Origin of the sequence: Micromonospora sp. NPDC005206 (genome assembly GCF_040608175.1) — a bacterium.
Taxonomy (GTDB): domain Bacteria; phylum Actinomycetota; class Actinomycetes; order Mycobacteriales; family Micromonosporaceae; genus Micromonospora.
In genome coordinates, this window is the sequence record NZ_JBEXHU010000006.1 from 112,086 (window position 1) to 167,086 (window position 55,001).

Annotated in this window: 56 protein-coding genes (2 of these 56 cut by a window edge); 31 read left to right on the forward strand and 25 right to left on the reverse strand. The window is 72.4% G+C overall.

The window, feature by feature from the left end:
• The 4 genes in view from ABZU69_RS10590 to ABZU69_RS10605 are tightly spaced (each overlapping or abutting the next) and all read left to right on the forward strand, a layout consistent with a single transcriptional unit that may run on beyond the window.
• Positions 1-765 carry the 3' portion of a PfkB family carbohydrate kinase gene (locus ABZU69_RS10590; RefSeq protein WP_354964125.1) on the forward strand. 744 nt of this gene lie to the left of the window's left edge, so the window shows 765 of its 1,509 coding nt (coding positions 745-1,509); its start codon lies beyond the left edge, outside the window; it ends in the stop codon at positions 763-765.
• Positions 762-1,463 (forward strand): SDR family oxidoreductase, encoded by a 702-nt coding sequence (locus ABZU69_RS10595; protein WP_354964126.1) that lies wholly within the window; start codon positions 762-764, stop codon positions 1,461-1,463. Before ABZU69_RS10590 ends, ABZU69_RS10595 begins: the two co-directional genes overlap by 4 nt.
• Entirely contained in the window at positions 1,460-2,413 is a 954-nt protein-coding gene (locus ABZU69_RS10600) for a glycosyltransferase family 9 protein (protein ID WP_354964127.1), read from the forward strand. Before ABZU69_RS10595 ends, ABZU69_RS10600 begins: the two co-directional genes overlap by 4 nt.
• Positions 2,397-3,380, forward strand: a complete 984-nt coding sequence (locus ABZU69_RS10605) for a DNA topoisomerase IB (RefSeq protein ID WP_354964128.1) — start codon at positions 2,397-2,399, stop codon at positions 3,378-3,380. The genes ABZU69_RS10600 and ABZU69_RS10605 overlap by 17 nt, the downstream gene beginning before the upstream one ends.
• 172 nt (positions 3,381-3,552) lie before the next feature.
• Here the strand turns inward: ABZU69_RS10605 and ABZU69_RS10610 are convergent, their stop codons facing one another.
• Together ABZU69_RS10610 and ABZU69_RS10615 are read right to left on the reverse strand one after the other, a co-directional pair.
• Positions 3,553-4,587, reverse strand: a complete 1,035-nt coding sequence (locus ABZU69_RS10610; protein ID WP_354964129.1) for a helix-turn-helix domain-containing protein — start codon at positions 4,585-4,587, stop codon at positions 3,553-3,555.
• Between the two features lie 10 nt (positions 4,588-4,597).
• On the reverse strand, positions 4,598-5,359 hold the full coding sequence (locus ABZU69_RS10615; RefSeq protein WP_354964130.1) for a TetR/AcrR family transcriptional regulator: 762 nt from the start codon (positions 5,357-5,359) through the stop codon (positions 4,598-4,600).
• 82 nt (positions 5,360-5,441) lie between these two features.
• Between ABZU69_RS10615 and ABZU69_RS10620 the strand changes: the two genes are divergently transcribed.
• On the forward strand, positions 5,442-7,031 hold the full coding sequence (locus ABZU69_RS10620; RefSeq protein ID WP_354964131.1) for an MFS transporter: 1,590 nt from the start codon (positions 5,442-5,444) through the stop codon (positions 7,029-7,031).
• Here the strand turns inward: ABZU69_RS10620 and ABZU69_RS10625 are convergent.
• From ABZU69_RS10625 to ABZU69_RS10640, 4 genes are all read right to left on the reverse strand, one after another.
• Positions 7,021-7,524, reverse strand: a complete 504-nt coding sequence (locus ABZU69_RS10625; protein WP_354964132.1) for a hypothetical protein — start codon at positions 7,522-7,524, stop codon at positions 7,021-7,023. The genes ABZU69_RS10620 and ABZU69_RS10625 overlap by 11 nt on opposite strands.
• Before the next feature lie 67 nt (positions 7,525-7,591).
• Positions 7,592-9,223, reverse strand: a complete 1,632-nt coding sequence (locus ABZU69_RS10630; protein ID WP_354964133.1) for an ATP-dependent DNA helicase RecQ — start codon at positions 9,221-9,223, stop codon at positions 7,592-7,594.
• Positions 9,224-9,299: 76 nt separating this feature from the next.
• Complete coding sequence (locus tag ABZU69_RS10635; RefSeq protein WP_354964134.1) at positions 9,300-10,250, reverse strand: TIGR03557 family F420-dependent LLM class oxidoreductase; 951 nt, start codon at positions 10,248-10,250, stop codon at positions 9,300-9,302.
• Between the two features lie 93 nt (positions 10,251-10,343).
• A complete protein-coding gene (locus tag ABZU69_RS10640; protein WP_255421242.1) occupies positions 10,344-10,469 on the reverse strand; it encodes a hypothetical protein in 126 nt (41 codons plus the stop codon).
• 216 nt (positions 10,470-10,685) lie between these two features.
• Here ABZU69_RS10640 and ABZU69_RS10645 point away from each other — a divergent pair, with 216 nt between their 5' ends.
• Positions 10,686-12,182, forward strand: a complete 1,497-nt coding sequence (locus tag ABZU69_RS10645) for a glycoside hydrolase family 3 protein (protein ID WP_354964135.1) — start codon at positions 10,686-10,688, stop codon at positions 12,180-12,182.
• Here the strand turns inward: ABZU69_RS10645 and ABZU69_RS10650 are convergent.
• Together ABZU69_RS10650 and ABZU69_RS10655 are read right to left on the reverse strand one after the other, a co-directional pair.
• A complete protein-coding gene (locus tag ABZU69_RS10650) occupies positions 12,179-12,466 on the reverse strand; it encodes a GNAT family N-acetyltransferase (protein WP_354964136.1) in 288 nt (95 codons plus the stop codon). The two genes, ABZU69_RS10645 and ABZU69_RS10650, sit on opposite strands and share 4 nt — an antisense overlap.
• Complete coding sequence (locus ABZU69_RS10655) at positions 12,463-13,689, reverse strand: cysteine desulfurase-like protein (protein WP_354964137.1); 1,227 nt, start codon at positions 13,687-13,689, stop codon at positions 12,463-12,465. The genes ABZU69_RS10650 and ABZU69_RS10655 overlap by 4 nt, the downstream gene beginning before the upstream one ends.
• Positions 13,690-13,802: 113 nt before the next feature.
• On the opposite strand from ABZU69_RS10655, the gene ABZU69_RS10660 reads away from it, so the two are divergent.
• The 7 genes from ABZU69_RS10660 (at position 13,803) to ABZU69_RS10690 (ending at position 18,225) form a co-directional block, all read left to right on the forward strand.
• Entirely contained in the window at positions 13,803-14,168 is a 366-nt protein-coding gene (locus tag ABZU69_RS10660) for a hypothetical protein (RefSeq protein WP_354964138.1), read from the forward strand.
• Between the two features lie 58 nt (positions 14,169-14,226).
• A complete protein-coding gene (locus tag ABZU69_RS10665; RefSeq protein ID WP_354964139.1) occupies positions 14,227-15,048 on the forward strand; it encodes a DUF1206 domain-containing protein in 822 nt (273 codons plus the stop codon).
• Between the two features lie 83 nt (positions 15,049-15,131).
• The gene (locus tag ABZU69_RS10670) at positions 15,132-16,319 is read left to right on the forward strand and encodes a mechanosensitive ion channel domain-containing protein (RefSeq protein ID WP_354964140.1); all 1,188 of its coding nucleotides are present in this window, start codon (positions 15,132-15,134) and stop codon (positions 16,317-16,319) included.
• Positions 16,320-16,659: 340 nt separating this feature from the next.
• A complete protein-coding gene (locus ABZU69_RS10675) occupies positions 16,660-17,094 on the forward strand; it encodes a phage holin family protein (protein ID WP_354964141.1) in 435 nt (144 codons plus the stop codon).
• Positions 17,091-17,465, forward strand: a complete 375-nt coding sequence (locus tag ABZU69_RS10680; RefSeq protein WP_354964142.1) for a DUF3618 domain-containing protein — start codon at positions 17,091-17,093, stop codon at positions 17,463-17,465. Before ABZU69_RS10675 ends, ABZU69_RS10680 begins: the two co-directional genes overlap by 4 nt.
• Positions 17,462-17,734, forward strand: coding sequence for a DUF4235 domain-containing protein (locus tag ABZU69_RS10685; protein ID WP_089016691.1), 273 nt, complete (start codon positions 17,462-17,464; stop codon positions 17,732-17,734). The genes ABZU69_RS10680 and ABZU69_RS10685 overlap by 4 nt, the downstream gene beginning before the upstream one ends.
• Positions 17,735-18,021: 287 nt before the next feature.
• On the forward strand, positions 18,022-18,225 hold the full coding sequence (locus tag ABZU69_RS10690; RefSeq protein ID WP_091424054.1) for a cold-shock protein: 204 nt from the start codon (positions 18,022-18,024) through the stop codon (positions 18,223-18,225).
• Between the two features lie 140 nt (positions 18,226-18,365).
• Here ABZU69_RS10690 and ABZU69_RS10695 read toward each other — a convergent pair whose 3' ends face one another.
• Together ABZU69_RS10695 and ABZU69_RS10700 are read right to left on the reverse strand one after the other, a co-directional pair.
• Complete coding sequence (locus tag ABZU69_RS10695) at positions 18,366-18,560, reverse strand: hypothetical protein (protein ID WP_354964143.1); 195 nt, start codon at positions 18,558-18,560, stop codon at positions 18,366-18,368.
• A gap of 94 nt (positions 18,561-18,654) precedes the next feature.
• On the reverse strand, positions 18,655-19,638 hold the full coding sequence (locus tag ABZU69_RS10700) for an aldo/keto reductase (RefSeq protein ID WP_354964144.1): 984 nt from the start codon (positions 19,636-19,638) through the stop codon (positions 18,655-18,657).
• Positions 19,639-19,721: 83 nt separating this feature from the next.
• Here ABZU69_RS10700 and ABZU69_RS10705 point away from each other — a divergent pair, with 83 nt between their 5' ends.
• Positions 19,722-20,516, forward strand: coding sequence for a trans-aconitate 2-methyltransferase (locus ABZU69_RS10705; RefSeq protein ID WP_354964145.1), 795 nt, complete (start codon positions 19,722-19,724; stop codon positions 20,514-20,516).
• Positions 20,513-21,538, forward strand: coding sequence for an adenosine deaminase (locus ABZU69_RS10710; protein ID WP_354964146.1), 1,026 nt, complete (start codon positions 20,513-20,515; stop codon positions 21,536-21,538). Before ABZU69_RS10705 ends, ABZU69_RS10710 begins: the two co-directional genes overlap by 4 nt.
• Positions 21,539-21,754: 216 nt before the next feature.
• On the opposite strand, the gene ABZU69_RS10715 is transcribed toward ABZU69_RS10710, so the two are convergent.
• Positions 21,755-23,158: a HAMP domain-containing sensor histidine kinase gene (locus tag ABZU69_RS10715; RefSeq protein ID WP_354964147.1), complete on the reverse strand. Its 1,404-nt coding sequence runs from the start codon at positions 23,156-23,158 to the stop codon at positions 21,755-21,757.
• 29 nt (positions 23,159-23,187) lie between these two features.
• Positions 23,188-23,877 carry a response regulator transcription factor gene (locus ABZU69_RS10720; RefSeq protein ID WP_354964148.1) on the reverse strand — a complete coding sequence of 230 codons (690 nt, stop codon included), beginning with the start codon at positions 23,875-23,877 and terminating at the stop codon, positions 23,188-23,190.
• A 73-nt stretch (positions 23,878-23,950) separates the two neighbouring features.
• Here ABZU69_RS10720 and ABZU69_RS10725 point away from each other — a divergent pair, with 73 nt between their 5' ends.
• Entirely contained in the window at positions 23,951-24,871 is a 921-nt protein-coding gene (locus ABZU69_RS10725) for an ADP-ribosylglycohydrolase family protein (RefSeq protein ID WP_354964149.1), read from the forward strand.
• 444 nt (positions 24,872-25,315) lie between these two features.
• Here the strand turns inward: ABZU69_RS10725 and ABZU69_RS10730 are convergent, their stop codons facing one another.
• Positions 25,316-26,290, reverse strand: coding sequence for a DUF1775 domain-containing protein (locus ABZU69_RS10730; protein WP_354964150.1), 975 nt, complete (start codon positions 26,288-26,290; stop codon positions 25,316-25,318).
• Positions 26,291-26,510: 220 nt separating this feature from the next.
• Here ABZU69_RS10730 and thrS point away from each other — a divergent pair, with 220 nt between their 5' ends.
• Entirely contained in the window at positions 26,511-28,520 is a 2,010-nt protein-coding gene (gene thrS, locus ABZU69_RS10735) for a threonine--tRNA ligase (RefSeq protein WP_354964151.1), read from the forward strand.
• Positions 28,521-28,566: 46 nt separating this feature from the next.
• Here the strand turns inward: thrS and ABZU69_RS10740 are convergent, their stop codons facing one another.
• Positions 28,567-29,295, reverse strand: coding sequence for a D-Ala-D-Ala carboxypeptidase family metallohydrolase (locus ABZU69_RS10740; RefSeq protein WP_354964152.1), 729 nt, complete (start codon positions 29,293-29,295; stop codon positions 28,567-28,569).
• A 177-nt stretch (positions 29,296-29,472) separates the two neighbouring features.
• On the opposite strand from ABZU69_RS10740, the gene ABZU69_RS10745 reads away from it, so the two are divergent.
• Positions 29,473-29,985, forward strand: coding sequence for an HIT domain-containing protein (locus tag ABZU69_RS10745; protein WP_172899152.1), 513 nt, complete (start codon positions 29,473-29,475; stop codon positions 29,983-29,985).
• 37 nt (positions 29,986-30,022) lie between these two features.
• Here ABZU69_RS10745 and ABZU69_RS10750 read toward each other — a convergent pair whose 3' ends face one another.
• Positions 30,023-30,505: a hypothetical protein gene (locus tag ABZU69_RS10750; protein ID WP_354964153.1), complete on the reverse strand. Its 483-nt coding sequence runs from the start codon at positions 30,503-30,505 to the stop codon at positions 30,023-30,025.
• A gap of 97 nt (positions 30,506-30,602) precedes the next feature.
• Here ABZU69_RS10750 and ABZU69_RS10755 point away from each other — a divergent pair, with 97 nt between their 5' ends.
• Positions 30,603-31,661: an aldo/keto reductase gene (locus ABZU69_RS10755; protein ID WP_354964154.1), complete on the forward strand. Its 1,059-nt coding sequence runs from the start codon at positions 30,603-30,605 to the stop codon at positions 31,659-31,661.
• Between the two features lie 446 nt (positions 31,662-32,107).
• Here ABZU69_RS10755 and ABZU69_RS10760 read toward each other — a convergent pair whose 3' ends face one another.
• Positions 32,108-34,264 carry an elongation factor G-like protein EF-G2 gene (locus ABZU69_RS10760; RefSeq protein WP_354964155.1) on the reverse strand — a complete coding sequence of 719 codons (2,157 nt, stop codon included), beginning with the start codon at positions 34,262-34,264 and terminating at the stop codon, positions 32,108-32,110.
• Positions 34,265-34,514: 250 nt separating this feature from the next.
• On the opposite strand from ABZU69_RS10760, the gene pgsA reads away from it, so the two are divergent.
• The 7 genes from pgsA (at position 34,515) to ABZU69_RS10795 (ending at position 40,579) form a co-directional block, all read left to right on the forward strand.
• Positions 34,515-35,144, forward strand: a complete 630-nt coding sequence (gene pgsA / locus ABZU69_RS10765) for a phosphatidylinositol phosphate synthase (protein WP_089021603.1) — start codon at positions 34,515-34,517, stop codon at positions 35,142-35,144.
• Positions 35,145-35,190: 46 nt separating this feature from the next.
• Positions 35,191-36,123, forward strand: coding sequence for a phosphatidylinositol mannoside acyltransferase (locus tag ABZU69_RS10770; protein ID WP_354964156.1), 933 nt, complete (start codon positions 35,191-35,193; stop codon positions 36,121-36,123).
• 57 nt (positions 36,124-36,180) lie between these two features.
• On the forward strand, positions 36,181-37,341 hold the full coding sequence (locus tag ABZU69_RS10775; protein WP_354964157.1) for a glycosyltransferase family 4 protein: 1,161 nt from the start codon (positions 36,181-36,183) through the stop codon (positions 37,339-37,341).
• 83 nt (positions 37,342-37,424) lie between these two features.
• Positions 37,425-37,928, forward strand: a complete 504-nt coding sequence (locus ABZU69_RS10780) for a hypothetical protein (RefSeq protein ID WP_354964158.1) — start codon at positions 37,425-37,427, stop codon at positions 37,926-37,928.
• 148 nt (positions 37,929-38,076) lie between these two features.
• The gene (pdxS, locus tag ABZU69_RS10785; protein WP_354964159.1) at positions 38,077-38,994 is read left to right on the forward strand and encodes a pyridoxal 5'-phosphate synthase lyase subunit PdxS; all 918 of its coding nucleotides are present in this window, start codon (positions 38,077-38,079) and stop codon (positions 38,992-38,994) included.
• A 23-nt stretch (positions 38,995-39,017) separates the two neighbouring features.
• Positions 39,018-39,623 carry a pyridoxal 5'-phosphate synthase glutaminase subunit PdxT gene (pdxT, locus tag ABZU69_RS10790; protein ID WP_354964160.1) on the forward strand — a complete coding sequence of 202 codons (606 nt, stop codon included), beginning with the start codon at positions 39,018-39,020 and terminating at the stop codon, positions 39,621-39,623.
• A gap of 203 nt (positions 39,624-39,826) precedes the next feature.
• On the forward strand, positions 39,827-40,579 hold the full coding sequence (locus tag ABZU69_RS10795; protein WP_354964161.1) for a YebC/PmpR family DNA-binding transcriptional regulator: 753 nt from the start codon (positions 39,827-39,829) through the stop codon (positions 40,577-40,579).
• 129 nt (positions 40,580-40,708) lie between these two features.
• Here ABZU69_RS10795 and ABZU69_RS10800 read toward each other — a convergent pair whose 3' ends face one another.
• The 6 genes from ABZU69_RS10800 to ABZU69_RS10825 all read right to left on the reverse strand — a co-directional run bounded on the left by ABZU69_RS10800 (position 40,709) and on the right by ABZU69_RS10825 (position 46,229).
• On the reverse strand, positions 40,709-41,770 hold the full coding sequence (locus ABZU69_RS10800; protein ID WP_354964162.1) for an ABC transporter permease: 1,062 nt from the start codon (positions 41,768-41,770) through the stop codon (positions 40,709-40,711).
• Entirely contained in the window at positions 41,767-42,660 is an 894-nt protein-coding gene (locus ABZU69_RS10805) for an ATP-binding cassette domain-containing protein (RefSeq protein WP_354964163.1), read from the reverse strand. Before ABZU69_RS10805 ends, ABZU69_RS10800 begins: the two co-directional genes overlap by 4 nt.
• Before the next feature lie 81 nt (positions 42,661-42,741).
• Positions 42,742-43,461, reverse strand: a complete 720-nt coding sequence (locus ABZU69_RS10810; RefSeq protein WP_354964164.1) for a response regulator transcription factor — start codon at positions 43,459-43,461, stop codon at positions 42,742-42,744.
• Positions 43,458-44,795, reverse strand: a complete 1,338-nt coding sequence (locus ABZU69_RS10815) for a sensor histidine kinase (RefSeq protein WP_354964165.1) — start codon at positions 44,793-44,795, stop codon at positions 43,458-43,460. Before ABZU69_RS10815 ends, ABZU69_RS10810 begins: the two co-directional genes overlap by 4 nt.
• Positions 44,796-44,943: 148 nt before the next feature.
• A complete protein-coding gene (locus ABZU69_RS10820) occupies positions 44,944-45,891 on the reverse strand; it encodes a permease prefix domain 1-containing protein (RefSeq protein WP_354964166.1) in 948 nt (315 codons plus the stop codon).
• Positions 45,888-46,229, reverse strand: coding sequence for a PadR family transcriptional regulator (locus ABZU69_RS10825; protein WP_121676282.1), 342 nt, complete (start codon positions 46,227-46,229; stop codon positions 45,888-45,890). The genes ABZU69_RS10820 and ABZU69_RS10825 overlap by 4 nt, the downstream gene beginning before the upstream one ends.
• 234 nt (positions 46,230-46,463) lie before the next feature.
• On the opposite strand from ABZU69_RS10825, the gene ABZU69_RS10830 reads away from it, so the two are divergent.
• Both ABZU69_RS10830 and ABZU69_RS10835 read left to right on the forward strand, forming a co-directional pair.
• Positions 46,464-46,745 (forward strand): low temperature requirement protein A, encoded by a 282-nt coding sequence (locus ABZU69_RS10830; protein ID WP_354964167.1) that lies wholly within the window; start codon positions 46,464-46,466, stop codon positions 46,743-46,745.
• The gene (locus ABZU69_RS10835) at positions 46,739-47,638 is read left to right on the forward strand and encodes a low temperature requirement protein A (RefSeq protein WP_354964168.1); all 900 of its coding nucleotides are present in this window, start codon (positions 46,739-46,741) and stop codon (positions 47,636-47,638) included. The genes ABZU69_RS10830 and ABZU69_RS10835 overlap by 7 nt, the downstream gene beginning before the upstream one ends.
• Before the next feature lie 102 nt (positions 47,639-47,740).
• On the opposite strand, the gene ABZU69_RS10840 is transcribed toward ABZU69_RS10835, so the two are convergent.
• Positions 47,741-48,361, reverse strand: a complete 621-nt coding sequence (locus ABZU69_RS10840) for an L-threonylcarbamoyladenylate synthase (RefSeq protein WP_354964169.1) — start codon at positions 48,359-48,361, stop codon at positions 47,741-47,743.
• 132 nt (positions 48,362-48,493) lie between these two features.
• Here ABZU69_RS10840 and dnaE point away from each other — a divergent pair, with 132 nt between their 5' ends.
• The gene (gene dnaE / locus ABZU69_RS10845) at positions 48,494-52,024 is read left to right on the forward strand and encodes a DNA polymerase III subunit alpha (RefSeq protein ID WP_354964170.1); all 3,531 of its coding nucleotides are present in this window, start codon (positions 48,494-48,496) and stop codon (positions 52,022-52,024) included.
• Between the two features lie 24 nt (positions 52,025-52,048).
• On the opposite strand, the gene abc-f is transcribed toward dnaE, so the two are convergent.
• Positions 52,049-53,686 (reverse strand): ribosomal protection-like ABC-F family protein, encoded by a 1,638-nt coding sequence (abc-f, locus tag ABZU69_RS10850; protein WP_354964171.1) that lies wholly within the window; start codon positions 53,684-53,686, stop codon positions 52,049-52,051.
• A gap of 267 nt (positions 53,687-53,953) precedes the next feature.
• On the opposite strand from abc-f, the gene ABZU69_RS10855 reads away from it, so the two are divergent.
• Positions 53,954-54,346 carry a type II toxin-antitoxin system RelE/ParE family toxin gene (locus tag ABZU69_RS10855; protein WP_354964172.1) on the forward strand — a complete coding sequence of 131 codons (393 nt, stop codon included), beginning with the start codon at positions 53,954-53,956 and terminating at the stop codon, positions 54,344-54,346.
• Positions 54,346-54,660 carry a helix-turn-helix transcriptional regulator gene (locus ABZU69_RS10860; protein WP_354964173.1) on the forward strand — a complete coding sequence of 105 codons (315 nt, stop codon included), beginning with the start codon at positions 54,346-54,348 and terminating at the stop codon, positions 54,658-54,660. The genes ABZU69_RS10855 and ABZU69_RS10860 overlap by 1 nt, the downstream gene beginning before the upstream one ends.
• A gap of 168 nt (positions 54,661-54,828) precedes the next feature.
• Here the strand turns inward: ABZU69_RS10860 and ABZU69_RS10865 are convergent, their stop codons facing one another.
• Positions 54,829-55,001 carry the final stretch of a response regulator gene (locus ABZU69_RS10865; protein ID WP_354964174.1) on the reverse strand. 523 nt of this gene lie beyond the right edge of the window, so the window shows 173 of its 696 coding nt (coding positions 524-696); its start codon lies beyond the right edge, outside the window; it ends in the stop codon at positions 54,829-54,831.

The following is a 55,001-nucleotide window of genomic DNA, read 5'->3' on the forward strand; positions in this document are numbered from 1 at the left end:
GACACCTGCGGCGCCGGCGACCGGTTCGCGGCCAGCGCCAGCCTTGCGCTGGCCCAGGGCGCGCTGGTCTCCGAGGCGGTGCAGGCGGCGGTCGCCGACGCGTCCGCGTATGTGGCGGGCGGGGGAGTGGCCGCGGCCCTCCCACCGCCTGTGAAGTCGGCGCCTACCGGCGTGGTCGGCCTGGGTGGTGACCGGGTGGGCGTGGCGGCGGTCGCCACGCTGCTCGCCGACGTACGCGCGGCGGGCGGCACGGTGGTGGCCACCGGAGGCTGCTTCGACCTGCTGCACGCCGGGCACGTGGCCACCCTGCAGGCCGCCCGTCAGCTCGGCGACTGCCTGATCGTCTGCCTCAACTCCGACGCCAGCGTCGCCGGGTTGAAGGGGCCGGACCGGCCGGTGATGTCCGAGGGTGACCGCGCACGGCTGCTGGCCGCGCTGAGCTGTGTGGACGCGGTCATGATCTTCGACGAGTCGACCCCGGAGGCGGCGCTGTCCTGGCTGCGTCCGGACATCTGGGTCAAGGGCGGGGACTACGCCAGCGGTGGCGGGGACGCCGCGGCGCTGCCCGAGGCGGAGGTCCTGCGCCGCTGGGACGGGCACACGGTGGTGGTGCCGTACCTGGACGGCCGGTCCACCACCGACATGATCGCCCGCTCCGGCCAAGGGCACGCCACCGGCGCGTGCTGCGCGACCGGCGACCCGACGGAGCGGGCCCGCATCGCCGTGCCGTCGTCGGTGACGCCCGGCGGGGAGCGGACCCGATGAGCGCCGCGTCGCCCGGTGCCGGGCCCGCCGTCCTGGTCACCGGCGGTTCCAGCGGTCTCGGCGCGGCGGTGGTCGCCGCGGTGACCGCCTCCGGTGGCCGGCCGTTCGTGCTGGACCGGCAGCCGCCGGTCGACGGGGTGTCCTGGACCGAGTGCGACCTGGCCGACACCCGGGCCGCCGAGGTGGCCACGCAACACCTCGCCGAGCAGGCCGGCGGCCTGGACGCGGTGGTCACCGCCGCTGGCATGGACGTGCCGGGCCGGCTCGCCGACGTTCCGGGGGAGACCTGGGACCGGATCGTCGCGGTCGACCTGCTGGCCACCGCCGCGGTGATCCGGGCCGCCCTGCCGTTCCTGCAGACCTCCCGCGGTCGCATCGTCACGGTCGCCTCCACCCTCGGCGTCAAGGCGGTCAGCGATGCCACCGCGTACTGCGCGGCGAAGTTCGGCGTGGTCGGCTTCACCCGCGCCCTCGCCGCCGAACTCGCCGGCCAGGTCGGCGTCACCCTGCTCATCCCCGGCGGGATGCGTACCGCGTTCTTCGACGAGCGTGACCCGCAGTACAAGCCGGGGCCGGACGCCATCCTCAACGATCCCGTCGACACCGCCGCGGCGATCATGTACGCGCTCAACCAGCCGCCCGGCTGCGCCGTACGCGAGATGGTGGTCTGCGCCGAGCAGGAGACCTCGTACCCGTGATCCTCGTCCTGCGCGCCCTCGGCGTCGGCGACCTGGTCACCGCGGTGCCCGCGCTGCGGGCGCTGCGGGTCGCGTACCCCGGTCGGGAGCTGGCGCTCGCCGCGCCCGCCTGGCTGGCCCCGCTGGTCGACCTGGTCGGCGGCGTCGACCGGCTGGTGGACACCGCCGGGCTGGATGGCCCGGCCTGGCCCGGCCCGGCCCCGCAGGTCGCGGTCAACCTGCACGGGCGGGGCCCGCAGTCGCACCGGCTGCTCGCCGCCGCCCGCCCCGGACGCCTGCTCGCCTTCGCCAACACCGACGCCGGGTTCGTCGACGGCCCGCCGTGGGCCGCCGACGAGCACGAGGTGGACCGGTGGTGCGGGCTGCTGTCGTGGTACGACATCCCGGCCGACCGCACCGACCTCGCTCTGCGCCGTCCCGAGGCGCCCCGGCTGCCCACCGGGGCGACCGTGCTGCATCCCGGCGGCAAGATCCCCGCGAAGCGCTGGCCGGCCGAGCGGTTCGCCGCGCTGGCCCGGGCGCTCACCGACCGGGGGCACCGGGTGCTGCTCACCGGCTCGGCCGACGAACGCGCGCTGGCCGCCGGGGTGGCCGACGCGGCCGGCCTGCCGCCGACCGCCGTGCTGGCCGGCCGGACCGACCTCGGGGCGCTCGCCGCGCTGGTCGCCAACGCCCGGTTGGTGGTCAGCGGGGACACCGGGGTGGCGCACCTGGCCACCGGGTACGGCACCGCCTCGGTGGTGCTCTTCGGGCCGGTGCCGCCGGCCCACTGGGGGCCGCCGCCGGACCGGCCCCGGCACCGGGTGCTCTGGGCCGGTGCGGGCGGTTGGCGCCGGTGGGGCGGGGTAGGAAGCCACCCGACGTTGGCGGCTCTGCGGCTAGACGAGGTGCTGGCCGCCGTGGACGAGGTGGAACGGGTGGTGCGGGTCTCCGGTGCGATTGCGGCGTAGTGATCCGGGCCGGCCGGGGTACGGGCGCCGACGGCGCGGCAAGGGCTGGCACTTCGTCGATCCGGGCGGCGCTCCGGTCCGGGATCCCGACCAGTTGGCCCGACTGCGGGAGCTGGTCATCCCGCCCGCGTGGGAGGACGTCTGGATCTCGCCGTACCCGAACGGCCACATCCAGGCGATCGGCATCGACGCGGCGGGGCGCAGGCAGTACCTCTACCACCCGCTGTGGCGGGAGAAGCAGGACGAGGCGAAGTTCGACCACATGCTGGAGGTGGCCCGGCGGCTGCCGGTGCTGCGGGAGCGGGTGGGGCACGACCTGGGCGGCCGGGGCCTGGGCCGGGACCGGGTGCTGGCCACGGTGGCCCGCTTGCTGGACATGGGGATGTTCCGGGTCGGCAGCGACCAGTACGCGGCCGGCGACGAGCCGACGTTCGGGGTGTCCACCCTGCGCCCCGAGCACGCCCGGTCCCGGGGCGGCTGCGTGGTCTTCGAGTTCCCGGCGAAGGGCGGCATCGAGCAGGTGCGCCGGATCGAGGACCCGGAGCTGTGCCAGGTGCTGACGGACCTGCGCCGCCGGCGTCGGCAGGCGGACCGGCTGTTCGGCTACTGGGACGGCCGGGAGTGGCGGGACGTGCGCAGCGACGAGGTCAACGGGTACCTGCGCGACGCCAGTGGCGGGGAGATGACCGCCAAGGACTTCCGCACCTGGCACGCCACCGTGCTCGCCGCGACCGAGTTGGCCACCGCCGGCCCGGGGCGCTCGATGACCGCCCGGCGCAAGGCGGTGGTCGCGGTGATGCGCGAGGTCGCCGAGCTGCTGGGCAACACACCTACCGTGGCGCGCACATCCTATGTGGACCCTCGGGTGGTGGACCTCTACCACGACGGGGTGGTGGCGCCGGTGGACCCGCAAGCGCCGCGCGAGGAGGCCGAACGGGTCGTGTTGGAGCTGCTGGAGAAGGCCTGACCGGCCCCGCCGACGGTCCTGGGGGGAGAGTGACGGGACCGGAGCTTCAGTCCGCGGTCGGGGGGGCACCGGGCGGCCGCCCGCCGCGTCTGGCGGCGGGCGCCTCGCCACGGCCCCCGTTGGCGACCTGCCGCGGCCGCCTGGGCGGGCCGCGGGTCGACTGCGTTGATCGTCAGTCTGCCCGGGACGAGTTGACCATGGATGCCGGGCGGTTGACGATCCGCGCCGGATCCGTGTGGCCCTCCCGGTACGCCTGCGGGCTCATCCCGTACGCCGCCCGGAACGCCCGGCTGAAGTGCGCCTTGTCGGTGAACCCCCAGCGGGCGGCGATCATCTGCACGGGTTGGGTGCGCAGCGTGGGGTCGGTCAGGTCGCGCCGGCACCGGGCCAGCCGCAGGTCCCGGATGTAGGACGCGACGGTGGACTCCTCGGCCTCGAACAACCGGTGCAGCGAGCGTAGTGAGATGTGGTGGGCGTCCGCGACGGTCTGCGGGCTGAGCGTCGCGTCGCCGAGGTTGCGGTGGACGTACGCCTGCACCTGGGTGACCAGCGCCCGGCAGCGGACCTCGGTCGGCACCGCGTCCTCGGCGACCAGGTGCCGGCCGAGCATGGTGGTGGCGAGGTCCAGCCCGACCGCGCCGAGTCGGCTGGCGTCGGCGCCATGGTACTGCTCGGGATGCCTGGTGACCTGGAGCAGGAACCGCGCCAGCAACGCGCCGACGCCCTCGCTGCCGGACATCCGGCCGCCGTAGAGGCCGGCCATCCGCTGCGGCGGCAGTGGCAGCGCCGCGTGCGGGATCATCACGATGACTGAGCTGGCCTGGTCCCGCTCGGGCTCGATGGCGTGGTGGCCGACGTCATGCGGGCGGGAGGCGTCGTAGAAGGTGAACTCCCCGGCCAGAATCTCGCTGCGGCGACCGTCCTGGCTGGACGTGCCGACACCGCCGGTCGTAAGGGCGAGCATGTAGAGCTCCGGATCCGACTGGCGGACGAGCTTGCGGGTCCGGGTGGCGTCCAGCGACGGATAGCGGTAATTGATCAGCTGGATCGGGCCGAGATCGATAAAGTCGGCCCGGGCGGCGAAATCGTCGGCGTGCGCGGACTGGATCCGCATCGGCGCCGAGGTGCGTGCCACGAGGTCCAGCCACATCCCGAACCGTTCACCCGGCGGCAGCACGGTGGTGTCGACGGTGTCCCGGTGCAGCATCCGGTGCTCCTCAGACCGCTCGCCGCCGGATCAGGGCCTCAATGCCGTCGAGGATCCGGTCGAGGCCGAAGGTGAACTCCTCATCCGGGTCGTCGTCCTGGCCCAGCACTCCGGAGGTCAGCACCCGGTGCAGCGCCGGGAAGCGGGCAGGGTCGATGAGCCGGCTGAGCATCCGGCCGTACGCCGGCATCATCTCGCCCGGCTTCATGCCGGCGGCCCGGCTGCCCTCGGCGATCTGCGTGGTGAGGGTGGCCTCGTTGCGGACGTACCCGGTGATCAGCAGCATTGCCGACATCTGCTCGCTCTCGGCCAGCGCGGTGCCGTCGAGGCAGCGCAGCCCGTCCTCCAGCCAGCCGAGCGTCTGGGGGGTGATCGGCGGGCCGGTGATCGGCACGTGCAGCAGCCAGGGCCGCCGCCGCAGCACGTCGTGCTCGGCCCAGGCCCAGCGGGTGAGGCCGGCGCGCCAGTCGGCGTCCGGTGCGGCGGGACCGGGCGGTGGGCCGTACCCGGTGTCGACCATGAGCATCAGCAGTTCGTCCTTGGAGCCGATGTGCCGGTAGAGGGCCATGGTGGCGGCGCCCAACTCCTTGGCCACCCGGCTCATCGAGACGGCCGCGAGCCCGTCGGCGTCGGCCACCCGCACGGCGGCGTCCACGATGCCGCTCACGGTCAGCCCCGGCCGGGGCCCCTTGGGTGGCCGCTCACGCAACCCCCAGGCGCTCTCGATGGCCGGCGGGATCGCCGGGCCGTTGTCGTCTGTCCTCGCCGCCACATTTTCCTCCTTGCCCCGTCATCCTAGTTCTGCGTATGGTCTACGCATAAGAGCGTACGCCATACGCAGAAGGAGTTCTCCCATGACGACGACGACCGCACCGGCCCCCCGAGCGGGCCGACGGGAGTGGATCGGGTTCACGGTGCTGATGCTGCCGCTGCTCCTGGTCTCGATGGACGTGTCGGTGCTCTACTTCGCCGTCCCGTTCATCAGCGAGGAACTGCGCCCCACCGGCACCCAGCAGCTCTGGATCTTCGACATCTACGGCTTCGTGCTGGCCGGACTGCTGATCACCATGGGCGCCCTGGGTGACCGGATCGGCCGGCGTCGGCTGCTGCTGTTCGGCGCGGCCGCGTTCGGCGCGGCGTCCCTGCTGGCCGCGTACGCCGACAGCGCCGGGACGCTGATCGCCGCCCGCGCCGTGCTCGGCGTCGGCGGGGCCACCCTGATGCCCTCCACGCTCGCCCTGGTCCGCAACATGTTCCACGACGCCAAGCAGCGCGGCACCGCGATCGGCATCTGGACCGCCACGCTCACCGGTGGCATCGCGATCGGTCCGGTGCTCAGCGGCGTCCTGCTGGAGCACTTCTGGTGGGGCTCGATCTTCCTGATCAACATTCCCGCGATGGTGCTGCTGCTCCTGCTCGCCCCGATCCTGGTGCCCGAGTTCCGCAACCCCGGCGCCGGCCGGTTCGACCTGGTCAGCGCGCTGTTGTCGCTCGGCGCGCTGCTGCCGGTGATCTACGGCATCAAGGAGATGGCCCGCGACGGCGTCAGCCCCGCACGGGTGTCGGCCATCGTCGCCGGCCTGCTCGTCGGGGCGCTGTTCCTGCACCGGCAGCGGACCCGGGCGTACCCGATGATCGACCTGGCGCTGTTTCGCCGCCGCGGCTTCGCGGGGTCCCTCGCGGTCAACCTGCTGGCGATGTTCGCCCTGGTCGGCTTCGCCATCTTCACCACCCAGCACCTCCAGTTGGTGCTCGGCCTGAGCCCGCTGCGGGCGGCACTGTGGAGCCTGGTGCCGTCCCTGGCGGTCGGCGGGATCGCTCCGGCCGCCGCCGCGCTCGCCCAGCGCATCGATCGGTCGTACCTGATCGGCACCGGTTTCGGGATCGCCGTGCTCGGCTTCCTGGTGCTGACGCGGGTCACGCCCGAGTCGCCGCTCTGGCTGCTGCTGCTCGGCGCCAGCATCTACGCGGCCGGGTTGGTGATGGTGATGTCGCTGGTCACCGAGCTGGTCCTCGGTGCGGCGCCGCCCGAGCAGGCCGGTGTCGCCTCGGCGCTGACCGAGTCCAGCAGTGAGCTGGGCGGCGCGCTGGGGATGGCGATCCTGGGCAGCGTCGGCGCGGCGGTCTACCGCCGGGAGGTCCTCGACGGCCTGCCCGCCGGCCTGCCGGCCGACGCCCGCGACGCGGCCCATGAGACGTTGGGCGGTGCGCTGGCGGTGGCCGAGGGGCTGCCGGCCGATCTGGGCGACGCCGTGCTGCACGCCGCCCGACTCGCGTTCGCCGACGGGCTGCACCTCGCCGCGATCGCCGCCACGGTGGCGATGCTGCTGGGCGCGGTGACCGCGCTGGCCGCGCTGCGCGGCGTCCGGCCGGCCGACCCCGCGGCGGTGGCCGCCGAGCCGACCGGTCCGGCCGGTACGCCGATGTCGTCGGTCAGTCGTTGAGCACGTGCGCGAGCCGGTCGCGGAAACGCCGCTCGGAGTCGCTGACCGGCTCGCCGCCCAGCCCGAGCAGCCCACCGCTGGAGGCGGCGCCGACCACCTGCTCGGCGATGTCCACCAGCCAGTGCTTGTACGCGCCAGCGGCACCCTCGTCGACCCGGACGGCCAGCAGCGCGGCGGCCTCGCCGGCCCGCACCAGCACGTCGTCGATCATCGCCCGGGGGTCGGCGGGCGCGATGACCGGCAGCTCCTCGCCGGTCTCCGGGTCGCCGACCCGGGTCACGATCTCGCCGGCCACGGCGGCGACCAGCGGGCTGGCCGACTCCCGGCCCGCCGAGATGGTCTCCAACCCGGCCGCGTTCTCCGCCATGGTCCGGCGGGTGCCGTCGGACTCGGCGGCGCTCGCGGCGGTCAGCACCGACTGCGGCAGGCCGACCAGCAGCCCCCACTCCTCGTCGGAGAAACCGAAACCGGTGTACGCCGGCTGCTCGATCACGGCAACGCCCCTTCCGCCCTGCTCTGCTCGGTCAATCGGTGGGCCCTGCGCTGGCGCCCGGCTCAGGCTAGTCCAGCGTCAGCAGGCCCTGTTCGGACACCACGCGCACGGACAGCGTCTTGTACCCCACCTCGTCGAAGAGAACCGTCATCTTGTCCTCCTCGTAGCCGAGCACCAGGCCCTGCCCCCACTCCGGGTGACGTACCTGGCTGTGCACGGGGAACGGCCCGACCGCGCCGTCGTCGGCGACGCTGGTGCCGGCATGACAGTTGTCGCAGTGCCCGCAGATCTCGGTCATCTGCTCGCCGAAGTAGGCCAGCAGGGTCTGCCCCCGGCAGGCGGTGGTCTCGGCGAAGGCCCGCATCATGTCGGTCCGTGACCGGGTCACCGTCTGCTGCCGCTCCGCCTCGGCCAGCGCGGCCGCGGCGGCGTCCACCGGGGTGGGGGCGTAGCGGGGGGCGGCGATGCGCTGCCGGGCGCGCGGCTCGGCGGCCCCGACCTGCTCCAGAAGGGAGAGGTACTGGCCCAGCTTGCGTGGCCCGAGACCGGTGGCCTCGCGTAGCTCGGTCTTGGTGGCCGGCTTGCGACGCAGCAGCGCCGCGAGGTCGCGCAGCTCGTTCTCGTCCGGCAGGCCACCACTGAAGAACCGTTGCAGGCCCACGTCCTCGGCCCGCCAGAGCAGCAGGACCCGGGCCGGCTGCCCGTCGCGGCCGGCCCGGCCGATCTCCTGGAAGTAGCTGTCCGGCGAGTCGGGCAGCGCCATGTGCACCACCCAGGCGATGTTCGGCTTGTCGATGCCCATCCCGAACGCCGACGTGGCCACCATGATCGGCACCTGGTCGGCGAGGAACGCCTCGTGCAGCTCGGCGCGGGCACCGGCCGACATCCCGCCGTGGTAGCACTGCGCCGGGAAACCGGCGCCGGTCAACCGGGTGGCCAGCTCCTCCGCGGAGCGGCGGGTCGGCACGTAGATGATCCCCGGTCGCTCGTCGTCGCGCAGCAGCGCCACCAGGCGGCGCCACCGGTAGTCCTCGGTGGGACAGTGCGCCACCTCCAGGAACAGGTTGGGCCGGTCCAGCCCGGAGACCACCACCTCGGGCTTCCGCAGCCGCAGCCGGGCGATGATGTCGTCGCGTACCGGTGGTGACGCGGTGGCGGTCAGCGCGACCACCGGCGGCCGGCCGATGCCCTCGATCAGGTGCCCGAGCGCCAGGTAGTCGGGACGGAAGTCGTGCCCCCAGGCCGAGATGCAGTGCGCCTCGTCGATCGCCACCAGTGCCGGCCTGAGCGAGGCGACCTCGGCCATCCGGTCGGGGTTGCTCAGCTGCTCCGGGGTGATGAACAGGAACTCCGCCCGGCCCTCGCGTATCTCGGTGATCGCCTCGGCCTGCTGGGCGGCCGACTCGTTCGAGCTGATCCGCACGGCCCGCAGCTCCGGGCGCTGGCGCTCGTTGAGGGCCGCGATCTGGTCCTGCTGAAGGGCCAGCAGCGGCGAGATCACCACGGTGGGGCCGGGGATCAGGCTGGCCGGGATCTGGTAGATGGCCGACTTGCCCGCGCCGGTGGGCAGCACCACCAGGGCGTCACGTCGCTTCATCACCGCGCGCATGGCGGCCAGTTGGTTGGGCCGCAGCGCGGTCCAGCCAAAGAGGCTCCGCGCCGCGCGGCGCAACGTCATCGAGTGCGTGGACAGTTTCATCGAGGGCCGGAGGTACCCGACCCGATCACCGCCGAAACCGTCTCCGGCCGTGGCGGTCGTCAACCGCCGCCCGGGCTCAGCGTAGGCGGGGCAGGACCTCGCGCTGGTAGAGGTCGAACAGACCCTGGTGGTGCGGACCGACGTTGGCCAGGTACACCTCGTCGAAGCCGGCCTTGGCGAACCTGTCGATCATCTCCAGGTGCGCGTCGGCGCTGTTGCCGCAGACGAACGCCTCCTTCATCATCTCCGGCCTGACCAACTCGGCGACCTGCTCGAAGTGGCGCGGCGACGGGAGCACCTGGGACAGCTCACCGGGCACCCCGGCGTTGGGCCAGCGCTCGTACGCGATCCGCATGCCCTCGTCCTCGCTGGCCGCGTACGCCGCCTTGAAGCCGGCCTGGCACGGCTTGTCGCCGCCGCCGTTCTCCCGGAAGCGCCGGACCATCTCGGCGTCCGGCCTGGTGCTCACGTAGCCGTCGCCGATGCGTGCGGCCAGGTCGATGGCCTTCGGGCCGAAGCCGGAGACGTAGATCGGCGGGGGAGTGTCGGGCAGCGTGTAGATGCGGGCGTGCTCGACGGTGTAGTGCTTCCCGTGATGGTTGACGAAGTCACCCGTCCACAGTTTCCGCAGCACCTCGACGGCCTCCTCCAGCATCTCCAGCCGGACGTCGGTCTGCGGCCAGGCATCGCCGAAGATGTGCTCGTTGAGCGCCTCGCCGCTTCCGACGCCGAGCACGAACCGGCCGCCGTGCAGCACCGCGCTGGTCGCCGCCGCCTGGGCGATCACGGCCGGGTGGATTCGCACGGTCGGGCAGGTCACCGCGGTGGTCACCGGCAGCGAACAGACCTGGCTGAGCGCGCCGATCATCGACCAGACGAACGGGCTCTGCCCCTGCGCGTCCGTCCACGGGTGGTAGTGGTCGGAGATCCACAGCGCCTCGAAGCCAGCCTGCTCGGCGCCGCGCGCCTGTTCCAGGAGCTCAGCCGGCGTGAACTCCTCACTGGACAGAATGTAACCGATCTTCATCATTCCCCCTCGGCACGCGTACCCGGTGACGGGGAAGCCGTACCCCGGTGACGGTCGGCCACACGCGGGCCAGGTGCTCGACCGGGTGGTCGCTCAGCGCCGGCCGAACATCGCCCGGATCGCGGCGAGCAGCAGCAGAGCGCCGACCACCAGGCCGAGCAGGCGTACGCCGGGGATGTCGGCCGGGCTCGTCGCGTCGGCCAGCAGGGCGGGATCCATCCCCGAACTCTCCCCGGGACCGTGCCGTCCGGCAACTGTAAGGTTTATTGACTATTGAATCGCCCGGTGTGACCATGGCAGCACCGCCTGCCGGTGGCGGTGCGCCGACGGCGCGCGAGAGATGGGGTACGGGGGCCGCATGAGCGAGCGCAACCAGCGGGTCGGCGCGGACGCGCCGGCACCGGCGGCCGACGCCGACCGCCACGAGGGGGCGGCGTGACCGCGCCCACCGGGCATCTCCCGGCGTTGGCCGCGGCCGTCCTGCAACCCGGGTTCGTCGGCACCACCCCGCCACCGTGGGTGTGCCGCTGGCTCGGCGAGGGGCTCGGCTCGGTGGTGCTCTTCGCCCGCAACGTCGTCGACTCCGCCCAGGTGGCGGCGCTCACCGCGACCCTGCGCGCCGAGCGGCCCGACGTCATCGTGGCGATCGACGAGGAAGCCGGCGACGTCACCCGGATCGAGTCGGTCCACGGCAGCTCCCGGCCCGGCAACTTCGCCCTCGGCGCGGTCGACGACCCGGAGCTGACCGAGGCGGTCGCCCGGGACCTCGGCGTGGAGCTGGCGGCCGCCGGGATCACCCTCAACTACGCCCCGGACGCCGACGTCAACTCCAACCCGGCCAACCCGGTGATCGGCGTCCGCTCGTTCGGGGCCGACCCGACTCTGGTCGCGCGGCACACCGCCGCCTGGGTCCGTGGGCTCCAGGCCGGCGGGGTCGCCGCGTGCGCCAAGCACTTCCCCGGGCACGGCGACACCCGCGTCGACTCACATCACGACCTGCCCCGGATCACCGCCGACCGGGACCGGCTGGACGCCTGCGAGCTGGCCCCGTTCCGGGCCGCCGTGACGGCCGGGGTGCAGGCCGTGATGACCGGCCACCTGCTGGTGCCCGCGCTCGACCCGCAGCTGCCGGCCACACTGAGCCAGCGCATCCTGGGCGGCCTGCTCCGCGACGAGCTGGGCTTCTCCGGCGTGGTGGTGACCGACGCGGTGGAGATGCGCGCCGTCGCCGACCGGTACGGCTTCGCCGGCGCGACGGTCCGCGCGCTCGCCGCCGGGGCCGACGCGATCTGCATCGGCGGCGAACGGGCCGACGAGCAGGCGGCCCGGGAGCTGCGCGACGCCATCGTGGCCGCGGTCGTCTCCGGCGAGCTGCCCGAGGAGCGTCTCGCCGAGGCGGCCAAGCGGGTCGGTCAGCTCGCCGCCTGGACCGTGGCCGCCCGCACCGCCCGGTCGGCCGCGGCGCGCGACGCCACCGACGTCGGGCTGGTCGCCGCACGCCGCGCCATCCGGGTCACCGCGGAGCACGCCGTCGCGCTGCCGCTGACCCGCGCGGCGCACGTGGTCGAGTTCGAGCCGCCACGCAACATCGCCATCGGCGCGGAGACGCCCTGGGGGATCGGTGCGCCACTGGCCGAGCTGCTGCCCGGCACGAGCACGGTCCGCTACGCCGAACCGGACGTGCCGGGTGATCCGGGCGCCGGTGCGGACGGGCGTCCCCTGGTGCTGGTGGTCCGCGACCTGCACCGGCACGACTGGATGCGCGCGGCGGTGCAGCGGGCGCTGGCCGCCCGTCCGGACGCGGTCGTGGTCGAGCTGGGTGTGCCCAAGCTGGTCACCGGCGCAGTGCACCTGGCCACCCACGGCGCCACCCGGGCCAGCGGACAGGCCGCGGCCGAGGTGCTGACCGGCGCCGGTTCGGTCAGGCCCTAGGAGGGCTCAGCGACCAGGTCGGCGTACTCGGGGTGCTTGTCGATGTACGCGGCCATGAACGGGCACCGCGGCACCACCCTGGCGCCCCGGGCCCGGACCTGGTCCAGGGTGCCCCGGATCAACGCCCCGCCCACGCCCATGTTCTGAAAGCGCGGGTCCACCTCGGTGTGGGTGAAGACCAGCACCCCGCCACGGACCAGGTACGCGGTGAAGCCGGCCAACGCGTCGTCGACCAGGATCTCGAAACGGTGCTTGGCGGGGTTGTCCTCGACCAGGTTGCTCACCGGCCCATTCTCCCCGCAGCGTCGACCAGCACATCCAGTTCGGCGAGCAACCGGTCCACCTCGTCCGCCGTGTTGTAGTGGTAGATGCTGGCCCGGACCGCGCCGCCGCTGTCGCGCAGCCCCATCATCTGGAAGTACTCGTAGGCGTAGTAGTCCCCGGCGGAGAGGCAGAACCCGGCGGCGCCCAGCGCCTCCTGGGTGGCCACCGGCGACATCCCCGCGACCCGGAAGGAGACCGTCGGGCAGCGCCGGGCCGGCGAGCCGTAGACGGTGATCGCGGGCCGCTCGGCCAGCCCGGCGAGCAGCCGGTCCAGCAGCGCCTCCTCGTGCGCCTGGGCGGCAGCCAGCCCGGCCCGCAGCCGGGCCCGCCGGTCGCCCACCGCGTCCGGGTCCAGCCCGGCCAGGTGGTCCACCGCGGCGGCCACGCCGGCCAGTAACGGGAAGCTGGGAGTGCCGTACTCGAACCGGTCCGGCACCACGTCGGAGGACGGCACCAGCTTCGCCGGGCGCAGCGCCGCCCACCGAGCCGGGTCGGCGACCATCGCCGCCAGGTGCGGGCCGGACCATTTGTAGGCGCTCGTGACCAGTACGTCGGCGCCGAGCGAGGCCAGGTCGGTCGGCCCGTGCGGCACCGAGTGCACCCCGTCGACGCAGACCAGCGCGCCGACGGCGTGCGCCGTCTTCGCGATCGCCGGAACGTCCGGAACGGTGCCGATGGCGTTGCTGCCGGCGGTCACCGCGACCAGTCGGGTGCGCTCGCCGACCAGCTCGGCGTACTGGCTGGCGGGCAGCTCGCCGGTGCGCCGGTCGACCTCGGCCCACCGCACCGTCGCGCCGGCCGCCTCGGCGGCCTGCACCCACGGCCGCACGTTGGCGTCGTGGTCGAGCCGGGAGACCACCACCTCGTCGCCGGGACGCCAGCCCGCGCCGAGCGTGCGCGCCAGGGTGTACGTCAGCGCGGTGGCGCTCGGGCCCAGCACCACCCCGGCCGGGTCGGCGTCGAGCAGGTCGGCCACCGCCGAGCGGGCGGCGGCCACCAGCTCCAGCGACCGGCGACCCGGCACGAAGGCGGCGCTGCGGTTGCCGACCGCGCTGCGCATGGCGTCGGCGACCGCGTCGATCACACCTTCCGCGGTCTGGGTGCCCCCGGCCCCGTCGAAGTGGACGAAGCCCTCGGTCAGGGCGGGGTAGGCGGCCCGGGTGCGGGCGATGTCGAACGGCATGTTCCGGACCCTAGCCGGTGCCCGGGCCGGTCCCGCCCGCCCCCATGAGGGCCGCCGTCCCCGATGATCACCAACCGGCGCCGTTCTCGCGGGCGTCTCGTACTCTTGGCGAGGTGACGAACCGACCCGCCACCATTCCGTTGCCCCCCGTCCGTCGCGCCGCCGGCCTGTTCGCCGGTCTGGCGCTCGGCCTCGCCGTGCTCGCCGGCTGCAGTTCGCAGGGCGCCTCCACCGACTGCGGGCTGGACGCCTGCACCGTCACCTTCGAGCGGGGTGTCGACGCGAGCGCCTCCATCCTGGGCGTCGACGCCAAGCTGGTCGGCGCAGAGGGCGACCAGGTGACCGTCGAGGTCGCCGGCGAGCAGCTCACGCTCACCACCGGGCAGCAGGCCACCGAGGCCGGCGGTTTCGCGGTCACCCTGGACAGCGTCACCGACCAACAGGTCAAGATTCGCGTTTCGCGCAACCCGGGCAACTGACCGGGCGGGCGGCGGTGGCCGACGTTTGGGGATCTCCGCAATCGGAGATTGTGGCGCCATGTCACTCACCCGTAACGCCGAAGCCACCGCCTCCCGCACGGCGGACAGCCGGTGGCTGGAACTCCTCGCCCGGGCCGGTTTCATCGGCTACGGCATCGTGCACCTGCTCTTCGCCTGGCTGGCGTTGCAGATCGCATTCGGGACGTCGTCCGACGACGGCGACCAGTCCGGCGCCCTTCGGACCCTCTCCGCGCAGCCGCTGGGCAAGTTCCTGGTCATCGCCACCGCGGTGGGCCTGCTCGCGATGGCGATCTGGCAGGCGCTGGAGGCGGCGGTGGGCCACCGCGCCGAGCGGGGCCGGGAGCGGGTCATGGAACGGCTCGCCTCGGCCGGCCGCACCATCGTCTACCTCTACTTCGCCTGGACCGCGTTCAAGGTCTTCAAGGACGCCGGGTCGAACAGCGCCGACCAGCAGGAGGCGTTGACCGGCAAGCTGATGACCTCCAGCGGTGGCCGCTGGCTGGTCGGCCTGGCCGGGCTGGTGCTCGCCGCGATCGGCGTGGGTCTGGTGATCTACGGCCTGGTCAAGCGGTTCGAGAAGCACCTGAAGACGGGCGAGATAAGCCCGAAGACCCGCACGCTGGCCCGCCGGCTGGGCATCGCCGGGTACGTCGCCAAGGGCGTCGCGTACGGCATCGCCGGTCTGCTCGTCATCGTGGCGGCGGTGAACTACGACCCGGAGAAGGCCCGTGGGCTGGACGCCGCGCTGCGCACGCTGCGCGACCAGTCGTACGGCACGCTCCTGCTGAGCCTGGTCGCCCTGGGCATCGCCGCCTTCGGCCTCTACTGCTTCCTCCAGTCCCGGTACCGCAAGGTCTGACCTGGTCGATTCCGGAAGACGCCGGGCACTGGTGGGCTTCTGCCCGAAGGATCGCCGCCCGGCCGGAGGGGAGCAGCAAACACGTGCGGAGTTATCTCGAAACGGCCGTCGCCGCGCTCACCGCGGCGGCGGTCGCCCTGTTCCTGGTTGAGGTCGTCCACCGGATCACCCGGCGGTTCGGCCGCCGGTCGCTGCTGATGACCGAGCTGACCGACCACGCGCGCCGGCCGTTCCAGGTCGCCGCGACGGTGCTCGCGGTGCAGTTCGCCGCCCGGTTCAGCACCGGGTACGCGGTCGGCGAGGGCTGGCGCCGGCTGCTGCTGCACCTGCTCGTCCTCGGCGTCATCGCCACCGTGGCCTGGCTGGTGGCCGCCCTGCTGGTCGTCGTGGAGGACACCGCGCTGGCCCGGTTCCGGGTCGACGTGCCGGACAACCGGCACGCCCGCCGGGTACGGACCCAGGTGGTGATGCTGCGCCGGTTGACCATCGCGGTGATCGTGATCCTGGCCGTCGGCGTGATGCTGATGACGTTCCCGAGTGTGCGCGGCATCGGCGCCGGCGTGCTGACCTCCGCCGGCGTGGTCGGTGTGGTCGCCGCGCTGGCCGCGCAGAGCCTGCTCGGCAACGTGTTCGCCGGCCTCCAGCTCGCCTTCAGCGACGCGGTCCGGCTCGACGACGTGGTGGTCGTCGAGGGGGAGTGGGGCCGGATCGAGGAGCTGACCCTCAGCTACGTGGTGGTGCAGATCTGGGACGACCGGAGGCTGATCCTGCCCACCTCGTACTTCACCAGCAAGCCGTTCCAGAACTGGACCCGGACCGAGGCGGCGGTGCTCGGCACCGCCGAGTTCGACGTGGACTGGGCGGTCCCGGTGCAGACCATGCGGGAGGAGCTGCGCCGCCTGGTGGAGGGCACCGAGCTGTGGGACGGCCGGGTCTGCGTGCTGCAGGTGACCGACGCCACCGGCGGGATGGTCCGGCTGCGCGCGCTGGTCAGCGCCGCCGACGCCGGCAGCCTGTGGGACCTGCGCTGCCTGGTCCGCGAGCACCTGGTGGCGTGGATCCGGGACAACCGCCCCACCGCGATGCCCCGGTTGCGCACCGAGCTGGGCGTCGCCGGCAGCGACCTGCCCTGGCAGTGGGTGCAGCCACGCCGGCCGGCGCGCCGCACCGAGGTCCCCGACGACGCCCGCGTCTTCGGCGGCAGCGATGACGGCGACGCCCGCAGCGAAGCCTTCATCGGCCCCGAAGAAACCACCTCCCCCCGCCCCTGACCCCCCCCCGGGCCTCCGGTCCCGGCGGTTCTCCCGGTTGATCATGAAGTTAGCGACGCCGATGACGGCGTGTCGTGCCGCTAACTCCATGCTCGACGGGGCGAGGGTGGGGGCCCGGGCGTGTCCGGGGGGCCGGGCGGGGCGTTGGTGGGGCGGGGAGAGGTTTGACCGGGCTTAGGCGGGGGACCTGCTGCCGGATGTCTCTACCGTGATCGGGGCGGACGGACGCCGCGCCGGGCGCGCAACCGGACGACAGGAACAGCGACCGGGTAGGCGCGCTTTAGGATTGACGAGCGCCGACTCCGGGCATACAGCGCGGTGATGAGGAAAGGAGGACAGCATGGCTGACGTGGCGAATGCCCGCACATCCCACAACGGGAGCGAGCCCTCCACCGCCGAATTGGTGCAGCGGGCCGCCGAGCAGGTCTCCCGTCTGGTGCGGGACGAACTGGCGCTGGCCCGGGCGGAGTTGACCCAGAAGGGCAAGCACGCCGGCATCGGGATCGGTCTGTTCGGCGCCGGCGGGGCGCTCGCCTTCTTCGGGCTGGGTGCCCTGGTCGCCACCGCGATCCTGCTGCTCGACCTGGTGCTGCCCGCCTGGGCTGCGGCGCTGATCGTGGCGGTGGCCCTCTTCCTGGTGGCCGGCATCCTCGCCCTAGTGGGCAAGAAGCAGGTCAGCCGTGCGGTCCCGCCGGTTCCGGCGGCCACGGTCCGCAGCCTCCGCGCTGACATGGACACCGTCGCCGCCGCGGTGAAGGACAGGGGGCGGGGATGACGGGAAACGGGACGGGCGACACGGAGGCGCTCCGCGAGGAGATCCGCCGCACCCGGGTCGAGTTGGGCGAGACGATGGAGGCGCTGGCCGCCAGGGCGGACGTCAAGGCGCGACTGAAGGAGTCCGCCGGGCAGGCCCGGGAGCGGATGCGCGAGCAGGCGGCGCAGACCGTGGCGCGGGTCCGCGGGCAGGCCGTACGCCGCGCGGAGTCGGCGCGGGCACAGGCGCACGAGAAGGGCGGGCTGGTGCGCGCGCAGGCCCACGAGAAGGGCGAACTGGTTCGACGCAACCCGGTGCCATGGGCGGCCATCGCCGCCGGTGCGGTGGCCACCGTGGTGGTACTGATGATCGTGCGGGGGAGGCGTAGGTGAGCAAGGGCATCAGCAGGGTCGCGTACCGACCGGCCGGCGTGCTGCTGGGTATCGCCGCCGGTGCGGTGGCCGGCGCGATCTTCCGGCAGGTCTGGAAGGTCACCGCCGGCGACGGCGAGGCGCCCAACGCCACCGACGAGGACCGTGGCTGGGGCGAGATCCTGGCCGCCGCGGCGTTGCAGGGGGCCATCTTCGCGGTGGTCCGGGCCGCCGTGGACCGGGGCGGCGCGGTCGGCGTCCGCCGGATGACCGGCCACTGGCCGGACTGACCAGCGCAGAGACATCGGCCCCCTTCCCGCATCGACGGGAAGGGGGCCTTTCGCATGGCATTGCACGCCGCCCAGCGGATCTCGGGCATCCGTCAGGTCACATGTCGGAGAAATTCGTCGGAGAGGTCGTGCAGAGTTTTTGCGTACGTGATTTGCTGTTGCCGCTGTTGCGAGATGGCGTGGGTTGAGAGAAGTCTCCTTCGTGGGGCCGCCTCAGACGCCGCTGCTCGAAAACGGCCAATCGGCCGCACGGCGTGCACGGCCGCCAGTTTTAGAAGGAGATACACATGGCGCAGGGAACCGTGAAGTGGTTCAACGCTGACAAGGGCTTCGGCTTCATCACCGTCGACGGCGGGGGTGCTGACGTGTTCGTCCACTTCTCGGCCATCCAGTCCAGCGGCTACCGCACGCTGGAGGAGAACCAGCGGGTGGAGTTCGAGATCGCTCAGGGTCAGAAGGGCCCGCAGGCTGAGCAGGTCCGTCCCATCTGAGTAGTGTGGCCGGCCCCCGCCGGCCAGTGGGACGATCCGGCCAGGGGTCGTTGTGTAGCCCCGCATCCCGTCCGGGATGCGGGGCTTTCCACGTACCCGGGACGGGTGCGTCTGCCCCCGCGCCACTGTGGAGACCCGGGTCAGGGTCGACGGCGGGAGCGCAGGCCGAACCAGAGCAGCACCAGCCCGGCCACGGCCACGATCGGGCCGAGCACCACCCAGAGCTGCTGGTCGGTCATCACACTGCCGCTGACGTAGCCGAGGCCCTGCACCGTCCACACCGCACCGATCACGACCGCCAACAGGCCGAGGGTGAGCGGAAGCCAACCCCTCATCGCGTCCCCTTCCCGCCGGATCGGGCGGCGCGCCGCCCCGCCCTGCCAGCATCGCCGGCCGGGCGAGGCGGTGCGAGCACCCGGGCCGCGCGGGTCACCACCGGTCGTGCACCTGCGGGCGGATCAGCTCGTCGTAGACCTCACGCACGCCGGTCAGCTGCCCGGCCGAGAGCGGCGGCAGGTCGGCCGCGGCCGCGTTGCGCCGGGCCTGATCGGCGTCGCGGGCGCCGGGGATGACGACGGTGACGCCCGGCTGGTCCAGCACCCAACGCAGCGCGAACTGCGCCATCGTGCGGTCCGCGTCGACCAGCGGCGCCAGCCGGCGTACGGCGGCCAACCCCCGCTCGAAGTCGACGCCGGAGAACGTCTCGCCGACGTCGAACGCCTCGCCGTGCCGGTTGAAGTTGCGGTGGTCATCGGCCGGGAACTCGGTGTGCTCGTCGTAGCGGCCGGAGAGCAGACCGCTGGCCAGCGGCACCCGGGCGATGATGCCGACCCCGGCCGCCGCGGCGGCCGGCAGCACCTGCTCCAGCGGCTTGTGCCGGACCGCGTTGAGGATGATCTGGACGCTGGCCACCCCGGGCCGGGCGATCGCGGTGAGCGCCTGGTCGCAGGTCTCCACGCTGACGCCGTACCCGGCGATGGCCTTCTCGGCGACGAGGGTGTCCAGGGCGTCGAAGACCGCGTCGTCGGCGAAGACGGCGGTGGGCGGGCAGTGCAGCTGGACCAGGTCCAGGGTGTCCATCCCCAGGTTGGCCCGGGACCGGTCGGTCCACTGCCGGAAGTTGGCCAGGGTGTACAACTCCGGCCGCTGCTCGACCCGGCGCCCCATCTTGGTGGCGACGGTCAGCCCGGCGTCGGGCCGGGAACGCAGGAAGCGGCCGATCAGCTGCTCGCTGCGGCCGTCGCCGTACACGTCGGCGGTGTCCAGGAAGGTGACCCCGGCGTCCACGGCGGCGGCCAGCACGGCCATCGCGTCGTCCTCGCTGACGGTGCCCCAGTCCGCGCCGAGCTGCCAGGCGCCCAGGCCGACCATTCCGACGGTCCGGCCGAGCCGGTTGAAGCTGCGCTGTTCCATGCCCCGAGCCTAGTGATCGGGTTGCCGGCCTGCCAGGCGAGCCGTACGGTAAACAAGACGGACGTACGGTTTGGGAGGCGACGATGTGGGATCCGACGACATACCTGCGCTACGGCGACGAGCGGTCCCGGCCGTTCCACGACCTGGTCGCCCGGATCCCGGCCGAACGGCCCCGCACCGTGGTCGACCTCGGCTGCGGCCCCGGCCAGCTCACCGCCACCCTCGCCGAGCGCTGGCCCGCGAGCCGGGTGGTCGGCCTCGACTCCTCGCCGGAGATGATCGACCGGGCCGCGGCCCTGGATGCCCCGGTCGACTTCGCCGTCGCCGACCTGCGTGACTGGCGCCCGGCCGGCGACGAGGACGTGGTGGTCACCAACGCCGCGCTCCAATGGGTGCCGGGCCACCAGGCGCTGTTGCGACGCTGGGCCGTCGAGCTGCCCGCCTGCGCCTGGCTCGCCATGCAGGTCCCGGGCAACTTCGCCGCCCCCTCGCACCTGGCGCTGCGCGAGGTCGCCGGCCGACCGGCCTGGCGGGCCGAGCTGGCCCCGCTGCTGCGCGCCGACCCGGTCGACGACCCGGCCGACTACGCGGAGCTGCTGACCGGTGGCGGCTGCACGGTGGACGCCTGGGAGACTACCTTCGTGCACCTGCTGCCGGCCCGGCCCACCGCCGACCACCCGGTGCTGACCTGGATGGAGGGCACCGCGCTGCGCCCGGTCCGGGCGGCCCTGGACGCCGCCAGCTGGTCCGCCTTCCGGGCCGAGCTGGGGGTACGACTCGCCGCCGCGTACCCGGTGCGGCAGGGTCAGGTGTACTTCCCGTTCCGCCGCGTCTTCGTCGTCGCCCGCACCGGCGACCGTGCCCAGGAGAACCAGTGACCGACCTGCCCACCTTCATCGCCGGACTGCCCAAGGTGGAGCTGCACGTGCACCACGTCGGCTCCGCCTCGCCCCGCATCGTCGCCGAGCTGGCCGCCCGGCACGAGGGACGCACCCCGGTGCCGGCCGACCCGGAAGCACTCGCCGACTACTTCGAGTTTCGCGACTTCGCCCACTTCATCGAGGTCTACCTGAGCGTGGTGGACCTCATCCGCGACCCCGAGGACGTCTGGATCCTCACCCACGAGGTGGCCCGGGAGCTGGCCCGCCAGCAGGTCCGGTACGCGGAGCTGACCATCACGCCGTACTCGCACGTGCGCCGGGGCATCCCCGCGCCGGCGTTCTGCGAAGCCATCGAGGACGCCCGCAAGCGCGCCGCGGTCGACTTCGGCCTCGACCTGCGCTGGTGCTTCGACATCCCGGGCGAGGCGGGCCTGCCGGCGGCCGAGGAGACGCTGCGCATCGCGCTGGACGAGCGGCCGGACGGGCTGATCAGCTTCGGCCTGGGCGGCCCGGAGATCGGCGTACCCCGGCCGCAGTTCCGCCCCTACTTCGACCAGGCCCGCGCGGCGGGGCTGCGTTCGGTGCCGCACGCGGGGGAGACCACCGGCCCGCAGACCGTCTGGGACGCGCTGAACGAGCTGGGCGCCGAGCGGATCGGGCACGGCATCTCCGCCGCACGGGACCCGGAGCTGCTCGCGTACCTGGCCGAGCGGCAGATCGGGATGGAGATCTGCCCGACGTCCAACGTGCGAACCCGCGCGGTGGCCAGCCTCGACGAGCACCCGCTGCCCCGGTTGGTCGAAGCCGGGCTGCTGGTCACCATCAACTCCGACGACCCGCCGATGTTCGGCACCACCCTCAACGACGAGTACGCGGTGGCGGCCCGGCTGCTCGGGGTGGGCCCGCAGGGGCTGGCCGGGCTGGCCCGCAACGCGGTGGCCGCGTCCTTCCTCGACGCGGACGGCAAGCAGCGGATCACCGCGGAGATCGACGCCCACCTCGCCACCGTCACCGGCTGAGCCGTTCCGGGGGAGCAGGGCGCGCGGCGGGAGCGTGGGTGTGGGGGGACCTGGACTCCCGCCGCGCGCGCGGCTCCACCGGCCGGTGGGTGCGCGGTGCGCTGGCCGGTGGAACTGGTGGGTTCGTGCCTTGATCCTGACAGCCCGCGGCGGCTTCGCCGCCGTCGTTAACCGCGATCTAAGGAAGACTTGCGCCGGGCCACAACCCCGGGCCGGTCAGTCGTCGGTGGGCCGCTGGCGGGGCCACCGTCGGCCGGTGGTTTTCTGGTCCCGGGCGTCCCGCGCCATCCGGCCGACCAGGCCGAAACGGTTGACCTGCCGGGGCGTCGCCTCCGGATCGGCGAGCAGCATCACCACGCTGGCTCCGCCCAGCCGGGCACGGTCGATGCTCACCGACCCGTTGGCCTGCAACGACACCCGCTTCGCGATGTCCAGGCCGAGCCCGGTCGAGCCCTGGTCGCTGGTGCCCCGGCGCAGCGCCCGGTCCGGGTTGGCGATGCCGGGGCCGGCGTCGTCGATCCGGATCGCCACATAGCCGTCGCGACGGGACACGGCCACCTCGAAGGCAGTGCCCTGCGGCGTGTAGCGAAAGACGTTGCCGATCACCGCGTCCAGCGCGGCGGCCAGTTCGGCCCGCGGCACCGGTGCGGGTGTGCGCAGCTGCGCGCCGATGACCCGGTGCGGCCGGTTCTGGTCGCCGGCCAACGCCGCCCAGAACACCATCCGATCCCGGACCACCTCGCTGACGTCACACATCGCCGGCCCGGCCTCGTGCGCCACCGCCTTGCGGGTGGTCTTGATCAGCACGTCGATCTCACCCTCCAGGGTGACGATCGCCTGCCGGATCCGTCGGATGCCACGTCGCCGGTCCAGCTCCGCCTCGGAGAACGAACCCACGCTGGTGTCGTCGGACTCCAACGCCTCCGCGTCCAGCCGCAGCACGGTCAGCGGGGTACGCAGCCGGTGCGACAGGTCGGCCACCAACTCCCGTTCGTCGGTGCGGGCCGCGTCCAGCCGGTCGGCCATCCGGTTGAAGGCGTACCCGGCCTCGGCCAGCTCGCGTGGGCCGGTCGGCTCCACGCGTACCCCCAGGTCGCCGTCGCCGATCGAGAGCGCGGCCTTGACCAGCCCTCGGGTCGAGTCCACCGCGCGGGCTGCGACCCGGTCCACGACCAGCACCGCCGCGCCGGCCATCGCCGCGCCGACCGCGAGCAGCAGCAGCCAGGTGCCGCCAGCGCCCTCGCCCAGCGTCGACGCCGGCACGAACACCTCGACCACGGCCGTCCGATCACCGAGGACCACCGGGTCGAGCCGGACCACCCCGCCGTCGACGTCGACAACCAGTGAGCGCCGGTCGGCACGTGCCCGGTCCAGGTCGGAGTCGCTGGCCCGGCCGGCGGACTCGTCGAGACCCAGCCCGTGCACCACCGGTCGGGCCGGTGCGCCCTCGCCGCTGGCCACCACGGCCCGCTCGACCACCGCGGGCTCCGTGCTGACCGCCAGCGCCCCGGTCACCAGCGCGCTCCGTCGGGCGGCGTCGCCGATCGCCTCCTCGCGGGTCTGCTCGCGCAGACTCAGCCCGAGCGGGATCAGGAAGGCGAGCGCGACGAGGCTGCACATGCCGGCCGTGAGCAGGGCCAGCGCCGTCCTCAGTCCGGCGCCACCAACCGGAACCCGACCCCCCGCACGGTGCGCAGGTAGCGCGGCTTCGCCGCGGACTCGCCCATCTTTCGGCGAAGCCAGTACAGGTGAACGTCGATGGTCTGATCCTCGCCGACCGATGGCTGCCGCCATACCTCCTCCAAGAGCTCCCGGCGGGACACTACCCGCCCGGGTCGTGCGGCGAGATACGCCAGCAGGTCGAATTCCTTGCGGGTCAGCGCCAGCGGCTCCCCGTCAAGGTGGGCGCTGCGCTCGCCGACATCCACCCGCAGCCCGCTGACGGTGTGCACCGCGGGCTGCACCGTCCGGCTGGCCCGACCGGCCCGGCGCAGCACGGTGGTGATCCGGGCGTCCAGGTGCGCACCGGTGAACGGCTTGACCATGTAGTCGTCGGCGCCAGCCCGCAGCAGCTTGACCACCGACTGCTCGTCGTCACGGGCGGTGGCGATGATGATCGGGATGTCGGTGATGCCGCGCAGCATCCGCAGCGCGTCCGAGCCGTCCAGGTCGGGCAGGCCCAGGTCCAGCACCACCAGGTCGGGCGTCTCCGCGGCGACCCGGCGCAGGGCGTCCAGCGCCGTGCCCACGGCGTGCACGGCATGCCCCCGGTCGGCGAGGGACCGCAGCATCGCGCCGCGTACGACGTGATCGTCTTCGACCAGGAGCACGGAGGCCACCCCAAGACCGTACTTGGCCTGGCAAGTTGATCGCGTTGCGGCGTACCTGGCGAGCGGGCAAGCTGGTACGACGATGTCCTTCACCCTGTTCGCCGATGCCCGCCTGGCGCTCGCCCGGGACAGCCTCGCCGGTCTCTCCACCGGCGACGCGCTCGGCGCGCGGTACTTCGTTCCCGGGACACCTCCGGCGGATCTTGCGGAGGGCGTCCTGCCGCCGGCGCCCTGGGAGTGGACCGACGACACCGAGATGGCCTGTTCGGTCCTCGCCGGGCTGGCGGAGTCCGGCGGCGTCGACCGGGACCGGCTGGCCCTGGCGTTCGCCCAGCGCTGCGATCCGCGCCGCGGCTACGGCTCGGGCGCGATGCTGATCCTGCGGCTGATCCGCACCGGCACGCCGTGGCCGGTGGCCGCCGCGTCCGCCTTCGACGGCCAGGGCTCCTGCGGCAACGGCGCGGCGATGCGGGTGGGTCCACTGGGCGCGTACTTTGCCGACTCGACCGTCCGCGCCGCAGCCCAGGCCCGCGCCTCAGCCGAGGTGACGCACGCGCACACGGAGGGGATCGCCGGTGCGGTCGCGGTGGCCGTCGCCGCCGCACTGGCCGGCCGGGCCCGCCTCGACGGGCACCGGCCGGCCCCGGAGCGGCTGCTCGCCGGGATCGCCGGTGCGGTCGATCCGGGCACCGAGGTGCACCGCAGCGTGAACCGGGCGGCCGGGCTGCTCGGCCGCCCGCTGTCCCGGGTGGTGGCGGCGCTCGGCAACGGCTCCCGGGTGACCGCCCAGGACACCGTCGGCTTCACCCTCTGGGTGGCCGCCACCCACCTGGACGACTACCCGGCGGCGATCCGGGTCTGCGTGCAGGCCGGCGGGGACGTGGACACCACGGCCGCCATCGTGGGCGCGGTGGTGGCGGCGCACACCGGTGTCGGCACGCCCGGCGGCGTGCCCGAGACGTGGCTGGCCGCCCGCGAGCCGCTGCCCTCCTGGGCGCTCTGACGTCCTGAGGCTCTGACCTGCGCGGTGCTCTGACCTGCGCGGTGCTCTGATCTCCGCGGTGCTCTGATCTCCGCGGTGCTCTGATCTCCGCGGTGCTCTGATCTCCGCGGTGCTCTGATCTCCTTGGTGCTCCGACGCCCTGGGTCGCTCTGACGTCGCCGTCGTCGCCGTGTCGTCGCCGCGTCGGACCGCCGAGCCGACCGCACCCTGCCGTCTTCGGGCCCTTTGCTCTGCTTCAGCCGACGCAACAGCCACGGCCCTGAACCGTTGCGCGGGTTGAAGCAGAGCAAAGGTGGCGACGTGACCGCCGGCCGCGCGGGATGCGGACCGTCGAAGCCACGGCCGCGGACCGTGTGGGCCGCCGACCGCGCGGGCTGCTGAAGGTGCGGGCTACGGACTGTGCGGGCTACTGACGGTGCGGACCGCTGACCGCGCGGGCCGGCCTCAGCCGGCGCGGACCGGGGTGGCGACCGCCGCCGCCTCCGCGTCGGCCTGTGCTGGCGCCCCAGGCCCCACTGGCGGCGAGTCACCCGGCGCGGAGTCACTGGGCGCGGAGTCACCGGACGTCGCATCACCCGGTGCCGCACCACCCGGCGTCGCATCGGTCGGCGCGGGATCGTCGTCGCTTCCGCAGGTCACCTCGGCCAGCGCGGCGCGCTCGGCCGGGTCGCGCCGGCGCCACCGGCTGACCAGCCAGCCGATCGCCGCGCCGCCGCCCAGCCCGGCCAGCAGCCCGGCGGCAAGCATGACGTCGGCGCTGCCGGACTCCTCGGCGTTGCCGCCCGCGCGGTCCGCCGGCGCGGGGGCGCCACCGGCGTCGGGGTCGGTCGCCGCACCGGCCGCCGGGGCGCCGTGCCCGCCGTGCCCGGCCGGGCCGGCCGCGCCCGCCGCCGCCGGCAGCAGGGTGAGCACCGGGGCTCGGTGGGTGCCGGTGGCGTCGGCCCAGCGGACCACCGAGCCGTCGGCGTACGTCTGGACCACCTCGAAGGTGAGCCGCTCGACCTGCGGCAGCGGGCCCATGGACAGCGCCAGTCGGGCGGGGCCCGGTTCGCCCTTGCCGATCCGGATCCAGGTCACCGCGGTGGTCACGGTGCTCACCCCGGAGGAGTGGATGCCGGCCACCGGCCGGTCCAGGGTGCGGGAACTGATCCGGGGCGCCCAACCGGTCACCGACATCGGGTACACCTCGGCGACCGGCGCGTCGGCGGGCAACCGAACCTCGATCTGGCGGGTCGTCGTACCGGCCCGTTCCGGCACGGTGAACTCCAGCCGCACCGCGTCGCCCTGCCGAGCCTGGGTCGGAGTGGTCGTCACGTCCACCGCGTGCGCCGTACCGGGCCAGAGCAGCAGGCCGGCGGCGGTCAGCGCGGTCACCGCCGCGGTCCGCTGCCGCCAGCCACCGCCGTGCGTGCTCGCCATCTGGTACCCCCATCCGTGTCGACGCGACCGGCACCGGTTCCGGCCACACCTCCTAGTTCGGCTCCGGGGCGCGAAAGGTTCAACGCCGACCGTTAAGAAGGTGCCCTTCCTCTCCCGGAGGCGTTAGGAAGGTGCCCTTCCTTACCTGGGGTGGGGGGACCGATAGCATCGGCAGGAGCCGAGGATCGGCGTCCGTTTCGTACCGCATGAAGGAGTCACCGTGTCCGCACCCCGTACCCCCGCCGTGGCCGACCCTGTCGTCGTCGCCGCCGGGACCACGGCGGCCGACGCGGTGGCCGCGGCCGGACTGCCCGCGAACGGCCCCAAGGCGATCGTCGTGGTCCGCGACCCGGAGGGCCAGCTGCGCGACCTGGACTGGTCGCCGGCCGAAGAGACCGTCGTCGAGCCGGTCAGCCTGGATTCGCCCGACGGGCTGAACGTGCTGCGCCACTCCACCGCGCACGTCCTGGCCCAGGCCGTGCAGGACATCTTCCCCGAGGCCAAGCTGGGCATCGGCCCGCCGATCGAGAACGGCTTCTACTACGACTTCGACGTCGACAAGCCGTTCCAGCCCGACGACCTCAGCCGGGTCGAGAAGCGGATGCAGGAGATCGTCAAGTCGGGACAGCGGTTCCGGCGTCGCCGCTTCGGCAGCCTCGACGAGGCCCGCGCCGAACTGGCCGACGAGCCGTTCAAGCTGGAGTTGATCGAGGTCAAGGGCGAGGGCCTGGACACCGACGAGGTGATGGAGGTGGGCGGCGGCGAGCTGACCATCTACGACAACCTCGACGCCAAGGAGGACAAGGTCTGCTGGTCGGACCTGTGCCGGGGCCCTCACTTGCCGACCACCCGGCTGATCGGCGCGTTCAAGCTGATGCGCTCGGCCGCCGCGTACTGGCGCGGGTCGGAGAAGAACCCGCAGTTGCAGCGGGTGTACGGCACCGCGTGGCCGACCCGCGACGAGCTGAAGGCGTACCTGAAGCTGTTGGAGGAGGCGGCCCGGCGCGACCACCGCAAGCTCGGCGCGGACCTGGACCTGTTCAGCTTCCCCGACGAGATCGGCTCCGGTCTGGCGGTCTTCCACCCCAAGGGCGGCATCATCCGTCGGGAGATGGAGCACTACTCGAGGCGCCGGCACGAGGAGGCGGGGTACGAGTTCGTCAACACCCCGCACATCACCAAGGCGCAGCTGTTCCAGACCTCCGGGCACCTGCCCTACTACGCGGACACCATGTTCCCGCCCATGCAGCTCGAAGGCGCGGACTACTACCTCAAGGCCATGAACTGCCCGATGCACAACCTGATCTTCAGGGCGCGCGGGCGGTCGTACCGGGAGCTGCCGCTGCGGCTGTTCGAGTTCGGCACGGTCTACCGGTACGAAAAGTCCGGTGTGGTGCACGGCCTGACCCGGGTACGCGGCCTGACCCAGGACGACTCGCACATCTACTGCACTCGTGAGCAGATGGCCGGCGAGCTGTCCACGCTGCTCAGCTTCGTGCTGGACCTGCTGCGCGACTACGGCCTGGACGACTTCTACCTGGAGCTGTCCACCCGCGACGACTCGCCCAAGTTCATCGGCGAGGACGAGGACTGGGCGGAGGCGACCGAGGCGCTGCGGACGGCCGCCGCGACCTCCGGGCTGGAGCTGGTGCCCGACCCGGGCGGCGCGGCGTTCTACGGGCCGAAGATCTCGGTGCAGGCCCGGGACGCGATCGGCCGGACGTGGCAGATGTCCACCATCCAGGTCGACTTCAACCAGCCGGAGCGGTTCGGGTTGGAGTACCAGGCGGCCGACGGCAGCCGCCAGCGGCCGGTGATGATCCACCGGGCGCTGTTCGGCTCGATCGAGCGGTTCTTCGGGGTGCTCACCGAGCACTACGCGGGGGCGTTCCCGGCATGGCTGGCCCCGGTCCAGGTGGTCGGCATCCCGATCCGCGAGGACCACACCGACTACCTGCACGGGTTCGTCGCGGCGCTGCGCGCCGAGGGGATCCGGGCGCAGGTGGACGCGGGCGACGACCGGATGCAGAAGAAGATCCGCACCGCCCAGCAGCAGAAGATCCCGTTCATGGTGATCGCCGGGGACGACGACGTGGCGGCCGGTACGGTCTCCTTCCGCTACCGGGACGGCTCGCAGCGCAACGGTGTGCCGATCGCCGAGGCGGTGACCCACGTTCTCGACGTGGTCAGCTCGCGGACCAACGTCGGCCCGTCCGCCGCCGCCGAGTAGCGTCCCGGCGCGGACCGCCCCACGATGTGGGGCGGTCGCCCGGGCGTCAGATCCCGCAGTTCGGTGCCGACCAGCCGCCGACCGCAGCGACGTGGGTGTGGTCGTTGTGGTCCGGGTAGCCGGGGCCGAGGATCTGCCCGAAGCCGTGGTAGCGGGCCTGCTGGGCCAGCCGGCAGAACGACGGGGATCCGACCAGGTCCACCGCGTCGCCGTACAGGTGCCGGCTGTTCGACGCCCCACCGACCGCGCTGTTGCAGGCGTAGCTGCGGAAGCTGCTGCTGATCGAGATGGACACGTCTCCGAGGGCGTGCCGCAGGGCCTGGAGTTTCCACATCGAGACGAGCGCGTTGAATCGGGCGGTGCTCGCCGCGACCGCGCCGCCGGACCAGGTGCTGTTGCAGTTGTTCAACTCGGCGTAGCTGAAGTTGACCGGGGTGCAGTCGTCGTCCTGGAGGGCGTAGATCCGGTTGAAGGTCTGCGGGCCGGCGATGCCGTCCGCGGACAGCCCGTACGCCTGCTGGAAGCGGATCACCGCCGATCGGGTGGCCGGGCCGTACGCGCCGTCCAGGGTGAGCACGGCGCCGTAGCCGGGGTAGCCGGCGACCCGGATCTGGAGTTGCCGGACGTCCTCGCCGGACATCCCCTGGGACAGCGTGCGACCCCAGGTGTAGCAGCCGTCGGCGTGTGCCGCGCTGGTGGTGACGGTGATGCCGGCCACCGTGGTGGCGGCGGCGAGCGCAAGCGCCGCGACGATCCTGCCGAGCCGTCGGATCATGGAACCCTCCATCAATGTATGGAAGTATCTGGATGCATGGAATCTTCATGTTCCTGTTCCAGTCCGTCAACAACTTCCGGCGATCGAGTTTCCCAACGGTGGGTGTCGCAACCCGCCCGCCCGGCTCCGTAGGATCGGCTCGTGACAGGGGCGGAACGGCACACGGACAGCGGCGGGATGGCCGACGGCCTGGAGCGGCTCTGGACGCCGCACCGGATGACGTACATCTCCGGCGAGGATCGCCCGGCCGAGGGCTACGAGAAGCCGACCGGTTGTCCGTTCTGCCGGGCGCCCAAGCTGCCGCCCGAGGAGAGCCTGGTCGTGGCCCGCGGCGAGCACGTCTTCGTGGTGCTCAACCTCTACCCGTACAACCCGGGCCACCTGCTGGTCTGCCCGTACCGGCACGTCGCCGACTACACCGACCTGGACGGGCCGGAGACCAGCGAGCTGGCGTCGTTCACCCAGGCCGCGATGCGGGTGATCCGCAAGGTGAGCAACGCCCACGGCTTCAACCTGGGGATGAACCAGGGCGGGGTGGCCGGCGCCGGCATCGCCGCGCACCTGCACCAGCACGTGGTGCCGCGCTGGGGCGGCGACGCGAACTTCATGCCGGTCATCGGCCGCACCAAGGTGCTGCCGCAGCTGCTCGGCGACACCCGCGACCTGCTCGCCCGCGCCTGGCCCTCCTGACCCGTCGCGCCGGCGCGCGAGGTGCGCGCCGGTCCGGCTAGCCGGCGCGCAGCAGGCCGGCCAGCTCCGGCCAGTTCTCCACCCGGTGTACGCGGGGCAGCAGCCCGGCGTGCGCGGCGACCTCCGCCGGACGGGGGCGGAACAGGTAGCGGTGCGGCACCGAGTCGAGGTAGCCGAGCACCTCCAGCTTGTCGTCCACGAAGTGGGTCAGCCCGAGCCGCCGGGCGATCGGCGCCTTGTCCGGCCGGGTCCGGCAGAAGTGCAGCCGCTCGACCGGGATGCCGGTGCGTGCCGGGAAGTCGTGGTGGGCGAGCCACTCCCGGGTCCGCCGCTCGGTGGCCTCGCCGCACTTGGAGACCAGGTGCACCTCGTCGAACTCCGGGCCGAGCGCTGCCAGCGCGTCGAACGCCCCGTCGACGGCGGGGGTGCGCAGGTAGTGCGCGCCGAAGAACGACGTGTCGGCGTCCTCGTCAGCCGGCTCGATGAGCACGCCGCCGATGTCCACGCCCAGCCGTCGCATGGGCCGATCATGCCGCACCGCACCGGCGTTCGCGCACCGACGTCCCCGGCCCGGGAACCGCTACGTCCGGACTCGGTGGAGGTGGCACGATCGTTCGATGGCAGTCACGACACGGACGTTGGGGCGCAGCGGCATCGAGGTCAGCGCCCTCGGCATGGGGTGCTGGGCGATCGGCGGCCCCTGGGCGGAGGGGACCCAGCCGCTGGGCTGGGGCGCGGTCGACGACGACGAGTCCGTGCGGGCGGTGCGCCGCGCGCTCGACCTGGGCGTCACCCTGTTCGACACCGCCGACACCTACGGCGCCGGGCACGGCGAGCGGGTGCTCGGGCGTGCGCTCGCCGGCCGCCGCGACGAGGCCGTGATCGCCACCAAGTGGGGCTACACCTTCGACGAGGCGAGCCGGCAGGCGACCGGGGAGGACGCGTCGCCGGCCTACCTGCGGCGAGCGGTCACCGACTCGCTGCGCCGGCTGGACACCGACCGGATCGACCTGTACCAGCTGCACCTGGCCGACCTGCCGGTGCCTCGGGCCGAGGCGCTGATCGGCGCCTGCGAGGACCTGGTGACCGAGGGCCTGATCCGGGCGTACGGGTGGAGCACCGACCGCCCCGACCGGGCGACCGCGTTCGGGCACGCGGCCGCGGGTGCCACCGCCGTGCAGCACACCCTGTCGGTGCTGCACGACGCCCCCGAACTGCTCGCGATCTGCGACAAGTACGACCTGGCCAGCGTCAACCGCGGGCCGCTCGGAATGGGGCTGCTCACCGGCAAGTACTCGGCCGCTTCGACGCTGCCCCGTGACGACGTGCGTGGGCTGACCGCGGGCTGGCTGGAGTGGTTCCGTGGCGGCCGGCCGGCACCGGAGTGGCTGCGCCGGGTGGGCGTGGTCCGTGCCGCGCTCACCGCCGACGGGCGCACCCTCGCGCAGGGCGCGCTGGGGTGGATCTGGGCCCGCAGCGGGCGCACCGTCCCGATCCCGGGCTGCCGTACGGTCCAACAGGTCGAGGAGAACGCCGCCGCGCTGCACCGGGGCCCGCTGCCGCTGGATCAGTTCGCCGAGGTGGAGCGCCAGCTGGCCGCCCTGCGCACCGCCGCCCTGCGGGACGCCGACCGCCCGCACTGGCCCCGCCCCACCCACCCCGTCACCCACCCCTGATCCGCGCTGGCGTGTTCTTCCCGACCTGCGAGGGGTTCCCATCCCGGGCCCGGCGGGGGCCGCTTCCCCTGCTGACCCCGCACGGCCGCTCTCGACCCCGTGCCGGCAGGCCCGCTTCAACTCCGGGTCCCGCGCGGAGGCTCCCCACCGATGTCGATGCTGTCCGCTGTCGAGCTGCCCCGGATCTGGGGCGGTGTCCCGCCGGCTCTGTGCGCGCGGGGTCCCGCCGGCTCTGTGCGCGCGGTGTCCCGCCGGCTCTGTGCGCGCGGTGCGGTGTTGCCCCGATTCCGGGGCAGCTCGACAGGCGCAAGGCGGAAGCCCCCGCCCCGCCCCGCCAATCCCCACTTTCGCCGATCATGGAGTTGTGGTGGGCGTTATAGCCACGCCTTCCCGTTCTGTCCGGCACCACAACTCGATGATCGCGGGCGGCGGGGCGGGGCGGGTGGTTAGGGGGTTTGTTCCTTGCGGGCCTGGTCGGCCAGGTGGGCGGGCATGGGGTCGTGGCGGACGAAGTGGCGGCGGAACGTGCCGGTGCCAGCGGTCATCGAGCGCAGCTCGACGGCGTAGCGGAGCAGCTCGGTGGACGGCACCTCGGCGCGGACCAGGGTGCGGCCCTCGGCGTCCGGGTCCGGCTCGGTGCCGAGCACCCGGCCGCGCCGGCCGGACAGGTCGCCCATCACCGCGCCCACCGAGCCGTCCGGTACCCGGATGGTCACCTCGTCGATCGGCTCCAGCAGCGCCGGCTGGCCACGTTCGGCGGCGTCGCGCAGCGCCAGCGCGCCGGCGGTCTGGAAGGCCGCGTCGGAGGAGTCCACGCTGTGCGCCTTCCCGTCGACCAGGGTCACCCGCAGGTCCACCACCGGGTGGCCGGCGACCAGGCCGCGCTCCAGCTGGTCGCGGACGCCCTTCTCCACCGACGGGATGTAGTTGTGCGGCACCGCGCCGCCGACCACCCGGTCGACGAACTCGAAGCCGCCACCCCGGGGGAGGGGCTCGACCTCGATGTCGCAGACCGCGTACTGGCCGTGGCCGCCGGACTGCTTGACGTGCCGGCCGTGCCCCTTCGCGGGCACCGTCAGCGTCTCGCGCAGCGACACCCGGACCGGCTCGGTGTCCAGCTCCACGCCGCCGGCGCGCAGCCGGTCCAGCACCACGTCCGCGTGCGCCTCGCCCATGCACCAGAGCACCAGCTGGTGGGTCTCCGGGTTGCGCTCCAGCCGCAGCGTGGGGTCGCCGGCCACCAGCCGGGCCAGGTTGCGGGCCAGGGCATCCTCGTCGGCCCGGCTCCGCGCGACGATCGCCACCGGCAGCAGCGGTTCCGGCATCTCCCACGGCGCGATCAGCAGCGGGTCGTCCTTGGCGGAGATGGTGTCGCCGGTCTCGGCGCTGCCCGACTTGGTGATCGCGCAGATGTCGCCGGCCACGCAGAGTGACACCTCGCGCAGGGTGGCGCCCAGCGGGGTGTAGATGTGCCCGACCCGCTCGTCGGCGTCGTGGTCGGGGTGGCCGCGTTCGGCCATGCCGTGCCCGGAGACGTGCACGGTCTGGTCGGGGCGCAGCGTGCCGGAGAAGACCCGGACCAGCGAGACCCGCCCGACGTGCCGGTCGACGGTGGTCTTGACCACCTCGGCGACCAGTGGCCCGGCCGGGTCGCAGGTCAGCGGAGGGCGGGGCGAGCCGTCCACGCCGGCCACCGGCGGCACCTCGTGCTCCAGCGGCGACGGGAACGCGGCGGTCAGCACCTCCAGCAGGGCGTCCAACCCGACCCCGGTCTCCGCGCAGACCGGCACGACCGGGTAGAAGTGACCTCGGGCGACCGCCTTCTCCAGGTCCTCGATGAGCACCTCGGTGCCGATCTCCTCGCCGCCGAGGTAGCGGTCCATCAGGGTCTCGTCCTCGCTCTCGGCGATGACCCCCTCGATCAGCTCGTTGCGGGACTCGGCGATGGCCGGCAGGTGCTCCGGGTCCGGCTCGCGTACGTCGGCGGGCAGGCCGGCGGTGTAGTCGAAGACCCGGCGGGTGATCAGGCCGAGCAGGCCGACGGTGGAGACCCCGTCGTCGCCGAGCATCGGTAGGTACAGCGGCATCACGTTGTCGCCGAAGACCCGCTGGCAGAGCGCCACCGCCTCGTCGAAGTCGGCGCGCGGCTGGTCCAGCCGGGCCACCGCGACCGCACGCGGCATGTCGACCGCCGCGCACTCCTCCCACAGCGCCACGGTGGCCGCGTCCATCCCGCCGGCCGCGGACACGACGAAGAGCGCGGCGTCGGCGGCCCGCAGCCCGGCGCGCAGCTCGCCGACGAAGTCGGCGTACCCCGGGGTGTCCAGGAGGTTGACCTTGATGCCGTTGTGCAGCAGGGGCGCGCAGGCCAGGCTCACCGAGCGCTGCTGGCGCACGGCCGCCGGGTCGTGGTCGCTGACCGTGGTGCCGTCGACCACGTTGCCGGCCCGGCCGATCGTGCCGGTGGCCGCGAGCAGCGCCTCGACCAGGGTTGTCTTGCCCGCTCCGGAGTGCCCGACGAGCACCACGTTGCGAACCCTGTCGGGTTCGGTCACCACCGGCGTGCCGCCGGCGGGACCCTTCTCCTGACTCTTCTGCGCCATGGGGCGCACCTCCCTCAGCCGGTGGTTGGTGGCGACCGCCGCGCGACGGGAAGCGGCCCGGGGCGAGTGCGCGGCGATATCCTCCGGTGGTCTGCTGCACAGCGGGAACGGGACGGGCGGACGGGTGAGCTGGCTCACCTCCTGGCTCGATCTCACACCCGTTGCCGGGTAGGCACAAGCCTCCCCCGGGCGGGTCGGTGGGACCGGCCGTATCGCCGGAGCTGGGCGGACCGTTATCGTGGGGACCGCCATGGCGAAGATCTTCCAAGTGTCGGCCCGCGCGGGGATGACCCGCGTCGTCGAGCCGATCGCACGCGCCCTGCTCCGTGCGGGCGTCACCCCCAATGCCGTCACCGTTGCGGGCACCGTCGGTGTGCTCATCGGTGCCCTCGGCTTCGGTGCCCGCGGCCATCTGGTCGCGGGCGCGTTGATCGTGACCGTTTTCGCGCTCACGGACCTGCTCGACGGGACGATGGCCCGGATGAGCGGTGGCTCCACCCGGTTCGGCGCGTTCCTCGATTCGAGCATGGACCGGGTTGCGGACAGCGCCGTCTTCGGCGCGGTCGCGTACTGGTTGGCCACCCAGAACAACCACTCCGGAGTGGCCGCCGCGCTGCTCTGCCTGGCCGCTGGCGCGTTGGTCTCGTACGTCAAGGCCCGCGCCGAGGGGTTGGGCATGACCTGCAACGTGGGCATCGCCGAGCGCACCGAGCGGCTGCTCATCGTCGGGGTCGGCGGAATCCTGACCGGCGTCGGCGTCGACCCGGCGCTGGAGATCGCGCTCTGGCTGCTCGCCGCAGTGTCGATCTTCACGGTGGGGCAGCGGATGGCGCACGTCTACCGCCAGGCCCAACAGCTCCAGCCGGACGGTCAGGCGTGAGTGGCGTGCCGGCGACCCGGCGTCGGACGACCGGCGGCCGAGTCGCGTGAACCTCACCGAGCTGGGCTACATCGCCGGGTGGCGGGTGGTCCGCGCGCTACCCCGGCCGTTGGTGGCGGCGGCGTTCCAGGCGGGCGCGGACCGCGCCCACCGCGCCGGCGGCGGGGGTACGGCCCGACTGCGCGCGAACCTGCGCCGGGTGGTCGGCCCCGAGCTGCCCGACGCCGAGTTGGACGATCTCGTCAAGCGCGGGTTGCGCTCGTACGCCCGGTACTGGATGGAGGCGTTCCGGCTGCCCGCCCTGAGCCGGTCGCAGATCCTGTCCAGTTTCCGGCTCGACGGCGCCGAGCTGCTCGCCGCCGACGTGGCCGCCGGCCGGGGCGCGGTGGTGGCGCTGCCGCACGCCGGCAACTGGGATGCCGCCGGCGCCTGGGTGGCGGCCACCGGTTGGCCGATCACCACGGTCATGGAGCGGCTCAAGCCGGAGGGCGTGTACAAGCGTTTCCTGGCGTTCCGAGAGGTCCTCGGGATGGAGATTCTGCCGACCCACGGTGGGCCGCGCCCGGCGTTCGACGTGCTGCTGGATCGCGTACGCGCCGGTGCGGTGGTGCCGCTGCTGGCCGACCGGGATCTCTCCGCCCGCGGGGTGGAGGTGGACTTCTTCGGCGGGAAGACCCGGATGCCGGCCGGGCCGGCCCTGCTCGCGTTGCACACCGGTGCGCCGCTCTACGTGGCGTCACTGTGGTACGAACCGGACGCGGCGTGCGCCTCGCTCTCCGGCCCGCTGCCGGTGCCCGCGCCCGAGACCGGGCCGCTGGACCAGCGGGTCCGGTCGCTGACCCAGATGATCGCCGACCGTCTGGCGGCGGGTATCGCCCGGCATCCGGAAGACTGGCACATGTTGCAGCGGATGTGGCTGGACCAGCGGGGGACGGGGGGCGGCGCCGCGCTGCCCTCGTCGGCCACCGGTCAGGCCTGAGGGGGTGGGTGCACGGTGAGGCGGAGCCCCACAGTCTCGGACGAGGGGCGCTGACGCATGCGGATCGGCATCGTGTGCCCGTACTCCTTCGACGTCCCGGGCGGGGTGCAGAACCACGTGATGGACCTCGCCGAAGCGTTGATCGCGCTCGGCCACCAGGTCAGCGTGCTCGCCCCGGCTGACGAGGACTCTCCGCTGCCGGCGTACGTGGTCTCCGCCGGCCGGGCCGTGCCGCTGCCGTACAACGGCTCGGTGGCCCGGATCGCGTTCGGCCCGGTCTCCACCGCCCGGGTCCGGCGGTGGATCACCAACGGCGACTTCGACGTCCTGCACGTGCACGAGCCGCTCACGCTGAGCCTGTCGTTGCTGGCGGTGCTGTCCGCCCGCGGGCCGGTGGTGGCCACCTTCCACACCGCGATGACCCGCTCGCGGGTGCTGGCCGCCGCGCAGGGTGTGCTCCAGATCGTGCTGGAGCGGATCACCGCCCGGATCGCGGTCAGTGCCCTGGCCCGCAAGGTGCAGGTGGAGCACATGGACGGCGGCGCCGTGGAGATTCCCAACGGGGTGGCGGTGGCCAAGTTCACCGACGCCGAGCCGTTGCCCGGCTGGCCGGGGGAGTGCACTCCGGGTACGGGCGGCACGCTGGGTTTCCTGGGCCGGTTCACCGAGGCGCGCAAGGGCTTCCCGGTGCTGCGGGACGCCTTCGTCGAGCTGGCCGCCACCCGCCCCGAGCTGCGGCTGCTGGTCGCCGGCCCGGGTGACGCCGACGACCTGTACGACCAGTTCCCGGCCGAGCTGCGCGAGCGGGTGACCTTCCTCGGGCTGGTCTCCGAGCCGGACAAGGCACGGATGCTGCGCAGTGTGCACCTCTACGTGGCGCCGAACACTGGCGGCGAGTCGTTCGGCATGATCCTCACCGAGGCGCTGGCCGCCGGCACGACGGTGGTGGCGAGCGACCTGGACGCGTTCCGGCGGGTGCTCGACGGCGGGCGGGCCGGGCGGCTCTTCCCCACCGGCGACCCGGCGGGGCTGCGCGACGCGTTGGCTGACCTGCTGGACGACCCGGCCGGTCGGGCCGAGCTGAGCGTCTGCGGCGATCAGGTGGTGGCGAATTTCGACTGGCCGGTGGTTGCTCGCCGTGTTCTGGAGGTATACGCAGCGGCGATCGAGGCAACCGATGGGCGGGTCATCGACCAGGAATGGGTGGGGCTGGGCTGAGCCGGTGTGACGGATGGTGCGGACGCTGACCCGGGTGACGGGCGTGGCCGTGCCCGGACGGACGGAAACGGAGCAGCACTACGATGCCGCACATGTGGTGGGTGGTGGCCGCGATCCTGGTCGTGGGGCTGGTCGGGGCGTACCTCATCTGGACCGCAGGCCGGGTAGAGCGGCTGCAGGGCCGCGCGGAACTGGCGGCGCGGGCCCTCGACGCGCACCTGCTGCGCCGGGCGGCGGCCGCCGCCGTGCTGGCCGAGCGGCGCTTCGGCGTCGAGCTGTACGCGGCGGCCCGGATCGCTCTGGACGCCCCTCCGGACGAGCGGGAGGCGGCGGAGAACGACCTGACCCGGCAGCTGCGCGGGGTGCAGCTGGACCCGGCCGATCCGGACTGTGGGGCGGTCATCGCCGCCAGTCGCCGGCTCGCGTTGTCCCGGCAGGTGCACACCGACCTCGTGCGTGACGCCCGGTCGGCGCGCAGCCGACCGCTGGTGCGGTTGTTGCGGATGGGGCGGGGCCGGGAGTGGCCGCGGTACTTCGACATCGACGACCCGACCCTGACGGTGCCCGCGGACGTGCCCGCGAACTGACCGGCCGCTGGCGCCCGGCCACTCCGGCGGCCGGTGACGAGGGCCACATCGCAGGCCACCGGGGGTCTGATTGGCTGTCGGTGCGGCGTTGGCTCGGGCGTAGCATTTTCGCTGCCACCCCCAGAGCACGTCCAAGGAGCGATGACCCATGTCCGAAACCACCGCCCCGAACGCCGGTACCACCCCCGTCGTCGGCACCGCCCGCGTCAAGCGTGGCATGGCCGAGATGCTCAAGGGTGGCGTGATCATGGATGTGGTCAACGCCGAGCAGGCCAAGATCGCTGAGGACGCCGGCGCGGTCGCGGTGATGGCGCTGGAGCGCGTGCCCGCCGACATCCGCGCGCAGGGCGGGGTGTCGCGGATGAGCGACCCCGACATGATCGACGGGATCATCGAGGCGGTCTCCATCCCGGTGATGGCCAAGGCCCGCATCGGTCACTTCGTGGAGGCGCAGATCCTCCAGTCGCTGGGCGTGGACTACGTCGACGAGTCCGAGGTGCTGACCCCGGCCGACTACGCCAACCACATCGACAAGTGGGCCTTCACGGTCCCCTTCGTCTGCGGTGCGACCAACCTGGGCGAGGCGCTGCGGCGGATCACCGAGGGTGCGGCCATGATCCGCTCCAAGGGCGAGGCCGGCACCGGTGACGTCTCCAACGCCACCACCCACATGCGCAAGATCCGCCAGGAGATCCGCCGGCTGTCCTCGCTGCCGGCCGACGAGCTGTACGTCGCGGCCAAGGAGCTTCAGGCCCCGTACGAGCTGGTCAAGGAGGTCGCCGACAGCGGCAAGCTGCCGGTGGTGCTGTTCACCGCCGGTGGGATCGCCACCCCGGCCGACGCCGCGATGATGATGCAGCTCGGCGCGGAGGGCGTCTTCGTCGGCTCCGGCATCTTCAAGGCCGGCAACCCGGCCCAGCGGGCCGCCGCGATCGTCAAGGCCACCACCTTCCACGACGACCCGGACGTGCTGGCCAAGGTCTCCCGCGGCCTCGGCGAGGCGATGGTCGGCATCAACGTCGACGAGATCCCCCAGCCGCACCGCCTGGCCGAGCGCGGCTGGTGAGGCGCGAGGAACGATCGGTGCGCATGAGCGGGCCAACGATCGGTGTGCTCGCGCTCCAGGGGGACGTTCGCGAGCACGTCGCGGCCCTGGCCGCGGCGGGCGCGGACGCCCGCCCGGTGCGCCGTCCGGCCGAGCTGGACGCGGTCGACGGGCTGGTCATCCCCGGGGGCGAGTCCACCACGATCAGCAAGCTCGCCGACATCTTCGAGATGCGCGAGCCGATCGACAAGCGGATCGCCGGCGGCATGCCGGTTTACGGGTCCTGCGCCGGCATGATCATGCTGGCCACCGAGGTGCTGGACGGCCGCCCCGACCAGCGGGGCTTCGCCGGCATCGAGATGACGGTGCGGCGCAACGCGTTCGGCCGGCAGGTCGACTCGTTCGAGGCGCCCGTGGAGATCAGCGGAGTCCCAGGTGAGCCGTTCCACGCGGTGTTCATCCGCGCACCGTGGGTCGAGCGGGTCGGTGACGGGGTCGAGGTGATCGGGAAGGTGACCGGTGGCCCGGCCGCCGACCGGATCGTGGCGGTCCGGCAGGGCAACCTGCTGGCCACCTCGTTCCACCCCGAGTTGACCGGTGACCTGCGCGTGCACGCGTACTTCGTGGACCTGGTGCGCACCGCCAGCTGACGGAGTGGCCCTTTCCGGGGCGGAGCCGCCGCGCGGTGGATGACAGCGGCCCGGGGGACGTCGGTAGGATTGCTGAGATTCGGCAGGGCCATCTGCCCGTCACGGCTTCCACCAGAGCCGACCGGCACCTCCGCGTGCGCCGGCGGGAGCGGGGCGTCAGCGGTGCGGTCGATGCAGACGGCGGGTAGCAACGGAGGTAGAAGATGTCCGGCCACTCAAAGTGGGCGACGACCAAGCACAAGAAGGCCGTCATCGACGCCAAGCGCGGCAAGATGTTCGCCAAGCTGATCAAGAACATCGAGGTGGCCGCGCGGACCGGCGGCGGCGACCCCTCCGGTAACCCGACGCTCTACGACGCCATCCAGAAGGCCAAGAAGAGCTCGGTGCCGAACGACAACATCGACCGCGCCGTCAAGCGCGGCTCCGGCCTGGAGGCCGGCGGCGCCGACTGGCAGACGATCATGTACGAGGGGTACGGCCCGAACGGCGTGGCGATGCTGATCGAGTGCCTCACCGACAACCGCAACCGGGCGGCGACCGAGGTGCGCACCGCGCTGACGCGCAACGGCGGCTCGCTCGCCGACGCCGGCTCGGTGTCGTACATGTTCTCCCGCAAGGGCGTGGTGATCGTCCCCCAGGAGGGCACCAGCGAGGACGACGTCATGATGGCCGTCCTCGACGCCGGCGCCGAAGAGGTCAACGACCTCGGCGAGGCGTACGAGGTGGTCTCCGAGCCGACCGACCTGATCGCGGTCCGCACCGCGCTGCAGGACGCCGGCATCGAGTACGAGTCGGCCGAGTCCTCCCTCATCCCCAGCATGAACATCCCGCTGGACGAGGAGGGCGCGCGCAAGATCTTCAAGCTGATCGACGTCCTGGAGGACTGCGACGACGTGCAGAACGTCTACGCGAACTTCGACGTCAGCGACGACGTGATGGCCGCGGTCGACGCCTGACGCGGTAGGACTGGGGCGCTGATTCCCGCCGGGCCGGTTGGTCGTCCGGCGGGAATCGCCTCTTTCCGGCTAAGACGGGGTGCCGCCCGCCCACTGAGGACGAGCGGCACCCGCCCGGGTCGTCGGCGGTCAGCCGATGGTTTCCCGCTCCCGCCAGGCGGCGCGCAACGAGGTTCGCCCGTTGGTCCGCAGCAGTGACCCCTCGTAGATCCGCGCCCCGGCGACCACGAACGCCACGGCGGTGGCCAGCAGGATGGCCAGCGAGACGAACGGCTCCCAGACGGCGGCGTCCCCGGTGAACAGCCGCAGGGGCATCGCCGTGGGCGACGAGAACGGCAGGTAGGACAGCAGCCGCATGGCCGTGGCGTTGTCGTTGAGGAAGATCACCGCGAAGAACGGCAGCATGACGGCGAGCTGCACCGGCGTCGACGCGGCGGCGATGTCCTCCTGCCGGTTGACCAGCGCGCCGGCCGCCGCCCACATCGCGGCCAGCAGCACGAAGCCGAGCAGGAAGAACGGCACGAACCAGCCGATCGCCGGGGCGAGCAGGGTGAGCAGGTCGCCGCTGTCGCCGATCTGCATGCCGGCGACCGCCACGATGGCGATCAACACGATCTGCCCGAGCGCCAGGATGCCGCCGGCGATCACCTTGCCGGCCAGCAGCGCTCGCACCGGCACGGCCGCGACCAGGATCTCCACGATGCGGGTCTGCTTCTCCTCGGTGACGCTCTGCGCGATCTGCAGGCCGAACGTCTGCGAGGTGAGGAAGAAGACGAACGCGAAGACGAACGGCACCAGGAACGCCACCACCGGGTCGACCGCGTCGGGGTCGAGGAGCTGCACCGGCGGCGCGCTGCTCAGCGCGTGGACCACGTCGTTCGGGGCCTCGTCCATGGCGAGCGCCTTCGGACCGGAGACCACGGCGGCGTCCACATCGCCGTCGCGAACGGCCTGTTCGGCGGCCCGGTCGTCGGCCACCACGCGGACCTCGAGGCCGGCGTCCCGCAGCGGGCCGGCGGCCTCCTGGGTGACGGCGACGCTCTCCGGCCCGCCGGAGAGCAGCGGCGGCAGGATGGTGCCCGCCGCGGCGATCAGCAGGAAGAAGAGCGTGCCGAACAGGAAGGTACGGTCGCGGAGCTTGACCCGGATCTCGCGTTCGGCGACCAGCCGGGTGGCCTGGGTGACGTTCACTGGGTGACCTCTCGGAAGATCTCGGTGAGCGAGGGGCTGACCGGGCGGAAGGCGCGGACCGGGCCACGGGCGAGGGCCGCCTGGAGCACGGCCTGTTCGTCGGTGCCGGCGGGCAGGTCGAAGACCACCCGCGCGCCGTCCAGCTCGACCAGGGTCACCCCGGGGTGGTCTCGGACCCAGCCGGCGTCGGTGGCCACCACCAGCTCGAAGCGGGGCACGGTGTACGAGTCGCGCAGCTGCTGCCGGCTGCCGGCGGCCCGGATCACCCCGTCGCCGATGATCACCAGGTCGTCGCAGAGCCGCTCCACGACGTCGAGCTGGTGGCTGGAGAAGAGCACCGGCACCCCGGCGGCGGCGCGTTCCCGCAGCACAGCGACGACGGTGTCCACGGCGAGCGGGTCGAGGCCGGAGAACGGCTCGTCGAGCACCAGCACCTCCGGGTCGTGCACCAGCGCGGCCGCGATCTGGGCGCGCTGCTGGTTGCCCAGCGACAGCGTCTCCAGCAGGTCGTCGCCGCGCTCGCCCAGCCCGACCCGCTCCAGCAGGGTGTCGGTGGCGCGTCGGGCGGCGGTGGCGTCGAGGCCGTGCAACCGGCCCAGGTAGGTCACCTGCTCCCGTACGGTCATCTTGGGGTAGAGGCCGCGTTCCTCGGGCATGTAGCCGAACCGCTGCCGGCCCTCCCGGGTCAGCGGCGCACCACCCCAACTCACCTCGCCGGCGTCTGGGGCGAGCACGCCCAGGATGATCCGCATGGTGGTGGTCTTGCCGGCGCCGTTGGCGCCCACGAAGCCGGTCATCCGGCCGGCGGCCACCTCGAAGGACACGCTCTTGAGCACCTGCCGATCGCCGAAGCTGCGGTCGACGCCGTTCAGGCGGAGTGTTCTGGTCACGCACCCACGCTAGATCGAGTACGTCGGTCCGCCGTCCGCCCGGCGGCTGAGCAGGCGGGTCCACCGTGCGACGGATGCCGCTCAGCCGCCGGGGCGGACCACCCCGTTCTCGTACGCGAAGACGACCGCCTGCACCCGGTCGCGCAGACCGAGCTTGGCCAGCACCCGGCTCACGTGGGTCTTCACCGTCGCCTCGCCCAGGTGCATGGCCGCCGCGATCTCCGCGTTGCTCGCCCCGGCGGCGAGCAGCACCAGCGCCTCCCGTTCGCGCGGGGTCAGCTCGGCCAGGGCGGTTTCGGCGTCCGGCCCGTTGCGGGCGGCGCCGGTCGGATCGCCGGGGCGGGCGAAGGTGGAGATCACCCGGCGGGTGATCTCCGGGGCGAGCAGGCCGTCGCCCCGGGCCAGCACCCGGATCGCCTCGACCAGCTCCTCCGGGGTGCCGTTCTTGAGCAGGAAGCCGCTGGCCCCGGCCCGCAGCGCGGCGAACAGGTAGTCGTCGCGGTCGAAGGTGGTGAGGATCAGCACCGCGGGCGCTGCGGGCCCCTCTCCGGTGATCAGGCGGGTGGCCTCCAGCCCGTCCATTCCGGGCATCTCCACGTCCATCAGCACCACGTCGGGACCGGTGGCCCGGGCCATGGTGACGGCGCGTGCGCCGTCCGCGGCCTCGCCCACGACCTCGATGTCGTCCTCCACCTCGAGGATGACCCGGAAGCCGGTGCGGACGAGGTGCTGGTCGTCGGCGAGCAGCACCCGGACCGGCCGGCCGACGTCTGGTGCCTCGTGGGCTGGTGCGGTGCTCATGCCGAGCGCTCCGCGCCGGCCGCCAGCTGGTGCCCGTCGCTCGGCTCCCGCTGCATGCCGACTGGCGGGTCCGCCGACGCCGCCAGCGGGAAGCGGGCGCGTACCCGCCAGCCACCGCCGACACGCGGCCCAGCCTCCAGGTCGCCGTCGTGCGCGGCGACCCGTTCGCGCATTCCGATCAGACCCAGCCCCAGGGCGTTGGCCATGCCGCCCGCCCGTCCGTCGTCGGTCACGTCGACCTCCATCTCCCGGGCCAGGTACCGGACCCGCACGTCCAGCAGGTCCGCTCCGGCGTGCTTCAGCGTGTTCGTCACCGCTTCCTGCGTCACCCGGTAGGCCGCCTGGGAGACCGATTCGGGCAGCGGGACCGGGCCGCCGTACACCCCGAGGGTGGCCGTCAGTCCCGCGGCCCGGGCTCGCTCGACCAGCTCGCCGATCCGTTCGACGCCGCCGGCCGCCGGCGGCTCGGCGTCGGCGCCGGCAGAGGTCCGCAGCACGCCGAGCATCCGGCGCAGCTCGTCCACGGCGGTGCGGGCGCTCTGCTCGATGGCGGCCAGCGCCGTGCGGGCCTTGCCCGGGTCGCGGTCGAACACCCGGCGGCAGGCGGACGCCTGCACCCCCATCACCGACACGTGGTGGGCGACCACGTCGTGCAGTTCCCGGGCGATCCGGACCCGTTCGCCGAGCACCGCCCGCTCCCGGGACTCGGCCTGGGACCGGCGCAGGTCCTCGGCCTGGGCGCGCAGCTCATGCTCGCGCCGCGCGGCCACCCAGGCGGTCTCGCCGAAGAAGTACGCGAATCCGAAGACCAGCACATTGACCAGTACGCCGGTGACCATCGCGGCGAGTACCGGTGGCACCGGACCGGCCGCGTCGGCGAAGGCATCGGGCGGGATGTGGTCGATGGTCACCGCGTAGTAGATCCCCAGCCAGGCGAACATCGTGGCGATCACGCCGATCCGCAGCCGGCGGGCCAGTTGATGGTCCTGCCCCCAGGCGCCGAGGGTGTAGAGGGCGCAGAACAGGGCCCAGGAGGAGAACTGGGTCTCCGGGGCCGATCGGGCCTGCGCGGCGATGAACGCCACCGCGACGATCAGCAGGGTGGCGGCCGGCCACCGTCGTCGCCAGATCAGCGGCAGGGTCACCGCGACGGTCCAGAGCAGCTGCTCCGGCCAGGACGGCGGCGGGCCCAGCAGGAACGCCCCGGCGCTGTGGGCCAGAGTGAGGCTGACCAGCGCCAGCAGGGTCACCCCCAGCCCGAGCCAGAGATCGATTCGGCGCTGCTCCGGTGTCGGGCCCGGGCGGCGCCATTCGTCACGCTGTGCCACGGTCATCCCGGAACGATGCCACGCCGGCCACGCCGGCCGCCACGGCCGCTCGCCCGGACGTACGGCGGTGACGTGGTACGGCGGTGACGTGGTACGGCGGACGGGCGGCGGCCCGGCGCGGGGGTCCGCACCGGGCCGCCTGGTCGGCTGCTGCTCATGCCGTCTGGCGGCGGGTCTTGATGGCGGTGTCGATGAGGTCCCAGACCAGGACCACGGCCACGCCCAACGCGATGAAAGCGCCCAGGCTGTTCCGGTTGTCCGCCTCCGCCAGCCAGCTCAGGCGCTCGGCCAGGGCCGGGTTGAGCAGCCGGTCAGAGAGCGCCAACCACAGCACCGGCACCGTGAACGCCAGGTTGAGCAGCGCCTTGGTCCCGAACAGGGCCCAGTTCCAGCGCCCGATCCGGTACTTGACGATCTCGAAGATCGCGGTGGCGGCCAGTACCCCGATCAGGGCCGGCAGCCAGAACGACCACAGGGCCGGGTCGAGGATCGGAATGTTGTCGCCGTCGTTGCCGTGCACCCAGGACTGGTAGTGCTGGAACGGCAGGTAGCCGATGGTGAGCACCAGCATGGCCACCGACGCGATGGTGTCGACGAGGGAGACGTCCTTGTGCACGGGGACGTCGGGAAGTTGGTCGACGGTCCAGTCGGGCAGGCCGGTGCCGGGTTGGGCGCGTTCGATGAGGGCGAAGGTCAGGGTGAGCCAGAAGCCGATCTGCACGCCGACCTGGAGGGCGGTGACGATGCCGGTCCCGATGGCCCCGAAGCCCTTGCCCTCCGTGACCTGGACGACTGTCACCACCGTGCCGACGAGCGCCGGGATGAAGCTGAGCAGCAGCTTCAGCAGCCGCAGCCAGACCAGGTAGTACGTCGGGCCGATGAGCTGCAACCGGCGGTCGGCGTACTGCGCGGCCAGGAGGTCCGGGTTGCCCAGCTCGGTGAGCACCTCCCGCTCGGCGGTGGTGGGTTCCTGGCCGCCGCCGGTCCGGTCCTCGATCATGTCCTCGATCGAGGCGCGCAGCTCGCTGGCGATCTCGCCTCGGCGCGGGGTGGGAACCGAGCGCAGAGTGGCGGCGAGATAGCGGTCGGTCAGGGTGTTCATCGGTCCACTCCTTGGATCAGTCCGGTGATGGAGGTCTGTACGGCGGCGAGGTCGTCAAGGAGTCGGCCCAGCATCGACTCGCCCTCGTCGCTGGTCCGGTAGAACTTGCGCGGCCGGCTCTCCTCGGTGTTCCACTCGCTGGTCAGCAGGCCCTGGTCCTCCAGGCGGCGCAGCAGCGGGTAGAGCGTGTTGGCGTCGACCGGGAAGCCGTGGTCGGTGAGCCGTTGCAGCAGTGCGTAGCCGTAGTCCGGTCGGCGCAGCGCGACCAGGCTGGCTACCACGACGGTGCCTCGACGCAGCTCCTGTAGGTGCGTCCGTAGAACGTCCTCGCTAACCATGTGTCACACCATACTGTGTAGCACACACTGTTGTCCACAGCAATAACATCGTGTTTGCCGGTGCCCCTTCGAGTGGTCGGAGGGTGCGGGTGCGGTCGCTCGCCGTCGCGGTGCGGGCGAACGCGCCCGATGGCGGTCCCTCGGGTGTGAAGCTGTCATCGTGGCGGAGAAGCGCTGTCAGGCCGTGGTCGCGGCGCCGCCCGCCCGCCGCCGGCTCGGCAGGAGTCCGAGCGGATGCCGGTGACGGGCGGCCCGCGTCGGCCGCTGACCCGCATGGTCGAGGGGCCGCAGCGTGCGGACCTGCTGGAGCTGTTCTTCGACCTCGCCTTCATCGCCAGCCTGACCCTGACATCGCAGAAGATGGCCGCCGAGGGGACCTGGACCGGCATTGGCCAGGCGCTGCTCGCCCTGTCGACGCTGTGGGCGGTGTGGGTGACCACGACGTTGATCACTGATACGTACAGTCCGCGGAAGCGGCCAATTCCCTACCTGATCCTGGGCATTGCGTCATGCTGATGTCCGCCGCGCTGCCGACGGCGTTCCGTGACCACGGACTGATCTTCGGTGGGACCTGGGCCGCAATAAATCTGGGCCGGGGGCTGGTGCTCATCCGGTCGCTGCGCGGTCGGCAGGAGCAGGAGCGATCCCTCCGCGCCCTGGTCTGGAGCCTCGGCTCGGGGACCCTCTGGGTGGTCGGCGGCCTCGTGGACGACCCCGGGTGGCGGCTCGTCGTGTGGCTCGCCGCGCTGGCCGTGGACTACATCGCGTTCGGGTTCCGCTTCCCCATCCCCGGTCGGGCGCCCCTGCCGCGGTACCAGGTGGCGCCGGAGCACCTCGCCGAGCGGTACCAGCAGATCTACATCCTCACCCTGGGCGAACTCGTCCTGGTCAGCGTTCTCAGTCTGAGCCACGAGCCCTTCACCCCGGGTCGGATCGGCGCCTTCGGCACCGCGTTCCTGACGGCAGTGGTGCTCTGGTGGAGCTACGACCAGGGAGCGGGCGCGACCCTCCGCGCCGCCATCGAGGCGTCACCGCGCCGAGCCCGGCTGGTGCAGACCAATCCGTACGCCCACTGGTTGAAGGTAGCCGGCGTGGTGGGCACGGCCGCCGGCATCGAACGAATCATCGCGCAGCCGGGGGAGCGGCCCGGCGCCCCCATGACCGCGCTCATCCTGGGTGGCGCCGGGCTCTTCCTCTGCGGTCGGGCGGTGCTGGAACACGAGGTCTACGGGCGGGTGCCGCTGTCCCACGTCATCGGTGTCGTCGCGGCGATCGCCCTGGCGCCGTTGGCGGCGCACCTGCCCGGGCTGGCGCTGGGCGTCGCCGCAGCCCTGGTGCTGCTGGGGGTGGCGGCCGGCGAACTGTTCCGCGCGCGGCGCCGATCCGCCCCGGAGGCGGTGGCATCCTGACACTGGCCTCGACCGCGAACCGGCGCGCTAGCGGACCACCACCCTGATGATGTGCGCCCGTCCACCCGCGTACGGTCCGGCACCCGATCCGAGTCGGGCGCCCTACTCGAAGCGGGACGGGTCCCCGGCGCCCCGGCGCAGGATCTCCGGCTCCGGCCCGGACAGGTCGACCACGGTCGTCGGCTCCTTGCCGCAGTCGCCGGCGTCGAGGACCGCGTCGAGCTGGTGGTCGAGCCGCTCCTTGATCTCCCACCCCTGGGTCATCGGCTCGTCGTCGCCGGGCAGGGTCAGGGTGCTCGACACCAGCGGCTCGCCCAGCTCGGCCAGCAGCGCCTGGGTCACCGTGTGCCGGGGTACGCGGACACCCACGGTGCGCTTGCGGGGATGCAGCATCCGGCGGGGCACCTCACGGGTGGCCGGCAGGATGAAGGTGTAGCTGCCCGGGGTTGACGCCTTCACCAGGCGAAAGACCGAGTTGCTGATCTGGACGAACTGGCCGAGCTGCGCGAAGTCCCGGCAGACCAGCGTGAAGTGGTGCCGGTCGTCGAGATGGCGGATCTGGCGGATCCGGTCCAGCCCGTCCCGGTTGCCCAGCTGGATGCCGAGCGCGTAGCAGGAGTCCGTCGGGTAGGCGACCAGCCCGCCGCCGCGGATGAGGTCGGCGATCTGGCCGATGATCCGGGGCTGCGGGTTCTCCGGGTGCACGTCGTAGTACCTCGCCATCCTCCGAGACTAGCCGTGGGGGAGACGAGGGCCACCCTCGGCGCGGACGGTGGAGCCGCCGAGATCACCTCGGTAGGGTAGGTCCCGGTCGGCTCCGACCACCAAGATCCAAATCGCCGGGGGGCGCCACGCATGGCCGATTCGTTCGCGCATCTGCACGTGCACACCGAGTACTCGATGCTCGACGGGGCGGCCCGGCTCAAGGACCTGTTCGCCGAGGCCAACCGGCTCGGCATGTCGGCGGTGGCGATCACCGACCACGGCAACATGCACGGCGCGAACGACTTCTACAAGCAGGCGATGGCCGCTGGGATCACCCCGATCCTCGGCGTCGAGGCGTACGTGGCGCCCGAGTCGCGCTACCACAAGGCGCGGGTCAAGTGGGGTCGGCCGGAGCAGAAGAGCGACGACGTCTCCGGCAACGGCGCGATCACCCACAAGACGATGTGGGCGAAGAACGCGCAGGGCCTGAAGAACCTGTTCACCCTCAACTCGCGCGCGTCCATGGAGGGGCACTACATCAAGTGGCCGCGGATGGACATGGAGTTGATCGCCGAGCACGCCGAGGGGATCATGGCCACCACCGGCTGCCCGTCCGGCGCGGTGCAGACCCGGCTGCGGCTGGGCCAGTTCGACGAGGCCCTCAAGGTCGCCGCCAGCTACCAGGACATCTTCGGCAAGGACAACTACTTCGTCGAGATCATGGACCACGGCCTCTCCATCGAGAGTCGGGTCCGTGAGGGGCTCACCGAGATCGCCCGCAAGTTGAACATCCCGCCGGTGGTCACCAACGACTCGCACTACACGGTCGAGGAGCAGGCCACCGCGCACGACGTGCTGCTCTGCGTGCAGACGGCCAGCAACATCGACGACCCGAACCGGTTCCGCCTCGAGGGCGGTGGCTACTTCATCAAGAGCGCCGACCAGATGCGCGCGGTCGACTCCTCCGAGCTGTGGCAGCAGGGCTGCCGCAACACCCTGCTGGTCGCCGAGAAGGTCGACCCGACCGGGATGTTCGAGTTCCACAACCTGATGCCGCGCTTCCCGGTCCCGGAGGGGGAGACCGAGGAGACCTGGTTCCGCAAGGAGACCTTCGCCGGGCTGGCCCGCCGCTACCCGAACGGCATCCCCGAGGGGCACGTCGTCCAGGCCGAGTACGAGCTGGGCGTCATCAACCAGATGGGCTTCCCGTCGTACTTCCTCGTGGTCGCCGACTTCATCCAGTGGGCGAAGAACCAGGGCATCGCGGTGGGTCCGGGCCGAGGTTCGGCCGCCGGCTCCCTCGTCGCGTACGCGCTGGGCATCACCGACCTGGACCCGATCCAGCACGGCCTGATCTTCGAGCGGTTCCTCAACCCCGAGCGCGTCTCGATGCCCGATGTCGACATCGACTTCGACGAGCGTCGGCGCGGCGAGGTGATCAAGTACGTCACCGACAAGTGGGGTGAGGACAAGGTCGCCCAGATCGCGACCTTCGGCACGATCAAGGCGAAGGCCGCGATCAAGGACTCAGCCCGGGTGCTCGGTTTCCCGTACGCGGTCGGCGACCGGATCACCAAGGCGATGCCGCCGGCCGTGATGGGCAAGGACATCCCGCTCACCGGCATCTTCGACGCGAAGCACCCCCGCTACGCCGAGGCCGGCGAGATCCGCGGCCTGTACGACTCGGACCCGGACGTCCGCAAGGTGATCGACACGGCCAAGGGCATCGAGGGGCTGATCCGGCAGACCGGCGTGCACGCCGCCGGCGTCATCATGTCCGCCGAGCCGATCATCGAGCACATCCCGTTGATGCGCCGCGACGCCGACGGGGCGATCATCACGCAGTTCGACTACCCGACGTGCGAGTCCCTCGGGCTGCTGAAGATGGACTTCCTCGGCCTGCGCAACCTGACGATCATCGACGACGCGGTCAAGAACATCGAGCTCAACCACGGCACGAAGCTCGACCTGCTGGGCCTGCCGCTGGACGACCCGGCCGCCTACGAGCTGCTGGGCCGCGGTGACACCCTCGGCGTGTTCCAGCTCGACGGTGGCCCGATGCGCTCGCTGCTGCGGTTGATGAAGCCGGACAACTTCGAGGACATCTCCGCCGTTCTGGCGCTGTACCGGCCCGGCCCGATGGGCGTCGACTCGCACACCAACTACGCGCTGCGCAAGAACGGCCTCCAGGAGATCACGCCGATCCACCCGGAGCTGGAGGAGCCGCTGCGGGAGATCCTGGCACCCACCCACGGCCTGATCGTCTATCAGGAGCAGGTGCAGCGCGCGGCGCAGATCCTCGCCGGCTACACCCTCGGTCAGGCGGACCTGCTGCGCCGGGCGATGGGCAAGAAGAAGAAGGAGATCCTCGACAAGGAGTTCATCCCGTTCCGGGACGGCTGCCGCGAGCGCGGCTACTCCGACGAGGCTATCCAGGCGGTCTGGGACGTCCTGGTGCCGTTCGCCGGGTACGCCTTCAACAAGGCGCACTCCGCCGCGTACGGCCTGGTCTCCTACTGGACCGCGTACCTCAAGGCGCACTACCCCGCCGAGTACATGGCGGGGCTGCTCACCTCGGTTGGTGACGACAAGGACAAGATGGCCCTCTATCTGTCCGAGTGTCGCCGGATGCGTATCCAGGTGCTGCCACCGGACGTGAACACGTCGGCCGGGCCGTTCACCCCGGTCGGCACGGACATCCGCTTCGGCCTGGCCGCGGTGCGCAACGTCGGCGCGAACGTGGTCGCCTCGATCATGCGCTGCCGGCAGGAGAAGGGCGACTACACCGACTTCTACGACTTCCTGTCCAAGGTGGACGCGGTGGTCTGCAACAAGAAGACGATCGAATCGCTGATCAAGGCGGGTGCCTTCGACTCGATGGAGCACCCGCGCAAGGGCCTGCTCGCGGTGCACGCGGACGCCATCGACGCGTACGCCGACGTCAAGCGCAAGGAGGCGGTCGGCCAGTACGACCTCTTCGGCGCGGGCTTCGGTGACGCCGACACCGGCAGCACGACGGTGATGCCGACCATCGGCGACAGCGAGTGGGACAAGCGCGACAAGCTGGCCTTCGAGCGCGAGATGCTCGGCCTGTACGTCTCGGACCATCCGCTGTTCGGCCTGGAGCACATCCTCGGCGCGGCGGCCGACACCACCATCGCCTCCCTCGCCGAGGACGGCGCGGTGCCGGACGGCGCGGTGGTCACCCTCGCCGGCATCCTCTCCGGGGTGCAGCGCCGGGTCACCAAGCAGGGCCGGGCCTGGGCCTCGGCCACCCTGGAGGACCTGGCCGGTGGGGTGGAGACGCTGTTCTTCCCCAACACCTACGAGGTGATCGGGCAGTACATCGCCGAGGACGCGATCGTGGTGGTCAAGGGGCGGGTGGACCGCCGCGACGACACCCCACGGATCATGGCGATGGACATGTCCATGCCGGACGTCAGCACCAGCGCCACCAACAAGCCGGTCACCCTCACCATCCCGGTGCACCGGTGCACGCCGCCGCTGGTGGAGCGACTCAAGGAGACCCTGGTGCTGCATCCCGGCGACACCGAGGTGCACGTCAAGCTGCTCAACGGCGGCCGCACCACCACCCTGCGGCTGGGTCCGTTCCGGGTGGCGGCGACGACCGCGCTGATGGGGGACCTGAAGAGCGTCCTGGGCCCGGCCAACGTGAGCTGACCGGGCCCCGGGACGCCGCCGGGCTCAGCCCCGGTCGGGGGCTGCGATCTCCCGCAGCTGGCCGTCGGCCAGCCGCAGCCAGCGCTGCACGCCGATCTCGGCGAGGAACCGCTCGTCGTGGCTGACCACCACGAACGCGCCCTGGTACGCGCTCAACGCGCTCTCCAGTTGGGCGACGCTGACCAGGTCCAGGTTGTTGGTCGGCTCGTCGAGCAGCAGCAGTTGCGGCGCCGGTTCGGCGCAGAGCACGCAGGCGAGGGTGGCGCGCAGCCGCTCGCCGCCGGAGAGCACCCCGACGGGCAGGTTCACCCGGGCGCCCCGGAACAGGAACCGGGCGAGCAGGTTCATCCGCTTGGCGTCCGGCAGGTTCGGCGCGTACGCGGCGAAGTTCTCCGCCACCGTGCGGTCGAGGTCCAGCAGGTCCAGCCGCTGCGACAGGTACGCGATCCGCCCGTCGGCCCATTTGATCTCGCCGCCGGCCGGTTCGAGGTCACCGTTGACGAGGCGTAGCAGGGTCGACTTGCCGACGCCGTTGGCACCGGTGAGCGCGATCCGCTCCGGCCCCCGGATCACCAGATCGGCGCCGTCGCCACCGAACAGCTCCCGGTCGTCGAAGCGGGCCCGCATCCCCTGACCGGAGAAGACCGTGCGCCCGCCCGGGACGCTGGTGTCCGGCAGGTCGACGGTGATCCGGTCCTCCTCGCGTACCGCCCGCCCAGCCTCGTCGAGTCGGGCCTTGGCCTGACCGAGCCGCGCGGAGTGCGTCTCCTGTGCCTTGCCCGCCGACTCCTGCGCACTGCGCTTGAGCCCGCCGGCCACGATCCGGGCCAGGCCGGCGTTCTTCAGGTTCTTGGAGGCGTTGCTGGCCCGCCGGTCGGCCCGCTCCCGGGCCTGCTGCATCTCCCGCTTCTCCCGCTTGACCTCCTGCTCGGCGTTGCGCAGGTTACTCTCGGCCACCTCCCGGGCGGCCTGCACCGCCTCGGTGTACGCGGTGAAGTTGCCCCCGTACCAGCGGATCTCACCGCGGTCCAGCTCAGCGATGCGGTCCATCCGGTCCAGCAGTTCCCGGTCGTGGCTGACCAGCAGCAGGCAGCCGGCCCAGTCGGAGAGGACGTCGTAGAGCTTGTGCCGGGCCTCCAGGTCCAGGTTGTTGGTCGGCTCGTCGAGCAGCAGCACGTCCGGGCGTCGCAGCAGCTGCGCCGCCAGGCCGAGGGAGACCACCTGGCCGCCGCTGAGGGTGTGCAACCGCCGGTCGAGCTCCAGGTCACCGAGGCCGAGCCGGTCCAGCTCGGCGCGGGTGCGCTCCTCGATGTCCCAGTCGTCGCCGATCGTGGCGAAGTGTTTCTCGCTGGCGTCGCCGGCCTCGATGGCGTGCAGCGCCGCGATCCGCTCGGCGACGCCGAGCACCTGGGCCACGGTCAGGTCGCCGGCCAGCGGCAGCGTCTGCGGGAGGTAACCGAGCACCCCGTCGACGGTGACGCTGCCGTCGCTGGGCCGCAGCTCCCCGGCGATCAGCCGCAGCAGCGTGCTCTTGCCGGCGCCGTTGGGCGCGACCAGGCCGGTGCGACCGCCCGGCACGGTGAAGGACAACTCCGAGAAGACCGGGGTGTCGTCCGGCCAGGAGAAGGACAGATTCGAGCAGACAATGAACGCATCAGACATGCGAGTGACCTCAAAGGGTGGGGTGGGCGCGCCAGAGCCGCCCGACGACAAACGGGGACCGGTGGAACGACGACATGGCCACGGCAGCCGCGCACACGCGCGCCGAACCGATGGCCGAACACATCCGGTCTCACCCGGAGATGTCGTCGTCACCCGCCATGTCTGGTCTCCCTGGTCGTTCGTTGACACCCAACTCCGCCGATTCTAACAACGGATCAGACCTGCTCGTCTGAGGACGCCATGTATAGGCTGAGCTATAGTTTTCCTATGTCTCATGAGCCGCCACGTCGTTGGGCGATCAGGACGACAACGGACGTCCGCGACTGGTTGCGATCCCTGCGCCAAACGGACCCCGCGACCTACCGGTCGGTCAACGTGGCGATCGACATGCTTGCGGAGACCGGTCCGGGCCTGGGGCGGCCCCTGGTCGACACCCTCAGAGGTTCGAGCATCAGCAACCTCAAGGAACTCCGGCCGAGATCTGGAAGGGACGTCGCCGTTCGGGTGCTGTTCGTCTTCGATCCCTGGTCCCAGGCAGTGCTGTTGGTTGCTGGCAACAAGGCAGGAGATTGGAATCGATGGTACGAGAAAGCGGTTCCGGTCGCTGAGATTGCGTACGAGGGCTGGCTTGCCTTTGAGAGGAAGCGGAGGGAGGGCTGATGAGCGAATTCCATGACTGGGACGACATCCGAGCTGAGCTGCACGACGGGGACGATGAAGCGCTCGATGCGGAGCGTGCCCGCACCGAAGCGTGGATCAGTGCATTCCATCTTGCTGAGGAGCGGAAGCGGCTGGGTCTGACCCAGCGGCAGGTGGCCGAGCTGATGGGCGTCACGCCTGGTCGAGTCAGCCAGATCGAGAACGGCGACCTGGAGGCCAACGAGGTTGCGACGCTGAGTCGGTACGCGCGAGCGCTCGGGGCCCGGATGCGGATCATCTTCGACTACGGCGACGACCTGCGTCAGATCGCCTGACCCTGATCCGGTTGCTAGGAAACGTCGAAGAGACGAAGGCCGTCGTGATCGGCGAAGTCGGCGTAATCCTTGCCGTGGAACGTCGCCAACGGTGGCCGGTCGACCAGACAGCACGCCGCACGTCGCGGCCGGTTGTCACGGTGGCGCAATTGGTTTGTCGGCCGGGGCTCACCTTGGCCGGTACTCGACCTCGGGGCGGCCGGGGGTGCCGTAGCGGGGGTGGCGCGCGGCCCGGTCGACGGTGACCAGGTACTCCAGGTAGCGGCGGGCGGTCACCCGGGAGATGCCGGTCAGCGCGCTCACCTCGGTCGCGGACAGCCCCACCTCCGCGCGCGTCGGGT

Excerpts from the sequence above, each read along its gene's own strand:
- ABZU69_RS10595 (WP_354964126.1), top strand. The coding sequence starts at position 762 with ATGAGCGCCGCGTCGCCCGGTGCCGGGCCCGCCGTCCTGGTCACCGGC.
- ABZU69_RS10610 (WP_354964129.1), bottom strand. The coding sequence starts at position 4,587 with ATGCTGCACCGGGACACCGTCGACACCACCGTGCTGCCGCCGGGTGAA.
- ABZU69_RS10620 (WP_354964131.1), top strand. The coding sequence starts at position 5,442 with ATGACGACGACGACCGCACCGGCCCCCCGAGCGGGCCGACGGGAGTGG.
- ABZU69_RS10630 (WP_354964133.1), bottom strand. The coding sequence starts at position 9,223 with ATGAAACTGTCCACGCACTCGATGACGTTGCGCCGCGCGGCGCGGAGC.
- ABZU69_RS10635 (WP_354964134.1), bottom strand. The coding sequence starts at position 10,250 with ATGAAGATCGGTTACATTCTGTCCAGTGAGGAGTTCACGCCGGCTGAG.
- ABZU69_RS10640 (WP_255421242.1), bottom strand. The coding sequence starts at position 10,469 with ATGGATCCCGCCCTGCTGGCCGACGCGACGAGCCCGGCCGACATCCCC.
- ABZU69_RS10655 (WP_354964137.1), bottom strand. The coding sequence starts at position 13,689 with ATGCCGTTCGACATCGCCCGCACCCGGGCCGCCTACCCCGCCCTGACC.
- ABZU69_RS10665 (WP_354964139.1), top strand. The coding sequence starts at position 14,227 with ATGTCACTCACCCGTAACGCCGAAGCCACCGCCTCCCGCACGGCGGAC.
- ABZU69_RS10675 (WP_354964141.1), top strand. The coding sequence starts at position 16,660 with ATGGCTGACGTGGCGAATGCCCGCACATCCCACAACGGGAGCGAGCCC.
- ABZU69_RS10680 (WP_354964142.1), top strand. The coding sequence starts at position 17,091 with ATGACGGGAAACGGGACGGGCGACACGGAGGCGCTCCGCGAGGAGATC.
- ABZU69_RS10690 (WP_091424054.1), top strand. The coding sequence starts at position 18,022 with ATGGCGCAGGGAACCGTGAAGTGGTTCAACGCTGACAAGGGCTTCGGC.
- ABZU69_RS10695 (WP_354964143.1), bottom strand. The coding sequence starts at position 18,560 with ATGAGGGGTTGGCTTCCGCTCACCCTCGGCCTGTTGGCGGTCGTGATC.
- ABZU69_RS10700 (WP_354964144.1), bottom strand. The coding sequence starts at position 19,638 with ATGGAACAGCGCAGCTTCAACCGGCTCGGCCGGACCGTCGGAATGGTC.
- ABZU69_RS10705 (WP_354964145.1), top strand. The coding sequence starts at position 19,722 with ATGTGGGATCCGACGACATACCTGCGCTACGGCGACGAGCGGTCCCGG.
- ABZU69_RS10715 (WP_354964147.1), bottom strand. The coding sequence starts at position 23,158 with ATGTGCAGCCTCGTCGCGCTCGCCTTCCTGATCCCGCTCGGGCTGAGT.
- ABZU69_RS10725 (WP_354964149.1), top strand. The coding sequence starts at position 23,951 with ATGTCCTTCACCCTGTTCGCCGATGCCCGCCTGGCGCTCGCCCGGGAC.
- ABZU69_RS10730 (WP_354964150.1), bottom strand. The coding sequence starts at position 26,290 with ATGGCGAGCACGCACGGCGGTGGCTGGCGGCAGCGGACCGCGGCGGTG.
- ABZU69_RS10740 (WP_354964152.1), bottom strand. The coding sequence starts at position 29,295 with ATGATCCGACGGCTCGGCAGGATCGTCGCGGCGCTTGCGCTCGCCGCC.
- ABZU69_RS10745 (WP_172899152.1), top strand. The coding sequence starts at position 29,473 with ATGGCCGACGGCCTGGAGCGGCTCTGGACGCCGCACCGGATGACGTAC.
- ABZU69_RS10750 (WP_354964153.1), bottom strand. The coding sequence starts at position 30,505 with ATGCGACGGCTGGGCGTGGACATCGGCGGCGTGCTCATCGAGCCGGCT.
- ABZU69_RS10755 (WP_354964154.1), top strand. The coding sequence starts at position 30,603 with ATGGCAGTCACGACACGGACGTTGGGGCGCAGCGGCATCGAGGTCAGC.
- ABZU69_RS10760 (WP_354964155.1), bottom strand. The coding sequence starts at position 34,264 with ATGGCGCAGAAGAGTCAGGAGAAGGGTCCCGCCGGCGGCACGCCGGTG.
- pgsA (WP_089021603.1), top strand. The coding sequence starts at position 34,515 with ATGGCGAAGATCTTCCAAGTGTCGGCCCGCGCGGGGATGACCCGCGTC.
- ABZU69_RS10775 (WP_354964157.1), top strand. The coding sequence starts at position 36,181 with ATGCGGATCGGCATCGTGTGCCCGTACTCCTTCGACGTCCCGGGCGGG.
- ABZU69_RS10780 (WP_354964158.1), top strand. The coding sequence starts at position 37,425 with ATGCCGCACATGTGGTGGGTGGTGGCCGCGATCCTGGTCGTGGGGCTG.
- pdxS (WP_354964159.1), top strand. The coding sequence starts at position 38,077 with ATGTCCGAAACCACCGCCCCGAACGCCGGTACCACCCCCGTCGTCGGC.
- pdxT (WP_354964160.1), top strand. The coding sequence starts at position 39,018 with ATGAGCGGGCCAACGATCGGTGTGCTCGCGCTCCAGGGGGACGTTCGC.
- ABZU69_RS10795 (WP_354964161.1), top strand. The coding sequence starts at position 39,827 with ATGTCCGGCCACTCAAAGTGGGCGACGACCAAGCACAAGAAGGCCGTC.
- ABZU69_RS10810 (WP_354964164.1), bottom strand. The coding sequence starts at position 43,461 with ATGAGCACCGCACCAGCCCACGAGGCACCAGACGTCGGCCGGCCGGTC.
- ABZU69_RS10815 (WP_354964165.1), bottom strand. The coding sequence starts at position 44,795 with ATGACCGTGGCACAGCGTGACGAATGGCGCCGCCCGGGCCCGACACCG.
- ABZU69_RS10820 (WP_354964166.1), bottom strand. The coding sequence starts at position 45,891 with ATGAACACCCTGACCGACCGCTATCTCGCCGCCACTCTGCGCTCGGTT.
- ABZU69_RS10825 (WP_121676282.1), bottom strand. The coding sequence starts at position 46,229 with ATGGTTAGCGAGGACGTTCTACGGACGCACCTACAGGAGCTGCGTCGA.
- ABZU69_RS10830 (WP_354964167.1), top strand. The coding sequence starts at position 46,464 with ATGCCGGTGACGGGCGGCCCGCGTCGGCCGCTGACCCGCATGGTCGAG.
- ABZU69_RS10835 (WP_354964168.1), top strand. The coding sequence starts at position 46,739 with ATGCTGATGTCCGCCGCGCTGCCGACGGCGTTCCGTGACCACGGACTG.
- ABZU69_RS10840 (WP_354964169.1), bottom strand. The coding sequence starts at position 48,361 with ATGGCGAGGTACTACGACGTGCACCCGGAGAACCCGCAGCCCCGGATC.
- dnaE (WP_354964170.1), top strand. The coding sequence starts at position 48,494 with ATGGCCGATTCGTTCGCGCATCTGCACGTGCACACCGAGTACTCGATG.
- abc-f (WP_354964171.1), bottom strand. The coding sequence starts at position 53,686 with ATGTCTGATGCGTTCATTGTCTGCTCGAATCTGTCCTTCTCCTGGCCG.
- ABZU69_RS10855 (WP_354964172.1), top strand. The coding sequence starts at position 53,954 with ATGTCTCATGAGCCGCCACGTCGTTGGGCGATCAGGACGACAACGGAC.
- ABZU69_RS10860 (WP_354964173.1), top strand. The coding sequence starts at position 54,346 with ATGAGCGAATTCCATGACTGGGACGACATCCGAGCTGAGCTGCACGAC.